Source organism: Alteromonas sp. McT4-15 (genome assembly GCF_020515205.1).
Taxonomy (GTDB): Bacteria; Pseudomonadota; Gammaproteobacteria; order Enterobacterales; family Alteromonadaceae; genus Alteromonas.
On the sequence record NZ_JAJALG010000005.1, the window covers coordinates 1 to 57,671 of the forward strand.

50 protein-coding genes and 1 tRNA gene (1 of these 51 running past the window's edge) are annotated in these 57,671 nt (G+C 44.2%); 27 read left to right on the plus strand and 24 right to left on the minus strand.

Annotation, left to right across the window (positions count from 1 at the left end):
• The 8 genes from LHL20_RS05645 to purF all read left to right on the plus strand — a co-directional run.
• On the plus strand, window positions 1-1,292 hold a 1,292-nt coding region (locus LHL20_RS05645), incomplete at its 5' end, for a FimV/HubP family polar landmark protein (RefSeq protein ID WP_319003211.1).
• Between the two features lie 60 nt (window positions 1,293-1,352).
• Window positions 1,353-2,144, plus strand: coding sequence for a tRNA pseudouridine(38-40) synthase TruA (truA, locus tag LHL20_RS05650; protein WP_202261872.1), 792 nt, complete (start codon window positions 1,353-1,355; stop codon window positions 2,142-2,144).
• A 188-nt stretch (window positions 2,145-2,332) separates the two neighbouring features.
• The gene (locus LHL20_RS05655) at window positions 2,333-3,145 is read left to right on the plus strand and encodes a substrate-binding periplasmic protein (protein ID WP_226432585.1); all 813 of its coding nucleotides are present in this window, start codon (window positions 2,333-2,335) and stop codon (window positions 3,143-3,145) included.
• A gap of 362 nt (window positions 3,146-3,507) precedes the next feature.
• Window positions 3,508-4,353, plus strand: coding sequence for an acetyl-CoA carboxylase, carboxyltransferase subunit beta (gene accD / locus LHL20_RS05660; protein ID WP_159626210.1), 846 nt, complete (start codon window positions 3,508-3,510; stop codon window positions 4,351-4,353).
• Window positions 4,353-5,648 carry a bifunctional tetrahydrofolate synthase/dihydrofolate synthase gene (gene folC / locus LHL20_RS05665; RefSeq protein ID WP_226432586.1) on the plus strand — a complete coding sequence of 432 codons (1,296 nt, stop codon included), beginning with the start codon at window positions 4,353-4,355 and terminating at the stop codon, window positions 5,646-5,648. The genes accD and folC overlap by 1 nt, the downstream gene beginning before the upstream one ends.
• A gap of 48 nt (window positions 5,649-5,696) precedes the next feature.
• On the plus strand, window positions 5,697-6,305 hold the full coding sequence (locus LHL20_RS05670; RefSeq protein ID WP_226432587.1) for an SPOR domain-containing protein: 609 nt from the start codon (window positions 5,697-5,699) through the stop codon (window positions 6,303-6,305).
• A 151-nt stretch (window positions 6,306-6,456) separates the two neighbouring features.
• Window positions 6,457-6,945: a CvpA family protein gene (locus tag LHL20_RS05675; RefSeq protein WP_226432588.1), complete on the plus strand. Its 489-nt coding sequence runs from the start codon at window positions 6,457-6,459 to the stop codon at window positions 6,943-6,945.
• A gap of 14 nt (window positions 6,946-6,959) precedes the next feature.
• On the plus strand, window positions 6,960-8,486 hold the full coding sequence (gene purF / locus LHL20_RS05680; RefSeq protein ID WP_159626202.1) for an amidophosphoribosyltransferase: 1,527 nt from the start codon (window positions 6,960-6,962) through the stop codon (window positions 8,484-8,486).
• Window positions 8,487-8,610: 124 nt separating this feature from the next.
• Here the strand turns inward: purF and LHL20_RS05685 are convergent, their stop codons facing one another.
• Window positions 8,611-9,210: a Yip1 family protein gene (locus LHL20_RS05685; RefSeq protein WP_159626200.1), complete on the minus strand. Its 600-nt coding sequence runs from the start codon at window positions 9,208-9,210 to the stop codon at window positions 8,611-8,613.
• 254 nt (window positions 9,211-9,464) lie between these two features.
• On the minus strand, window positions 9,465-10,247 hold the full coding sequence (gene miaE / locus LHL20_RS05690; protein ID WP_226432589.1) for a tRNA isopentenyl-2-thiomethyl-A-37 hydroxylase MiaE: 783 nt from the start codon (window positions 10,245-10,247) through the stop codon (window positions 9,465-9,467).
• A gap of 116 nt (window positions 10,248-10,363) precedes the next feature.
• Here miaE and LHL20_RS05695 point away from each other — a divergent pair, with 116 nt between their 5' ends.
• The 4 genes from LHL20_RS05695 (at window position 10,364) to LHL20_RS05710 (ending at window position 17,081) form a co-directional block, all read left to right on the plus strand.
• Entirely contained in the window at window positions 10,364-10,963 is a 600-nt protein-coding gene (locus tag LHL20_RS05695) for an acyl carrier protein phosphodiesterase (RefSeq protein ID WP_226432590.1), read from the plus strand.
• A gap of 162 nt (window positions 10,964-11,125) precedes the next feature.
• The gene (locus LHL20_RS05700; RefSeq protein WP_226432591.1) at window positions 11,126-12,688 is read left to right on the plus strand and encodes a S10 family peptidase; all 1,563 of its coding nucleotides are present in this window, start codon (window positions 11,126-11,128) and stop codon (window positions 12,686-12,688) included.
• Between the two features lie 226 nt (window positions 12,689-12,914).
• Window positions 12,915-15,815 carry a hypothetical protein gene (locus LHL20_RS05705; RefSeq protein ID WP_226432592.1) on the plus strand — a complete coding sequence of 967 codons (2,901 nt, stop codon included), beginning with the start codon at window positions 12,915-12,917 and terminating at the stop codon, window positions 15,813-15,815.
• A 252-nt stretch (window positions 15,816-16,067) separates the two neighbouring features.
• Window positions 16,068-17,081 (plus strand): zinc-binding alcohol dehydrogenase family protein, encoded by a 1,014-nt coding sequence (locus tag LHL20_RS05710; RefSeq protein WP_226432593.1) that lies wholly within the window; start codon window positions 16,068-16,070, stop codon window positions 17,079-17,081.
• A gap of 32 nt (window positions 17,082-17,113) precedes the next feature.
• Here the strand turns inward: LHL20_RS05710 and LHL20_RS05715 are convergent, their stop codons facing one another.
• The 4 genes from LHL20_RS05715 to LHL20_RS05730 all read right to left on the minus strand — a co-directional run bounded on the left by LHL20_RS05715 (window position 17,114) and on the right by LHL20_RS05730 (window position 19,983).
• Window positions 17,114-18,088 (minus strand): tetratricopeptide repeat protein, encoded by a 975-nt coding sequence (locus tag LHL20_RS05715; RefSeq protein WP_226432594.1) that lies wholly within the window; start codon window positions 18,086-18,088, stop codon window positions 17,114-17,116.
• A gap of 4 nt (window positions 18,089-18,092) precedes the next feature.
• Window positions 18,093-18,800, minus strand: a complete 708-nt coding sequence (locus LHL20_RS05720; protein WP_226432595.1) for a phage tail protein — start codon at window positions 18,798-18,800, stop codon at window positions 18,093-18,095.
• Between the two features lie 11 nt (window positions 18,801-18,811).
• The gene (locus LHL20_RS05725; RefSeq protein WP_226432596.1) at window positions 18,812-19,630 is read right to left on the minus strand and encodes a hypothetical protein; all 819 of its coding nucleotides are present in this window, start codon (window positions 19,628-19,630) and stop codon (window positions 18,812-18,814) included.
• 164 nt (window positions 19,631-19,794) lie between these two features.
• A complete protein-coding gene (locus tag LHL20_RS05730; RefSeq protein ID WP_202261860.1) occupies window positions 19,795-19,983 on the minus strand; it encodes an oxidoreductase-like domain-containing protein in 189 nt (62 codons plus the stop codon).
• 158 nt (window positions 19,984-20,141) lie between these two features.
• On the opposite strand from LHL20_RS05730, the gene LHL20_RS05735 reads away from it, so the two are divergent.
• Window positions 20,142-20,918 carry a hypothetical protein gene (locus LHL20_RS05735; protein ID WP_226432597.1) on the plus strand — a complete coding sequence of 259 codons (777 nt, stop codon included), beginning with the start codon at window positions 20,142-20,144 and terminating at the stop codon, window positions 20,916-20,918.
• Here LHL20_RS05735 and LHL20_RS05740 read toward each other — a convergent pair.
• The 5 genes from LHL20_RS05740 to LHL20_RS05760 form a co-directional block, all read right to left on the minus strand.
• The gene (locus LHL20_RS05740) at window positions 20,899-22,212 is read right to left on the minus strand and encodes a sensor histidine kinase (protein ID WP_226432598.1); all 1,314 of its coding nucleotides are present in this window, start codon (window positions 22,210-22,212) and stop codon (window positions 20,899-20,901) included. The two genes, LHL20_RS05735 and LHL20_RS05740, sit on opposite strands and share 20 nt — an antisense overlap.
• Before the next feature lie 16 nt (window positions 22,213-22,228).
• Complete coding sequence (locus LHL20_RS05745) at window positions 22,229-22,933, minus strand: response regulator transcription factor (protein WP_226432599.1); 705 nt, start codon at window positions 22,931-22,933, stop codon at window positions 22,229-22,231.
• An 11-nt stretch (window positions 22,934-22,944) separates the two neighbouring features.
• Complete coding sequence (locus LHL20_RS05750) at window positions 22,945-24,078, minus strand: type 1 glutamine amidotransferase domain-containing protein (RefSeq protein ID WP_226432600.1); 1,134 nt, start codon at window positions 24,076-24,078, stop codon at window positions 22,945-22,947.
• Between the two features lie 67 nt (window positions 24,079-24,145).
• Window positions 24,146-26,626, minus strand: coding sequence for an ABC transporter permease (locus LHL20_RS05755; RefSeq protein ID WP_226432601.1), 2,481 nt, complete (start codon window positions 26,624-26,626; stop codon window positions 24,146-24,148).
• Window positions 26,619-27,317, minus strand: coding sequence for an ABC transporter ATP-binding protein (locus tag LHL20_RS05760; RefSeq protein ID WP_226432602.1), 699 nt, complete (start codon window positions 27,315-27,317; stop codon window positions 26,619-26,621). The genes LHL20_RS05755 and LHL20_RS05760 overlap by 8 nt, the downstream gene beginning before the upstream one ends.
• A gap of 144 nt (window positions 27,318-27,461) precedes the next feature.
• Here LHL20_RS05760 and LHL20_RS05765 point away from each other — a divergent pair, with 144 nt between their 5' ends.
• Window positions 27,462-28,700: an aspartyl protease family protein gene (locus tag LHL20_RS05765; protein WP_226432603.1), complete on the plus strand. Its 1,239-nt coding sequence runs from the start codon at window positions 27,462-27,464 to the stop codon at window positions 28,698-28,700.
• A gap of 80 nt (window positions 28,701-28,780) precedes the next feature.
• Here the strand turns inward: LHL20_RS05765 and LHL20_RS05770 are convergent, their stop codons facing one another.
• From LHL20_RS05770 to LHL20_RS05800, 7 genes are all read right to left on the minus strand, one after another.
• Window positions 28,781-30,550 (minus strand): flotillin family protein, encoded by a 1,770-nt coding sequence (locus tag LHL20_RS05770; protein WP_202261852.1) that lies wholly within the window; start codon window positions 30,548-30,550, stop codon window positions 28,781-28,783.
• 19 nt (window positions 30,551-30,569) lie between these two features.
• Window positions 30,570-31,184 carry an OB-fold-containig protein gene (locus tag LHL20_RS05775; protein ID WP_202261851.1) on the minus strand — a complete coding sequence of 205 codons (615 nt, stop codon included), beginning with the start codon at window positions 31,182-31,184 and terminating at the stop codon, window positions 30,570-30,572.
• A gap of 235 nt (window positions 31,185-31,419) precedes the next feature.
• Complete coding sequence (locus tag LHL20_RS05780; protein ID WP_226432604.1) at window positions 31,420-32,157, minus strand: hypothetical protein; 738 nt, start codon at window positions 32,155-32,157, stop codon at window positions 31,420-31,422.
• 91 nt (window positions 32,158-32,248) lie between these two features.
• On the minus strand, window positions 32,249-34,168 hold the full coding sequence (locus LHL20_RS05785; protein WP_226432605.1) for an alkaline phosphatase: 1,920 nt from the start codon (window positions 34,166-34,168) through the stop codon (window positions 32,249-32,251).
• A gap of 13 nt (window positions 34,169-34,181) precedes the next feature.
• Window positions 34,182-35,765, minus strand: a complete 1,584-nt coding sequence (locus tag LHL20_RS05790) for an alkaline phosphatase (RefSeq protein WP_226432606.1) — start codon at window positions 35,763-35,765, stop codon at window positions 34,182-34,184.
• Window positions 35,766-36,084: 319 nt separating this feature from the next.
• Window positions 36,085-36,810 (minus strand): UDP-2,3-diacylglucosamine diphosphatase, encoded by a 726-nt coding sequence (gene lpxH, locus LHL20_RS05795; protein WP_226432607.1) that lies wholly within the window; start codon window positions 36,808-36,810, stop codon window positions 36,085-36,087.
• An 86-nt stretch (window positions 36,811-36,896) separates the two neighbouring features.
• On the minus strand, window positions 36,897-37,391 hold the full coding sequence (locus tag LHL20_RS05800; protein WP_202261847.1) for a peptidylprolyl isomerase: 495 nt from the start codon (window positions 37,389-37,391) through the stop codon (window positions 36,897-36,899).
• Between the two features lie 175 nt (window positions 37,392-37,566).
• On the opposite strand from LHL20_RS05800, the gene cysS reads away from it, so the two are divergent.
• Window positions 37,567-38,949 carry a cysteine--tRNA ligase gene (gene cysS / locus LHL20_RS05805; RefSeq protein ID WP_226432608.1) on the plus strand — a complete coding sequence of 461 codons (1,383 nt, stop codon included), beginning with the start codon at window positions 37,567-37,569 and terminating at the stop codon, window positions 38,947-38,949.
• A gap of 85 nt (window positions 38,950-39,034) precedes the next feature.
• Here cysS and ctlX read toward each other — a convergent pair whose 3' ends face one another.
• A complete protein-coding gene (gene ctlX, locus LHL20_RS05810; protein ID WP_226432609.1) occupies window positions 39,035-40,009 on the minus strand; it encodes a citrulline utilization hydrolase CtlX in 975 nt (324 codons plus the stop codon).
• 194 nt (window positions 40,010-40,203) lie between these two features.
• Between ctlX and LHL20_RS05815 the strand changes: the two genes are divergently transcribed.
• The gene (locus LHL20_RS05815; RefSeq protein ID WP_226432610.1) at window positions 40,204-40,638 is read left to right on the plus strand and encodes an Lrp/AsnC family transcriptional regulator; all 435 of its coding nucleotides are present in this window, start codon (window positions 40,204-40,206) and stop codon (window positions 40,636-40,638) included.
• A 5-nt stretch (window positions 40,639-40,643) separates the two neighbouring features.
• Here LHL20_RS05815 and LHL20_RS05820 read toward each other — a convergent pair whose 3' ends face one another.
• The 3 genes from LHL20_RS05820 to gloB all read right to left on the minus strand — a co-directional run bounded on the left by LHL20_RS05820 (window position 40,644) and on the right by gloB (window position 44,232).
• Window positions 40,644-41,678, minus strand: a complete 1,035-nt coding sequence (locus LHL20_RS05820; RefSeq protein ID WP_226432611.1) for an ion transporter — start codon at window positions 41,676-41,678, stop codon at window positions 40,644-40,646.
• A 33-nt stretch (window positions 41,679-41,711) separates the two neighbouring features.
• The gene (locus LHL20_RS05825) at window positions 41,712-43,376 is read right to left on the minus strand and encodes a lytic transglycosylase (protein ID WP_226432612.1); all 1,665 of its coding nucleotides are present in this window, start codon (window positions 43,374-43,376) and stop codon (window positions 41,712-41,714) included.
• Between the two features lie 64 nt (window positions 43,377-43,440).
• Window positions 43,441-44,232 carry a hydroxyacylglutathione hydrolase gene (gloB, locus tag LHL20_RS05830; RefSeq protein WP_226432613.1) on the minus strand — a complete coding sequence of 264 codons (792 nt, stop codon included), beginning with the start codon at window positions 44,230-44,232 and terminating at the stop codon, window positions 43,441-43,443.
• An 85-nt stretch (window positions 44,233-44,317) separates the two neighbouring features.
• Here gloB and LHL20_RS05835 point away from each other — a divergent pair, with 85 nt between their 5' ends.
• Window positions 44,318-45,097: a class I SAM-dependent methyltransferase gene (locus LHL20_RS05835; RefSeq protein WP_319003212.1), complete on the plus strand. Its 780-nt coding sequence runs from the start codon at window positions 44,318-44,320 to the stop codon at window positions 45,095-45,097.
• 124 nt (window positions 45,098-45,221) lie between these two features.
• Here LHL20_RS05835 and metG read toward each other — a convergent pair whose 3' ends face one another.
• Window positions 45,222-47,249, minus strand: coding sequence for a methionine--tRNA ligase (gene metG, locus LHL20_RS05840; RefSeq protein WP_226432615.1), 2,028 nt, complete (start codon window positions 47,247-47,249; stop codon window positions 45,222-45,224).
• A gap of 108 nt (window positions 47,250-47,357) precedes the next feature.
• On the opposite strand from metG, the gene apbC reads away from it, so the two are divergent.
• The 4 genes from apbC (at window position 47,358) to LHL20_RS05860 (ending at window position 50,919) form a co-directional block, all read left to right on the plus strand.
• Complete coding sequence (gene apbC / locus LHL20_RS05845; protein ID WP_226432616.1) at window positions 47,358-48,467, plus strand: iron-sulfur cluster carrier protein ApbC; 1,110 nt, start codon at window positions 47,358-47,360, stop codon at window positions 48,465-48,467.
• A gap of 132 nt (window positions 48,468-48,599) precedes the next feature.
• A complete protein-coding gene (gene dcd / locus LHL20_RS05850) occupies window positions 48,600-49,193 on the plus strand; it encodes a dCTP deaminase (protein ID WP_159626125.1) in 594 nt (197 codons plus the stop codon).
• Window positions 49,194-49,290: 97 nt separating this feature from the next.
• Window positions 49,291-50,727, plus strand: coding sequence for an SLC13 family permease (locus LHL20_RS05855; protein ID WP_226432617.1), 1,437 nt, complete (start codon window positions 49,291-49,293; stop codon window positions 50,725-50,727).
• Between the two features lie 115 nt (window positions 50,728-50,842).
• Window positions 50,843-50,919 (plus strand) — tRNA-Pro (locus LHL20_RS05860).
• Between the two features lie 33 nt (window positions 50,920-50,952).
• Here the strand turns inward: LHL20_RS05860 and LHL20_RS05865 are convergent.
• Complete coding sequence (locus tag LHL20_RS05865; protein ID WP_226432618.1) at window positions 50,953-51,858, minus strand: LysR substrate-binding domain-containing protein; 906 nt, start codon at window positions 51,856-51,858, stop codon at window positions 50,953-50,955.
• 132 nt (window positions 51,859-51,990) lie between these two features.
• On the opposite strand from LHL20_RS05865, the gene LHL20_RS05870 reads away from it, so the two are divergent.
• From LHL20_RS05870 to LHL20_RS05895, 6 genes are all read left to right on the plus strand, one after another.
• Window positions 51,991-52,845: a pirin family protein gene (locus LHL20_RS05870; protein WP_226432619.1), complete on the plus strand. Its 855-nt coding sequence runs from the start codon at window positions 51,991-51,993 to the stop codon at window positions 52,843-52,845.
• Window positions 52,846-52,895: 50 nt separating this feature from the next.
• On the plus strand, window positions 52,896-53,426 hold the full coding sequence (locus tag LHL20_RS05875) for an NADPH-dependent FMN reductase (RefSeq protein WP_226432620.1): 531 nt from the start codon (window positions 52,896-52,898) through the stop codon (window positions 53,424-53,426).
• Between the two features lie 202 nt (window positions 53,427-53,628).
• Entirely contained in the window at window positions 53,629-54,261 is a 633-nt protein-coding gene (locus LHL20_RS05880; protein ID WP_226432621.1) for a hypothetical protein, read from the plus strand.
• Between the two features lie 182 nt (window positions 54,262-54,443).
• Entirely contained in the window at window positions 54,444-55,052 is a 609-nt protein-coding gene (locus LHL20_RS05885; protein WP_226432622.1) for a hypothetical protein, read from the plus strand.
• Window positions 55,042-56,097, plus strand: a complete 1,056-nt coding sequence (locus tag LHL20_RS05890; protein WP_226432623.1) for a hypothetical protein — start codon at window positions 55,042-55,044, stop codon at window positions 56,095-56,097. Before LHL20_RS05885 ends, LHL20_RS05890 begins: the two co-directional genes overlap by 11 nt.
• Window positions 56,090-57,671 carry the 5' portion of a hypothetical protein gene (locus tag LHL20_RS05895; protein ID WP_226432624.1) on the plus strand. The gene runs 416 nt beyond the window's last position, so only the first 1,582 of its 1,998 coding nucleotides appear in the window; its start codon is at window positions 56,090-56,092; its stop codon lies off the right edge, out of view. The genes LHL20_RS05890 and LHL20_RS05895 overlap by 8 nt, the downstream gene beginning before the upstream one ends.

Sequence of the window (57,671 nt, forward strand, 5' to 3'; positions counted from 1 at the left end):
AAGCAGAAGCAGAAGCAGAAGCAGAAGCAGAAGCAGAAGCAGAAGCAGAAGCAGAAGCAGAAGCAGAAGCAGAAGCAGAAGCAGAAGCAGAAGCAGAAGACCCTTCTTCCGATCCGTTGGATGATGCCATTGAGGATTTCGATCAACAAATGATGGACGATATTCCATCGTTTGGTGAAGTAGATACAGACGCGCAGCCGTCTGAAGCACAAGCTCAGTCCGATGACGATTTTGATGACAGCATTCTCGACGAAGCCTTTGATGACGTAGACAACTTTGAATTAGAGCAGGAAGTCGACGGGGTTGACGCATCTGAAAGCCAAAGCGAAGAAAATCAAACTAAGGCCAACGAAGAATCAGATATCGACGAGTTGGACGATGTTCCTGGTTTAGATGACTGGTTATCGAGCAGTGATGATGAGGGGAACGACAGTCACGCAATCCTCAATGATTTGGACAGCGCTGAATTTGATGAACTTTTACAGAGTTTAGAGTCTGAAGAACCTGTAGATACAAGTGAGCTTGAACCTGTCTCTGAAAGCGAACAATCAAGTGAAGAAAACACAAACTCAGATGAAGCCGACGAAGCCGATGATGATGTATTTGAACTTGATGACGCTGAGGAATTGGAAGAAGAAACAACTGGTGCAGATGCCTCAGGTAACGACGAATCTTCCTTTGCACAAGACGACGACTTTGAACTGGAAGATGACGACCTAGAATCATTTTTTGAGTTAGGCGATGAAGATGAGCTAGAAGACACGTTTTCGTTGGAAGAAGACGATGCCCCTCTAGACAATGCTCCTCTAGAAGAAGCAACGCTAAATGATACTGAGCATGAAGATTCAGACGATGAACACAATGACTCTGTACCTTCCAGTGCTGCAAGCGACGTTGCCAAAGAGGAGTCGCTTCAACTGGATAACCCTGATTTGGATTTGGCGGCGCTTTTAAATGATGGTAGTAACGATGCTTCTAGCGATGACTTAACACCGCCTGAAGATTTTCTCGATGTCGAGGCGCTTATGGATGACGGCGACGACACCATTGACCCAGATAGCCAAGAACTCGACTTAGACGTCAGCTTGTCTGAGTTCACGGGAGTTACTGACGAAGATACGGTTATTGATATCGACAAGGATGCTGGCCAAAACGCCAATTTAGACCTCGCTCGTGCCTATATCGAAATGGATGATGTAGACGCTGCAAAAGAGCTGCTTGAAGAGGTTATGGTTGAAGGTAGCGATGAGCAGAAAGCTGAGGCGGAATCAATATTGAAATCTATTCGCTAATTGCATGTTGGGTGTGACATGACTACACTTAGCGCCTTTTAGCATAGAGGTATCACAGAAATGGGGCGAATTGCCTTAGGCATAGAATACGATGGCGCTGCGGTTTACGGTTGGCAACGTCAGCGTGAAGTACCTAGTGTCCAAGAACATCTAGAAAAAGCACTTTCAACAGTAGCTAATGAGCCTATAGAAGTTCAGTGTGCTGGTCGAACAGATGCGGGTGTTCACGCGACAGGACAAGTCGTTCACTTTAACTGCGATGCGCCAAGAAATGAACGAGCATGGACATTAGGCGTAAACGCTAATCTTCCTGACTCGGTAGCTGTAACCTGGGCAAAGGTCGTGCCTGAAGATTTTCATGCTCGTTTCTCTGCCACACATCGACGCTATCGTTACGTGATACACAATTCGAAAATGCGTCCTGCTATTTTGCATCATGGCGTCACCCACATTCATCGCCCGCTTGATGAAGCAAAAATGCATGAAGCGGCTCAAGCACTTCTAGGCGAGCAAGATTTTACTTCATTTAGGGCGGCACTTTGTCAAAGTAATACGCCGTTTCGAAACGTAACTGACGTGAGTGTATATCGCCAAGGGCGTTATGTTGTTATCGACATACGTGCCAATGCCTTCTTACATCATATGGTACGGAACATTACTGGCGCACTTGTAGAAATTGGTGCGGGGGAACAGGGTGTGGATTGGATTGCATACCTTTTAAGCCTTAAAGATCGCAGTCAATCTGCCGCGACTGCCAAACCAAATGGTTTGTACTTAGTGGATGTAACCTACCCGGATACTTATGGCTTGCCAAAACCGCCATTAGGTCCTTTATTCTTGCCTGACCTATAGCGAAGCATGCTGAGAAACACGGCCTGAACTTATTCCACTTTCGGGTTCCACTTTCGGGCCGTTTGCGACGTTTTAACGAAAATACTGCAATTTAACCACTCTTTTATTTGATAACACGAAGTTGTTTTCTATATTTAAGATACAGGGTTAATTAAATGCTATGAGGTTTTTGTTTAGGAAAGTCGATTATGGAGACAGTGAAAGCATGCCTTAAGCAGGGAGCGCTTTTGATAGCGGCCCTGTCGGTTTTTTGCGCTCTGATTACTCATTCTGTAGCCTCTCCAACTCAAGTGCGTTTTGCCATAAATACACCGGGTTCACCACCATACCTTTTTTATGACAAGCTTTCACAGAGCTATCGCGGCGTAGTTGTAGACTTCTTTTCGTTTGTAGAGGCACGCGGCCACTACGTTGTTTCGTATTTAGATTCAAACCGAGTGCGCAGCGAAAACTTCTTGCTGCAAGGCGAGGCGGATGTCTTTTTATCTGCTGTTGAGTGGCTTAATAATCCTGAATCATTTGTGCTTAGCGATACCTTCATGAAGCATGCTAGTTATATGTATTCAACGTCGGCGTTTTATGGGCCTTTTGTGCCCGCTGATAATCCAAATGCCAGTATTTGCACGCGCTATGGATTTATTTATCCGGTACTGCAAGAGCTCTTTTACAAAAATAGTGGCGGATTAGTCAGAGTAAACTCGAACAGTCAAACCACCATGGCCATGATGTTGGCCCGCGGAAGGTGTGATTTTACAATTATGAGCGAGCAGAACGCGTTGTCGATTATGTTTGAGGAGCAATTTTGCGACACAGCCTTTTACCAATCATCAAATGTCATTAGCGATGTCGACCTGGTGTTTGTTATACGCCCTGAGCTTGCAGCGCTTCGCGACATTATCAAACTAGAGCTGAAAAATTTTACTGATAGTGGTGCGCTTCAAGAGTCTATCAACCGGCATTCGGGTATCCATCGATTCCCCAAGCATAAATGTCCAGCGTAATGTAGCAATGCGGTATTTTGCAATCATTGCTGCGAGCCTCATGCGGTTTTACTCGTTGCTAATTCGGAATAACCAAACCACCTAAGTCGTTCATTGCCTAATACTCGCTTGGCGTGAACAAAAAGTGTACCGCAAAGATCAACACGCTTTGGTCTGTCCTAACTTCTTAGACCAGTTTTGTTTTTTCCATTTCGTTGTATTGTGGTCTAATAGCGCGCTATATTAGGTAGCTGTTCTACTGAATTACGACTTTTTTCTTGGTAATTCAGTATGAAACTTAAAAAATTAATGTGTGACTGGCCATCATGTGAACAAATATCAAAAACAATGGCGAGTAACCAAAAACAAAGGATTCAATTTCCATGAGCTGGATTCAAAAGATTCTTCCGCGTACGCAAACATCGACCAAGGGCAATGTGCCAGAAGGTATCTGGACAAAGTGTGGTTCTTGTCAGGCGGTCTTGTATAAGAGCGAGTTGGAAAAGCTTCAGGAGGTTTGCCCTAAGTGCGACCACCATATGCGTATTACTGCGCGTCGCCGCATCGACGCATTTTTGGATGATGGTGATCGCGTTGAATTAGGCGCTGAACACGAACCGCAAGATATTCTTAAATTTAAAGACTCTAAGCGTTATAAAGACCGTATTGTAGCTGCACAAAAGCTAACAAATGAAAAAGATGCGCTAGTTGTAATGCAGGGTAAACTTAAAGGTATGCCTGTCGTTGTGGCGTGCTTCGAATTTGCTTTCATGGGCGGTTCAATGGCGTCTGTAGTTGGCGCTCGCTTTGTGGCTGCAGTCAATGCGTGCCTTGAAAACAACACGCCGCTTATTTGTTTTTCAGCAAGTGGCGGTGCGCGTATGCAAGAAGCGCTTATGTCTTTGATGCAAATGGCAAAAACATCGGCTGCTTTGGCGAAGATGAGCAAGAAAGGACTACCTTATATCTCGGTGTTAACTGACCCTACAATGGGCGGTGTTTCAGCGAGCCTTGCAATGCTAGGTGACGTCAATGTGGCAGAGCCTAAAGCACTTATTGGCTTCGCTGGTCCTCGTGTTATTGAGCAAACTGTTCGTGAAAAACTACCAGAGGGCTTTCAGCGTAGCGAATTCTTAGTAGAAAAGGGCGCAATAGATATGATTGTTGACCGCAGAGAAATGCGTGATAGATTACATAGCCTGTTGGTTAAGTTACATAATAAGAATTAGTGAATAACAAAAATACTACTACCATCGGCTCAGAAAGTGCGCCTGCACTATCCCCTAAGAGTCTGAGCCAATGGCTATCTTACCTCGAATCTATTCATCCTAACGCCATCGATATGGGGTTAGACAGAGTGAAAGCGGTGGCAAATGCCATGTCACTCGACCTAAACGAATCTTTGGTCATTACCGTTGCCGGTACAAATGGTAAAGGCACTACGTGCCGTTTACTTGAGCAAGTATTTCTGCGTCAAGGCAAACAAGTTGCGGTTTACAGCTCTCCTCATCTAACAGATTACCGTGAGCGCGTTAGACACAATGGTGAACTCGCGTCAGAAAAGGCGTTTGTTGAAGCCTTTGAATTCGTGGAAGCGTCACGTGGTGATATTACTTTGACCTATTTCGAGTTCGGCACTTTAGCGGCAATGAAGATGATGCAGCAGTGGGGTGTTGACGTTGCTATTTTAGAAGTAGGTTTGGGTGGAAGGTTAGATGCCACTAACATCATTGATGCTGACCTTGCTGTGATTACCACTATCGACCTTGATCACCAAGATTGGTTGGGTAATACGCGCGAAAAAATTGCCCGTGAAAAAGCAGGTATTATGCGCAAACAGGGGAGCGCTATCATCGGCGAACTGTTCCCTCCTTCGTCACTTTACGATGTGGCAAATGAGCTTTCTGTTAATGCCCTATGGGCAACACAAGATTTCAGTGCTGTAGTGGCAGATGACAATCAATCGTGGTCTTGGAAAGGCAAGCGGAACGAATTTACGGATTTACCTTATCCACGTATACCATTGCAAAATGCCAGCACCGCATTGGCGGCGCTAGAGCATCTTGACGCGCTACCTGAATCTGAGGTGCTAAGCGAAATATTGTCGAACACAACGATGCCTGGGCGTCAGCAGACTATCAGTACTAATCCGTTAGTGGTGGTTGATGTTGCGCATAACCCGCAGGCAACAGAAGCGATGAAAGCATGGCTTTCGCGCTATGACGTTAATAAAATTCGCGTTGTTGTTGGCATGCTAAAAGATAAGTCTATTGCACAGACCTTGGCACCATTAAGTGCATTAAATGCAACTTGGTATACCGCTACTACATCTGGCCCTAGAGGGTGTAAAGCTGAAGTTCTTGAAAATGCACTTGTTAATGCCGGCACAAGTATAGAGAATATAGCGACTTACGACGACGTAAAAACAGCTTATCAGCGCGCGCTTGCAGATTATCAAGACGGTGAACTCGTTTTAGTGTTTGGTTCATTTGTTACCGTAGCAGACGTGCTTGACGCAGAGTAATCAGATACTCATAAATGAGTATTAACGCATTTCAAGCAGGAGAGAATAGTGACATCGGCATTAAAGAATAGACTGGTTGGGACCATTATTGTGGTCGCCCTTGCCGTTATTTTTTTACCAGACTTTCTTGATGGCAAGAAGCAAACGAACAGAGAGCCATTTGTTTCTGTGCCTGCCAATCCGCCTAAGAAGCCTATCGTTGAGCCTGAACCATTTCCGAGTGAGCGTGTCGCTAAAGCGGCGGTCCCCCCTGTGGAAATTGAAGACGAGCCTGCGCTCGATGATGTGTTAACTTCGAAAACGCCGAAAGAGACCTCGGTAGAAGATACTTCAACAGCAGCTGTCGCTCAGCGAGAGGAAAAAGATGACCTTGCTAGTCAAACCGTTGTAGAGGCAAAAAGCGAAGCGGCTGATGATGCAGGGTGGGTGATTCAGCTTGGTAGTTTTAGGCACGAGAAAAACGTAAAAGTGCTGTTGGCGAAACTAGAAAAAGCTGGTTATCGAGCGTTTAGCCGTAAAATTCAAACCAGTTCAGGCCCACTTAATAAAGTATTTGTTGGCCCAGACTTGGAAAAACAAAAACTGGATGCCGCACTTCCACACCTAAAAGAGCTTACTGGCCTTAAAGGTAAAGTAACGACATTTAAAGTGGAATAAAGGAGCGTTTTCGCTCCTTTTTTACAAGTACGAAGGCAACACAAATTTATTACGCACTAGTAATATTTTTAGCTTCTGTTAGAATGCGCGCCATCTCGCCAAAGGCTCGTTGCTTTTATTTTTTAAGCAGCACTAACGCAACAAAGAGACGATGAACTGGGTAGACTTTTCCATACTGGGTATCATTGCGGTATCTACCTTAATAAGCCTAATAAGAGGGTTTGTTAAAGAAGCCATTTCTTTAGTGGTATGGTTCGCTGCACTCTTCATTTCAAGCAACTTCTACGCTGATCTCGCAATCTACTTTACAGCCATTGACGATCCCTATTTAAAAAATGGCGCAGCTATTGCGGCATTGTTTGTCACTACGCTTATACTTGGTGGCATGATCAACTTTGCAATAAGCCAGTTGGTTCAAGCCACTGGCCTGTCAGGCACAGACCGAGCGCTCGGTGTAGTTTTCGGTGCATTGCGCGGCGTATTAATAGTCAGTGCATTGCTCTTTTTTATGGACACCTTTACTGGCGCGGCTTCCGCTGCGTGGTGGCAAGCGTCGGTACTCATACCTGAATTTGGTGTCATTATTGAGTGGTTTTTCAGCTATGTGAAAGACTCCTCCAGTTTCTTAAATCCCGCTTGAAATAGGTAACGCACATGTGTGGTATTGTCGGAATAGTTGGTAAAACGCCCGTAGCTCAGTCTTTGTACGACGGTCTAACGGTTATTCAACACCGTGGACAGGATGCTGCAGGCATAATGACTATCGACCAAAATATGTTTAATTTGCGTAAAGCAAATGGTTTGGTTCGAGATGTTTTCCATACGCGTCATATGAAAAGGCTCTCTGGTAATATGGGCATTGGTCACGTTCGCTATCCAACAGCGGGTACGTCGAGCTCGGCAGAGGCGCAGCCTTTTTACGTTAACTCACCGTTTGGTATTGCTTTCGCGCACAACGGAAACTTAACTAATGCACATGAGCTGCAAGAAGAAGTATTTCGCATTGCTCGTCGTCATATTAATACCACCTCAGATTCTGAGCTACTGCTAAATATTCTTGCTCATGAGCTTCAGCAAGTAGCGGGCCTTAGCGTAAGCGCTGAGCACATCTTTGAAGTCGTTACCAAAGTTCACAAGAAAATTCGCGGCGCATATGCTGTTGTAGCAGCCATTATCGGTCAGGGCATTGTAGCGTTTCGTGACCCCCACGGCATTCGCCCACTTGCGCTAGGTAAGCGTATGACAGAGCTTGGTGAAGAGTGGATGGTAGCATCAGAAAGCGTGGCACTCGACGCGGTAGGCTTCCAATTTGTACGAGACGTAGCGCCAGGTGAAGCCGTATTTATCACCGAAGAGGGTCAATTGCATACGCGTCAGTGTGCTGAGAACCCGGTGACGTCACCATGTATATTTGAGTTCGTCTATTTCGCTCGTCCTGATAGCTTTATTGATGGCATTTCAGTATATGCTTCACGAGTAAATATGGGCCGTAAACTCGGTGAGAAAATTAAACGCGAGTGGTCTGATTTAGATATTGATGTTGTGATTCCTATTCCAGAAACGTCGATGGATGTAGCACTTCAAATTGCCAATACGCTTGATTTACCATACCGTCAGGGCTTTGTTAAGAACCGCTATATTGGTCGTACTTTTATCATGCCTGGTCAAACCATGCGTAAAAAGTCTGTTCGTCGTAAGTTAAACGCGATATCGTCAGAATTTAAGGGCAAGAGCGTGCTACTCGTTGATGACTCTATCGTTCGTGGTACAACATCAGGTCAGATTATAGAAATGGCACGTGAATCTGGCGCGAAGAAAGTGTACTTTGCTTCAGCCGCACCAGAGATTCGTTTCCCGAATGTATACGGTATTGATATGCCATCGGCTAACGAACTCATTGCGTATGGCCGAGAAATAGACCAGATTGCAGAACTTATTCAAGCCGACGGTCTTATCTTCCAAGATATTTCAGACTTAGTTGAGGCGGTTCGAGAAGAAAATGAATCTATTCAACGATTTGAAACATCGGTATTTGACGGTAATTACATTACTGCGGATATCGATCAAGAGTACCTAGAGCGCATCGATATGTCTCGCGGTGAGAAGTCGCGCACTGCACCTGTTGTTCAAGCTGAATTGAGTAATCTTGATGTTCATAACATTGGCGCTGCAGACGATTAATACGTAGTAAGTCAGATTAAAACAAAAAGCCGCTTCGAGAGCGGCTTTTTTTGTTCAATTGCAATGTACTTAGTTGTATTGACCTTAGCTGCAAAAATGCACAGCAAACGTGCACAGTCTAATGTTAGTGAACAAAAACGGGACCACCGTATAAGCCCCATACTAAAACAGAGCCAGTCATAAGGATAACTAGTAGAACCAAGCCACAAGTCACTACTGAACTAGAATAAATAAAACCTTTATCTTCTGGCATATGCAGCATAATAGGCACACCAGAATAAAGCAGGTAAACCGAGTAGCTAATACCAACAAGCAATGCGGTCATTACAACCCAAAGTTCAGGGTAAAGTCCTGCAAATCCAACCATAAACAAAGGTGTTGCAGTATACGCGGCCAGTTCAAGCGATTGCGTGTAGGTGGGAGATGCTTCAAATGCTTTCGCAAGCTCGTGTATCAGTACAGCAAGTGCAATCACACCAGCAACAAGCCCAAAATACATACCTACACCCATCATGACGGCGCTTGTTTCGCTCAGTCTTATTACATCGCCTGCGCCAATGCTCCAGCCGGTATGAGCGCTAGAGTAATAGGCAACCAATGACGGGATCAGTGCAATGAAAGCGATATGAGTTAGCGCGTAGAAATAGGTTTCATGTTTGATATCTATAGTTTGCCACTCTTCTTTAGGGTGCGTATAGATACCAATCAAATGGTTTAAAATCATAAAATCCTGCCTTATATAACCATGGTTATTTGTTGTTATGGATATATTGTTCTAGGCAGTGAAAACACGAAGAAACGCTTAGTTTGCAAAAAACGACACAGTTATTTGCGCAACTATAACGATAAAAGCAAAGATGCATAGCATCACAGAACTGCCGTTAACAATATCTTTACAATTTGAGTGTGCAGTAATAACTATGATGCGTCAATAAATTTGATTAAATAATGATCTGTTAACGTAAGTGCCTCTTTCACTCATGCGGCAACAGGTGAGCCAGAATGGAAACGAAAGGTATCATCATGACTTTGAATAAGCGTTTTTTCCACCGCACCAAAGTGTGCGACCCGTTCAGAAATATCTACAGGCGATATTTCAGCAGCAAGGGTTAAATAGTCTTCAAAATGGCGAGCCTCAGAGCGCAACAAAGACACATAGAATTTGCCGAGAGCTTCTGAAACGTGAGGCGCAAGCTTTGCAAAACGTTCACATGATCGAGCCTCAATGTAGGCACCACAAATCAGTTTGTCTACTAGCTTTTCCGGCTCATAGGTTCGTACGTGTTTAAGCAGCCCATTAGCATAGCGGCTAGAGGTCACCGACTTATAGTCAAAACCAAGTTCATACATAATTTCGAGTACTTGGTAAAAGTGGTGAAGTTCTTCTTTTATTAACATCACCATTTTATCTAGCATATCTTTTTTGAACGGGTCTAGCCCTTCAACATTGAACACATTCTTAGAAAGGTGTTTAGTATTTAGTGATTGCCAATCACCTTCATGGCGATAGGTGAAATCTTCGTAAGGTTTTAACCAACCCAGCAGTACTTTACTGGTTTGCTCATCTGCTACATAACGGCGTAACAAATACATGGCACTTTGTGCTGCTTTTAGCTCACAAATAAGGTGATCGGTTAGCAAAATTCGCAGATTTTCTTCTTTTCTTGCTTCATCTATCCAAGCTTGTGGGGTTTCAGAGTGCAGAAAGGCATTGATAGGTTGAAGAAGAGAACTGACTTCAGAAGAAGAAATGACTGACATTGTGTTACTTATCCCAAAATTTTTTGTAAGCTTGCGGTGTGCGTTATAAACGCGGCGGCAATACTACCTGATAGGTGTTGTGGCATACAACTTAAAAAACTAACAGGCAAACCAATATGAATTACCTCGCACATTTGTTCTTTGCTCAAGCCACCGAAGATTCACATTTTGGCAATTTGCTGGGTGATTTTAGGCGAGGCACAACAACGTCGCAGTTTTCAGATGCGGTTCAAAGAGGGCTTGCCAATCACTATGAGGTTGACAAATTTACCGATGCACACCGAAGTGTAAGAGAAGCCAAACGGCTTTTTGCCTCTAGTCGACGTCGGTTTGCACCTGTCGCACTTGATATCTACTTTGACCATTTACTCATAAAGCACTGGTCGCGATTTACGCAAGAAACTTTTGACGCGTTTACCACGCGAAGCTTCACGCTTTTAGAGCGACGTTTGCCCTACATGCCACGTTCGATGCAACACAGTATTGGCCATATGATTACCCATAATTGGTTTGACGATTACGCTAAAGAAGAGGGTATAGCAAAAGCCATTTCAGTAGTGGCAAAGCGGATACGATTTAAGAATAACTTTCATCAAGCGGTGGATGATATTGAGAATAACCAATGTGCCATTGAAGCGCACTTTCTAACGTTCTTTCCAGAACTCCAGCAACACATAAACCAATACGGTCCTGAGAATGTGTTTTTACAACATTAAATGATGTACACACAGCGAAAATGGTAAAAGTGGGCATGAATGTCGACGGTTATCGAGGAAATTCGTTAGTTTATCGCGCAATTTTCAGAGAGTCGCAGAGTGGCGGTATAGTGTACAACGTAAACACCATGTTAATTGCACATAACTAGAAAGACTTTAAAAATGATTAAACCACGCTTAATTTCAAGGAAAGGCGCAGCATCATTGGCATTACTAGCTTCGTTATCACTAACGTTGATAGGTGTTCCCGCTCTTGCTGATACCAACTCAAGTGCCCACAATCGCAGTATACCAATAGACAGTAATGTGATTACACAGCACGAAACGAAAATTCTGGGCAAGCGCGTAAAATATAGCGCAACAACAGGTACACAGCCCGTGTGGAACAGCGAAGACGAAGCTGTGGCTACGTTGTTTTACACTTACTATCAACGCACTGACATTAAAGATAATACCAGCCGCCCCTTAATTATTTCATTTAACGGTGGGCCTGGATCTGCCTCAGTGTGGATGCATGTTGCTTATACTGGCCCTCGCATTCTTAATATTGATAGTGAAGGTTTTCCTGTTCAACCTTACGGTGTGCAAACCAACCCGTATTCCATCTTAGATGTTGCGGACATTGTTTTTGTTAACCCGGTCAATACGGGTTATAGCCGAGTTTTAGAAGATGCAGATGGCAAAATGCCGTCAAAAGACGAGCAGCAGAAAATGTTTTTTGGTGTTAACGCTGATATCAAATACCTAGCTGATTGGGTAAACACCTTTGTTACCCGCAACAATCGCTGGCGTTCACCTAAATATTTAATCGGTGAGAGTTACGGTACAACCCGAGTCTCTGGCCTTGCTCTTGAATTGCAAAGTCGTCAGTGGATGTACCTTAATGGCGTGGTACTGGTATCGCCAACCGATATTGGTATTGAACGCGATGGTCCAGTGAAAGCAGCAAACCGCCTTCCATACTTTGCAGCCACTGCGTGGTATCACAAAAAGCTCGACAGTGAATTGCAGAATAAAGACCTTACTGAACTGCTACCCGAGGTAGAAGACTTTACCATTAACACCCTCATTCCAGCGTTAGCGAAAGGGGGCTTTATTGGGCTTAAGGAAAAGCGTGAAGTGCTTGCTAAAATGGCGCGCTACTCAGGCTTGTCAGAAGAGGCTATTGCTTACAACAATCTTGATGTTAGTACCTCTTTCTTTTGGAAAGAACTATTAAGAGACGAAGGTAAAACCCTTGGCCGACTTGATAGCCGCTATTTGGGTATGGATGAAAAACAAAGTGGCGACCGAACCGATTATTATGCAGAGCTTACATCGTGGCTTCACTCATTTACGCCAGCAATTAATTATTACTTACGTGAAGAGCTTAACTACAAAACTGATACCAAGTACAACATGTTTGGCAATGTCCATCCTTGGGATAGAACCAACAACAAAACCGGTGAGAATTTACGTCTAGCGATGGCACAAAACCCGTATTTGAATGTTATGGTTCAAGCAGGGTACTACGACGGTGCAACTAATTATTTTGATGCTAAGTATACTATGTGGCAGCTGGATCAAAGTGGCAATATGAAAGATAGACTGAGCTTCAAAGGGTATAGAAGTGGTCACATGATGTACCTACGTCGCGACGATTTAAAACAGTCGAACCAAGACTTACGCGAGTTTATAAAATCAAGCACGCCTGAAAATGGTGAGCCTGCAATGTATCGCCGTTGATCACAAGACAATATAGTTAAAAACATCACACTTAATAATGGCGGTTTTACCGCCATTATCCTTTAAATTATCCGCCTTCTTTTACTTATCAAACTACTTTTCATACAGAAAGATCGCTGAATGTCTTAATTACGACTACGCTTTCAAAGAGCAGTGGTACGCCTGTTTTTTGCGATAGCTCATCTTACTCGCAATGACATCCTCAGCAGGATCTTAAGGAAAGGGAATGGCCACAAAATTACGTGAAAACCCACTTCAAGCCGCTAACACGCATACCCAATCAAAAACCTGTTACGCCGTATGGAGCGCTGGCAACGGTGAATCCATTGCTGCTGCAGAGTCAGGAACTTTCTTTCACATTAACGATAGTGCGGTTAAACCAATAAAAGTGAATTCAACCTCAGACTTTTATGATGTTCATGGGTTTGCGCCCGATGACGTGTGGGCAGTAGGCACGTTCGGAGCAATCTGGCACTTTGATGGTAATGAATGGGCCGAAGTAGAGAATAATCCCACAAAGAATACCTATGACCCTACATGGTTTGAAGCAGTGTGGGGAAATAGTTCAAATGATCTGTATGTATGTGGCGATAACTCTGAAATATTGCATTTCGATGGTAATAAATGGACCTACCTTATGAAATGGGATCGTATTAGCCATAACCCTTTTCCCGATAGATGGTACTCGCTAGCAGGATTAGAGGACGGCACTATCTATGCGGTAGGCAGTCCCTATGAAGCAAACGGCGTCTTCAAGGGCGGCGTGGTGCGTATTCAGCCCGGTCAAGCGCCTGAGTTACTCGATGCACCAACTAAAACACCTTTTATTAATGCAATAGCCAAAATTCCGAATACCAACGCTTTATTACTTTGCGGTGGCGACGGTACGCTTTGTCGAATCGAGGGCGATAAAATTACCAAAGAAGCGACAGGTGTTGTGAAGAAAAAGGACAAGTTCTATGCCATCCACGCCATTGACGAAAATAATATCATTGTTGTTGGCTGGAGTACGCTTCTTCAATGTAAAGACGGGCAATGGTCGCGGCTTTATGTCGCGGGAAGGCCCTTTCTTGAAGGTATTGCCTATAGCGGAAACAATCAGCTAACTGCAGTGGGGTGGATGGGGAAAATACTCAATTATGACATTTCGCAAAAGAGGTGGTCGTGTTTGCACAATGGCAGAGTAGATGAAACCCTCACCATTGCAAGGTCGAACAATGGCGGCTTGATTGCCTCATGTGATGGAGGAAATTTGATAGTCGCCTCGCCAAGTGGAGCTTTTAGCCAACATTTGCCTTGCAGAAGTGATGTTAAACTGTCATTTGGCCTGTGTAATGGAAATATTGTGCTTGCAGGAGGAAGCGGATATATCGCCGAAGTCATCGTGCAAGAAGATGGCGACTTACACTATCACTTTGAAAATCTCAGCAGTGCAAACTGGAGCGCAGAATGTGGCGTTTCAAAACACAATGAAGTGTATTTAGGGTGTAGTGATTTGGCCGTTAGAAAATGGTCAAACGGTAACTTGTCTGAAATTGAGGGTGTTGACGCTTTACTCAAAGCGACTGACAGGGGTGAAAGGTTAAACTTTGAAGCCATTTTTATTGTTAGCCATACACGGTTCTTAGTGAGACTAAGTAGTGGTTACCCCAAAGTGCTTAAATCCTATTTTGTCGATCTTGAAGAAAATACGGCTGAACGTTTGGATATATCCGTTGATGAATTAGTCGCGGTGTCAGAAGACGAAATATTCGTTATTGATAATGAGTCTGTCTATCGGGTGACAGATCTCTTTAAGCGATATACGTGGACTAAGATTGCGGATATTAAAGACCATTGGGTTTCCTCTGATGAGACAGCCAGCAGTGCATTATTTTCTGATGGCAAAATTATAGTAGGGGGCAGTCGAGGTAGTGTACTGCTTTGCGATAAAGATAAGACTGTGTCCACGCATCATATGGGTTCGTATAGCAAAGTAACGTGCTTTTCTACGCTTGATGACGGTGTACTTTATGTAGGTCACCGGTGGGGACGGATCAAGAAAATTAAGCTTACCTGTAGCGAAGTATCAGGTTATTCCATTTCTGCACCCACGTGGTGGAGTGCTTTGGCCATAGAGTCAGGCACATTAATGTGTGGTCAGGATGGTGCAATAGGGTTACTTGAAAAAAGCAGTGTAACCGCCGACATAAAACCTAATAGTCACCAAAAAGACTATTTGTGCAGCGTAGAAATTGACGCCGAATTAGTATGTTTAGCAGGGGTAGAAAGCATAGTACTGTGGCGTAAGGCAGAAGAAACCCCAGTTAAGTTTGCAATTGCTAACTATGTTTTTACAACGGCTAATTTTCATGACTCGCGCCTCTACCTTGGCACTAGCGGGGGAGAGGTACTCGTTATTGAATCTACCCAGCTACAGTCAAGGCAATTGACAAAGCGAGCCATTTCTAAGCTATTTGAAAAACCGCTACCTTCTCCGGTCGTTGATTTATCCATACTGGAAAGTGGTGTACGCGTTGTGTGCGAAAATGGAAAGGTTTATTTTTCAAATAGTGGCACGTCGCTACTGTTTGATTTTCACGGTGTTCTTAAGCGAGGGGCTATTTCCCAAAACTGGGAAGCAGCGTATTTTGCTGGGTATTTAATTCGGATTTTCTCTACACCCCCATACGATAGAATGGTGGTTGTGAAATTTAATTCTATTTACGATGTTGCGGAATTGGAATTTCCCACCGGATATAATGGCAAGTTATTAACTCGCGAAGTTAGCGCCTATGCTCCTGACGATAAGAACGGTTTTTGGTTTGGTGGGCAATCAGGGGAACTCGTGATTACAGTCAATGGGAACTGGTATCAGGTATCAACAGGTATAGGAAACCACTTGCAAAGTGTAACGTCCAAGCATGATCGCTTAGTAGTGTGTGGCCGGTTCGGGGCTGTACGCTTTGGCGATATGACAATATTTAGAGCCCGAATAGAAGAACTAAACCAACATGTCGAACTGCTTCCTGAAGTAGCTGCTACTGTTGCTATAAAGCCAGCGTCCAACTTGGGCGTAGTAGAAAGACGGGTTTACGACATGCTTGAGCAAGACGAAGTTGAAATGCACTGCCTTCCCATCGAATAGTCAACCATTGACATTTGTTTTTTGTTGATAATGCCTTGTGTCACCAATGACGAAAGTAGCATCTCACAGCGTGTTTTTAGCATATCTGCAAGCTGCGTTAATGTTTTGAAACTCCGCTACCTTTAAAACAATATTAAAATCGTCTAGTAACATGATTCTCAAATTTACGTTGAAAATGTTTCTTTGATTGTGCTGTTTATCTAAAAATAATCAAGCGTATGATAGCGATAACGTTGAAGAGGAGAGCTATAAATGAAAGCTGTTGGATATACCCAGTCATTGGCGATTAATGAGAACGATGCACTAATCGATGTAGATATTGAAAAGCAGTCTGCATCTGGACGCGATTTATTGGTGAAAATAAACGCCATTGCGGTTAATCCAGTAGATTATAAAATTCGTCAGCGCGTTAATCCCGAAGCGGGCACTCCCAAGATACTGGGGTGGGACGCTGTTGGAGAAGTTGTTGAAATAGGCGCTGATGTCTCTGAGTTCGCTGTCGGTGATAGAGTGTATTATGCAGGAGATCTCACACGCCAAGGAACGAATGCTGAATACCAGTTGGTGGACGAGCGCATTGTAGGACATGCGCCTAAAACTCTGTCAGATAGTGAAGCTGCTGCCCTACCTTTAACAACTATTACGGCGTATGAATTATTGTTTGACCATTTGGCACTAGCCCAACAGCAAGAAAAAAGTGACGAAGTGGTTCTTGTTGTAGGGGCTGCAGGTGGCGTTGGTTCAATAATGCTTCAGCTACTAAAAACGCTAACAGGGGCAACAGTTATCGCAACGGCTTCTCGCCAAAGTTCAAAAGACTGGGTGGTCTCATTAGGTGCTGATTACGTTGTTGATCACAGCAAACCGCTGGCACAGCAAATTGAAGCACTCAACATTGGGCAAGTTACCCACGTAGCTAGCTTAAACAATACGGGGGCCTATGTTGAAGCCTTTGTTGAAGTCATGAAGCCTAAAGGTAAACTTGCCCTAATTGATGATCCTGAGTCTTTAGATGTGAGCAAACTCAAGCAGAAGAGTTTATCATTACACTGGGAGTTCATGTTTACACGCTCGATGTTTGAAACAGACGATATGGTTGAACAAAGTCACTTGCTAAATCACGTTGCTAATCTAATTGATGAAGGCAAAGTCAAAACCACAGTGGGAAAACACCTGGGCAAGATAAATGCGGCTAATTTGAAAAAAGCCCACCAAATATTGGAAGAGGGCAGTGCTATTGGCAAGCTAGTGCTTGAGGGCTTTTAAGTTAATAGCGCGGACAGAATACAACTACTGTGCTAGTGCTTTTTGGCCTTAGCATTATGATGGTTTTGAACGTGTGTGGAAACTAAAACATCAAGCTCCTCTTTCCATTGAGGAGGAGTTTCTTTGATAATATATGAACGGATAGCAGCTTCATCGTTTTTGCTATCTGGTAAGTCAAGCGCTGCTGATGCGTTAATCCAGAGATATGACTTTGCAAGAAAGCGTTCATTTTCTTGTTGGCTTGTGGTGTACAATTTCCAGTATAGTGCTGCTAAGGGGAGATAGGCTTCGCCCAGTCCCTGTGCGGCCGCTATTTCATACCAATAAGCAGCTTGCTTAACGTCTTGTTGTACACCATCACCCTCATCAAACATCTTGGCTATATAAAGTGCAGCAGTGGGTTGTTTGTCAGGAGACGCAAGCTGGAACAGTTTGATTGCAAGAATAGGGTTTCTATCTACAATTTCGTCGCTGTAATAAAGCTCCCCAAGAAAAAGAGCGGCTTCTATACTGCCTTTTTCAGCTGATATTCTGCAAAGATCCAATCCTTGTTCAATGTCTTTCCTGCTGGCTTTTTTATTTTCAATAAGCAGTTTACCCGCTGAACAAGCAGACTCGTAAATACCGCTTTGAAAGGCCATTTGATACCAATAAAACGCGACGTCCCCATCACTTGGCGCAGTAATGCCTTCATTTAAACAGTCCGCATATTTCTGCATTGCCAATGGCATATTATTTTTGGCTGCCCGCTCATACCACAAACACGCTTTTGCTTGGTTGCGTTTGCGAGACCAACCTAAATCGTGGTGTAGCGCCAAATTAAATTGCGCTAAGCCATTACCTTTGTTTGCAGGTTCTCGCATTAACTCGTAAGCATGTACGTACTCACCTTTGCTCTGCAATTCGATAGCCTCAAGCAAAGGTGCAGCCCAATCTTCTGTTTTCGCATTTACTGACGTACTGGGCAAAATTGCCCAGTAAGCCATTAATAAAAATACAATACGCATACCGTTAGCTTCGAGAAGGGAAGACTCCCTGTGTAGCCACTAGCCAATTCATACCTAAATAGGGGCTGCGTATATTAAATGGAACCGACCCGCCCGCTGGCAACACCGTGGTAGTCGCACTGCTGCTTACTGATACTTGCACATCTAACACGATAGCATCGGCACTCATATCGACGTTAGGTGTTCCTGAATTATATATATTTTCTCTTCTCGGGCTGTTCGCGAGTACACTCCCTGTTGGTACGTTGGTATCTGCATTTGCCGCCAGCGCTCGCAATGTGGCGGAACTGGCTGACGAGTCAACATTGTTCACAATTGTTGTAGACGCTGCGTGATTATGAGAAGGCATTTCTAAAACGCTGAGAGTATGAGTAGGAGACCCACCACGCTGTCCTAGTCTAATAGTATCCAGTCCAGGACCTGTTCCTTGTCCTATGGGAGATCGGCCGCGTAGGTCAGGGAGCGCAAATGTTGTTCTTCCATCGCCACCATAGGTGGTGCCGAACAACGAAAACAGAGCGGTGTTTTGACTTATTGGGAGTAATTGCCCTTGGGCAGAAGCATAACCTCTAATTGTAAAATTACCACCGAATAGGCAAAGCGTTCCCAAGTATACATCGGTTGAGCATGCGCTAGCGGTAGTGGGAAGTAACATTGAGCTTAACGCTAAACTTGAGATAGCAACTAATTGACATTTATTTGGCTGTTTCATTTCTTATTCCTTTATCTATTTTGTCTTACAGCGAAGTACATCATTACTAAAATCAAGACGGTTAATGTTGGGGGGGCCGGCACTTTGTTTACCGGGGGAGTAAGATTCTCGCTACCGACAACTCGAATAAAGGCAGATGTATCAGCAGAAAATGAGCCGCTTCCATCAATATCTATCCCTTCGAGTTTGATCTCTGTGGTGAATGAGTTACTGCTGTTTGCTGCAAGAATAAAGTTGAATAAGAAAGTACCAGAGTCGCTTAGCGTCGCGCCTTGCGATGGGAGTCCGGTTCCATTTTTTTCGTCACCAAAAAACGTGTCAGATGTCAAATCAGAAAAGAACAACTCATTATTGAGTTCATCCTCAAGTATTATCTCAGCATCAGCATAAGCGTCAGCACCGCTTGCAGAGGTCGTATTAGTAAAAACAAGCTCAAAGAATATTTGAAAGCTATCTGTTAACGACGTATTTGTCATAGAAAACAGAAAATCAAAAAAGAAACCTTCAGCGCTGCCGCCTGCGCTTCCTGATATAGAAGCGTCTGCGCCTACACCATCATTAGTGTTGAGCATAAGCCCACCTAACGGATTCGCGCCGGTAACCGTCAAGCCACTTACTGTAGTAGTGCTGGAACTGCCACCCAAAACGCTCTCTAGTGTTGCAGTTTGTGATGCATTACCTGATGCGGAGACTGAGTCAACGCCAAAAGAGACGTTTCCAGTTACTTCCAAATCGCTAGGGATCAGCGCTGCAGAAGCGTGGAATGATACAAAAGTTATTAATAGGATTGCGAATGAAACTGTGCAGACGTACTTCGTTTGGTCCTTCATGATGTACTCTTGTTGTTTATTTTGGTTGGTTAATTTTTAAGCATCTACTGCGCCATGTTGAATAAACGCCTAGAAAACAAGAGTATAAAAATTTGTAATATTAATGTTTAAAGAATGTGTAAATTTTGTTGACGTTTTTTGGCAATCGTTGTGCTCTAAACTTACTACTTGCCAGTTTTGTTTTCTCGTTTCTCTTCTATTGCTTTTTTGGCTTCTCGCCACTTTGCCAGTTTTTCATAATATACATCCCAAATGCACGGACAACATGAACCGCCTCCACAGCAGTCGTCTCGCAATGGTTTCTCTGGCTCTGGAGGGAGTGCTTGGCCTTCTTGGGTTGTGGTATTAGTCATGTCATCAATGTCAGTCTATTACTTCAAGCAAATACTAACCAGTGAGGGGGCACTATTCAAATAGTTCACGTGTATGGCGTTTATAGTGCTATTTCACGGGTGTTTCACATACGCGCAGCTATTGTGCCTTCTATCGTTAATCAATACGGTCTACACCCATGAGAATACCTTTTTTTCATTCGCCATTTTATGCCCGTGTAATAGGATTGGCGCTACTTGCTTCCTGTAACGCACTGGCTGTCGACGAGGTGACCAAAAGCGAGTTTTCACCTTTGCCTGATAATTACAAAAAGGCTATAGCAGAGGCTATTACCAACTTTGAAAATACACCGATTAACCAATGGGCATATCGCGTGACGCGCTACGAAAATGAGGAAGGCAAAGTAACGAGCAGCGTAGAAGCGTACTCGCCAAATGAGATGGGCTCTGCTCAATGGACGTTACTACAAAAAAATGAACAATTGCCAAGCCAGAAAGCGTTAAAGGCATTTGAAAAACAAAAACAAAAAACAAATATTGCATTGAAACTCAGTGAGCTCATTAAATTAGATAGTCTTTTAATATCGTCTGCTGGTGAAAGTGAGGTATTGGCAAATTTTGATGTGAATTTTGAAAAGCTTGGTGAAGATGCGTCGAAGTATCTAAATGGGCAGCTCATTTATAACGTCACCAATGAGTTTATCAAGAAGATAACTATTACCAATACGGAAAGCTTCTCACCAGTTTTTGCTGCGACCATTAACACACTGAAGGTTGATATGACATTTTTTAAAAATGGCGAAGCGATACTGCCTGAAAGCATCACTATGACCATGCAAGGGCGTTTTGCTGTGTTTAGCGAAATTAACGAGGTGTCTTCTGATACGTATTCTCACTTTCGCTATGTCGGCAGTACGTCAGATTCACACAAAGGTATTAATGAAAGCGCAAAGTGATTTCTGTGCCAGCAGTGTCAGAAGGGCTACTAACGGTCAGCGCAAGGCCTTGATGTTCACAAAGTCGTTTTACAATCGATAAACCAAAGCCAAGCCCTGTACTTTGTTCGCCCTTCACGCCCCGTCGGGTAACCAAATGAGCGATATCTTGTTGAATTCCCGGGCCAGTATCTTTGATATAAAGAGTACCGTTTTTTACCGTAAACAGAACACTACCTTTAAGCGTGTATTTGAACGCGTTACTCACAATGTTATCAAGAATAACCTTTAGCACATTGGGCTCTGCAGTTACGTCAGCGTTACAACTGTCATTAATTTCTACTTCGACAGGTTTATGTTCAAGTAGAAAGCGGTTATCTAATATCGATTGCTCTAAAAGTGGCATTAGTTGCACAGAAGTGCTGCTAGATGGTGTGTGCTCCTCACGCGCTAACATCAGAAGAGTTTCGACAGTTCTTTCCATTTGCTCAGCGGCATTGGCAATGCGCTCGAGCACCTGCTCATCGTGATGAGTTTTATTGCTGCTTTGCTTCAATTGAGCCACTTCTACAGCGTTTTTAATAACCGCGAGGGGCGTTCTTAACTCGTGACTCACATCTCGAGTAAAACTTTGTTCGCGCTCCATCGCCATTGCAATGCGTTTTAGCGTTCTATCAAAAGCGCGAGCCAATATGCCAACCTCGTTGTTGGGGTAGTGGTTTACATCGGTATAGGAAGAACGCTGTTCAGCAAACTGTGTTGATAGTGTGGTGATATCTACGCCATCTACTGCGCTTGCCAGTTCATTGAGTGGACGGGTGGTGCGACGCCCGATTAGCCAAGCGATCAAACAGGCAATCACGGTTACTGTCGCAGCGCTTATCACTAGAAACTGAATGACGCCACCACGTATTGGGCGTACAAGTAATTGTTTGCTTACTTCGGCAACAAGATATGTACCGGGGTGATCATTAAAGCGATACAAATGATAGTGACGTCCATTTTGACCAAAGAATTCTTTCCTTTGAGGCTCTTCAATTGCAAGGGCTCTAATGTCGTCAGGGAGGTCGCTTTCAGAAAACACCAGTTGCATGTCAGGTGTTCTTGGCGAAGGCCACTGACCCGTGGTGCTAAATTGCGCTTTTAAATAGTCAGCTTCTTGTGCCACGCCTCGTTCAATGAAGCTGTCCTCTATCGTATACATCAAAGACAGCGTAATAAGACCGTAAATAGATGAAATGATGAGCGTGAACAAGCAAAAGCGCCAAATAATACGACGGCTTAAGCTGTGAAATTTATGTTTAGCGAGTTTCATAAGTACTGATCACCCATTACACTGCGTTGTTGTCATCAACGGACAAAGCAAAGCCTGCACCAAATACGGTTTTGATTAAGGGCGAGGAAAAGGGTTTATCGACCACATTGCGCAACTGGTAGATGTGAGAACGCAACGCATCAGATTCGGTAGGTTCATCACCCCACAGTTGCTGTGTTAACTGGGAACGACTTACCACTTGTGGATGGGCTTCGGCTAAAATTTGTAAGATCCTAAATCCCATTGAACTTAATGATAGAGACTGCCCATCGCGACTCGCAGTTTTGCTTTTACGGTCAATGGTTAGCGGCCCAAGTTCAATTTTATCGGTAGTTTGAAGTAAGTGGCGTTTTGATAATGCAATACAACGTACTTCAAGCTCTTGTAACGAGAATGGCTTAGTAAGGTAGTCGTCTGTCCCAACGTGAAACCCTGACACTTTGTCATCAATACTGTCACGAGCGGTAAGCATTAGAATTGGAACATGGCGTTCAGACTTTTTACGAATTGCTTGGCAAACATTCAGTCCGTCCATGCTAGGCAGGTTTAAATCAAGGATGACAACGTCATAGTAGGCATTGAGTGCTAAATCGAGCCCTTGGTCGCCACGTACCGCAAAATCAAGTACATGCCCTTTGTACTCCATGTATTGTGCAATGTTTTTTGCAATACTGACTTCGTCTTCTATTAACAGTATGTGCAAGCCTTTAGACATTGTCATCTGATATTTCCTTATTGCGAAATTGTCGCTAACAATTGCTGCGCAGGCTCAAAATCTGGATGTTGCTTAAGCGTTTGCGCCAACGTTTGCCTACTTGCCATAGTATCACCCAGTTGATATTGAGTTTTAGCAATTTGCACATCTAACGCAGGATTATTAATTGCCTCATGTGCGAGTAACATTAGGGCCAGGGCTTTGCGTTGCTTGTGCTCGGTAGGGGCAAGCTGAAGATAGTAATAGCCGTACATTCCCACAAGGGCCATATGGTGCGTTTCCGGTGACGAGGTAATGTGTTGTAGCGCAGCGTCGTCACCATCAAGGTAAGCGGCGATTTGTGCAAGGGTGCGGTCATCCTTATACACGGTAGTTGGCTTCACTTTAATATTAAGCGCCTCAAGCATGGCATTCGCCACGCCTATGGTAGATGAAGGGTTTTGTCCAGTCACCAGGTTGCCATCTACGGCAACATGTTCAAGCATAATATCCGAGGACTGAAATTTTGCGCCATTGGCAATGAGTTTATCTTCAAGCATGAAATCGAATTGCGGTGCCCACTTTTTACCAAATAGTTGTTCTTCATCATTAGTAAAGCCGTTTACGGTTTTGCCTGCAATAAGGTATTCACCGTTAGACAGCTTTACGTTTACCAGCGCAGCTGGCCCGTGACAAACTGCCGCTACCACACCTTGTTTTTCGTAGATGCTTGCAATGAGGTTTTGCAGTGGCTCATTGTAGGGAAGGTCGAACATAGCACCTTTGCCACCCACGACAAAAATACCTGAGTATTGCGCTGCGCTATGGTCACTGAGGTCACGAAGGGCTAGCGTGTTATTGAGCTTGCGCATAATTGCGTCATCAGCCAATACTTCACGATTATACGCTTTGTTCGGGTCGTATTGGTCGGCCTCAACAGCGCCACCATTTGGGCTGGCTATATCCACCATTACGCCGTTAGCTCTGAATACCAAAAAAGCCTTGGCAAATTCATCAAACTCAAATCCAGGCTTCTCTTTGCCCTGAGCTTGTCCATAGCCGCTGACAACCATCAATATACGAGTCTGCGCATCACGACTCGATGCTAAAGCCGACGATACTACGCTACTCAAAAACACAATCGAAAAAATTCGAGTTAATATACGTTGCATAAAGTGTCTCCTTTAAAATTACATGGTCACTTTATGCAACTCAACGTGAAACGAATGTGAAATGGTACTAATCGGTAAGTAACTCTCGAATTGTGCTTGAAAGACTACGCTTACTAGCAAGGTAGCCTATAAGTACAACGGTTAAAACGATTATACAAAGCGCTGTAGCTAGCCAGCCAAAATCGGGTTGATAAGTCATGGAAAACTGCGACTGATAAATGAGGACTCCCGCCAACCACGTACCGAACATAGCGCCGAAAGCTGCAATGGAGCCAGTTATTACCCACTCTATAAGATTAAGCGTAAGGCATAACCTTCGCGGTAAGCCAAAGCTCATGATCACACTATTTTTCTTGCGTTCTCTTTGTTCATAGGTAAGCACTGAAGACACAATAACGATACAGGCCAAACATACAATAATAAGCGCAAAACCGCTTATGATTTGTGTCACAAGGGCAAGGGTGTCATCAAAACGCTGGGTCATTTCTCGAATCGAAATCATACGTAGTGAAGGGTGTTGTTTGTACAATATGCCGAGCGAAGCTAAGTTAGCTTCGCTCACTTCAAGGCTCGCCATAACGTAGTAAGGAGCCACAATGTGTGACATAGCTGACGCAGGCATTTGCACCCAAAACGTCATAGAGCCGGCCCCTGGGATGTAGGCATGACTTGCGGCGATGGTAAATTCAACTGCCCGTCCTGCAATAGCAAATGTGAGTACGTCACCGATGTTAAGTCCCAGATCTGTTAATACCTCCTGCTCAACAGAGACTTGTTGCCATTGCTGTGCGTCATCGCTCCACCACTGGCCGCTGATAACCTTATTGTTTGCAGGTAGGTTGTCTGTCCAATGTAGCCGTATTGCTTGTTTGAAGGTGGCTAAGCTCTCGCTTGGTCTGGTTGCAAAATCGTCTAGGCGCTGTTGGTTAATGCGAGTTAGTGTGGCGTATACAAAAGGCTTTCGTTGACGTAGTTGCGCGTCATGCTCGTTTGCCCATTGCATTACAGAATCCATCTGTTTTTCGTTCGCTTGCGAAATCACTAAGTTGCCATCGAACTGGCGGTTATATGAGTGCATCGTATTGCCAAGGTCACGCAGCAACATCAACGTAAACAACAGCAAAAATGCGCACAATCCCACACCCATAATTTGTGTAGATTTGCTAACCAATCGTTTTCTCATCATGAATGTCGTGAAGGGAATAAGACCTGAATATCGTTTTGTAATTGTTTCGCCTAGTGCGAGGCTTAACCAGCTAACAATTGCGATAAGGAAAATACAGCTCGCCATAGAACCCAATACCATAGTGGTTAACAGACCGTTGTCAGAGTATGAAAACGTAACAAAGGTAATGGCAACGAGAGTACACAGAACACTTAAAAAACTGCGCTTTTTAGTGGGAAGATTAAAAACAAGTTGTCTAACAGAGGCGTGTTTTAACGATAGCCAAACGGGTAGCTGAAACAACGCTACAAGTAACGCACAGCCGATAAAGGAAAAAACGGTTGTTGCAATATTAGGTTTCCAATGTAAAGACGCCAACGAATCAGAGAGCCAACTTACCAGCGCCCAATGACTCAACGTAGCGACAATTAACACTACTGGAAACAATAGAAGTAGGTGAAGTACCCACTTAACCAAAGATATATAAAAGCCTTGTGTTCGCGAAGCGCCTACGCTCATGCACACGGCGGCGAAGAATTGCTCTTTTTTTATTTGAAGGCGAGATATTTGAAAGATAGCGATAGACGCCATAAACAGCAATAGCACCGAGGCTAAGCCTATGAAATTCTCGGTGCGTTGCCAAAAAAGGGCTAATGGATGCTCGCCATTACGATGGCGTAACTGAGTACTTAGCAAGGTGCTATTTTGATATGCAACAATACGTTTAAGCTGCGCATCGTTGGCATTCATTTGATAGCGATACTCAATATTGTCATCACTGAACCCAAGTTTATTAAAGTCGTCTTTGTGAAGTAGCGCACGCATATCCACATTGTGACCCTCTAAAAGTCTGTCGGGTTCATGCTGCACTATATGTGAAACGACTAAGGATAACCGGCTGATGGATAAGCGTTCTCCAACGTCAACGCCTAGGCTTGAAGCTAGACGAGAGTCAATCCATAGGGTTCCAGGCGTTGGAGGTGAAAGCGGAGGGTAGGGGGCCTGATCCAAAGCGTCAGATACTTGTAATTGCCCCTTAAGTGGATAGCTATTACCTACTGCTTTAAGCGTTACTGACTGCCAGCGCTCTTTATAGGTTAACGTTGTCTTTATGCTTTGGGTGAAAATGAACGCATTGCTCTGTGCTTTCAACTGTTCAATGTGTGAATCTGGCAGTGCACCAAACGTTGAGATGACTGCATCTGCACCAAGTAAGTTAGCCATGTTGAGTGACAAATGGTTTTGCACTGATTCACTGGCTAAGGTTAGGGTGATAATAAACACCATCATTATTGCTTGGGTCATCTGTAGCAAACGGTAATGCGATGATGCGATATCGTCTAAAAATAGGCTCCATGCTAGAGGAAAAGTGAGTTTACGCACAATGCTCTCCTTGTATTAAAGGGTTTTTCCATGAGCATTTGCCTTCATTAAACTGCAGTTGATGCATAGCCTTATCGGCTAACTGCTCACTGTGCGTTACCAATATCAAGCTTGCGCCATTGTCTTTACAACACGCAAAGAGTAGGTCTGCGATTTCCTTTGCACTTTGTGAGTCTAAGTTTCCTGTAGGCTCGTCAGCAAAAATAAATTTAGGCGAGAACGCTAACGCTCGCGCTATTGCAACACGTTGTTGCTCGCCACCACTCAGTTGAGAAGGCTTGTGAGTCGATCTGTGTGCTAGTCCTACTTTTTCCAGCCATTGTTTAGCAATGTCGGTTGCCGCTTTATTGCCTCTAAGTTTAAGCGGAAGGGCCACGTTAGTAAGCGCATCAAGTTCAGGAAGTAGGTGAAATTGTTGAAAAATAAAGCCAATTTCTGAACGCAGTTCATTTATGGAGTGGGTCTTGGTTTCACTGCAGCCTACCACGCTTCCCGTAGTAGGTGTCTCAAGTCCTGAAGCCAGCATTAACAAACTTGACTTTCCTGAACCTGATGGGCCGGTGATGGCATACGACTCGCCCTGTCGGATGCAAAGATTTACATTTTCAAACAGAACAATGTTTCGCGATTCGGCGCGAAACGCTTGTGAAACGTCTCGCAGTTCAATCCATGAGTTGTTGTGCTTTGACATAATATCTACCCCAATCAATTTTGACGTTAGGGTAAATGGGTAATCGTGAAATGGATGTGAAAGCACACATACCGGCATTTCACATTTGCTTCACAGCTAAATTGCTAGCGTTAGGGCACGGTAACGAAATAAATGGTTATTATCATGTTCAATAAAACTAAACGCTCTATAGTGTGTATCGCACTGCTATGTTCCAGTCTCTCTGGCTGCCATGTTTTTAACTCACTTCGAATGATGCAGATTAACGACGATGTTGAACCTGTTTACACTGCACAGTCAAAAATTACGTTAGATGCAGAATATGCGGGGGAAAAACCCTACGTCTATGCAACAGTTAATGGAGAGAAGCTATTATTCTTGTTAGATACGGGCGCACGCTTTCTTATCTTAATGGACACCCCAAAAGTTCAGCAACTCAATTTGCCTCGCGGATTTGACCTAGCGCTTACTGGATGGGGCGAAGAAGGCAATAGTCAAGCCTATCAAACGGATATTGAGCGCATCGATTTAGGTGGGGTGTATTTCGATAATATGAAAGCGGCTATGATCCCCGTATCCCAGACACATTATTATCTGCGAGAGGATGAAGCCATTTACGATGGCGTGATAGGTCACGATATGATGCGTCACTTCACGTGGGAATTTGATGCAAACGCAAATACTATTGTGTTGTCACAAGACGCTTACCAGGCCAGTGAAAAGGCGACTCGATTAGACATGAACAGCTTTTTAAATAAGATTTCTGTAGATGGCGAGCTCGCATTTAATGACACTGTGAGGGTAAACGAGCCCTTCATCATAGATACTGGCAGCCGTCACTATGTAAAACTTAGTACCGCCTATGTTGAGTCTAATGACATCAGCATTACTTCAACACGCGTGCGAGCCGCTGATTTTGGCTTAAGTGGTAAGGTAGAACACGATAGAGTAACGTTACCGCAACTAGCGCTTGGCGATATCACGATAGATAACGTTAAGGTGAACCTTATTCCAAGCGATGATGAAGACGACTGGTGGGTATTAGGTAATGCGCTAATGAACCAATTTAAAACAGTTATTGATTACAACAACAACGCGTTTTACTTAGAGCCACAAAAGCCATTTGTTACCGACTACAATTTACTGGGGTTAGAGTTACGAAAAATACGCAGTGGCGATTTTGTAGTGCGCTACGTGTTCCCAAATTTACCTGCTAGTGAAACTGATTTACTGGTGGGGGACATCGTAACCCATATTGATGAGAAAGCGGCTGCTTCAATTTCGCTTAGTGACTACAACGACCTTGCGTCGATGTCTGGTGCGCATCAGGTGTGTATTGCGCGCGATAGCGCTTGCTTTACTATTCAAGCTACATCTATTGCTGGTTACTCGACTGAGCATTAGTTCAATGTATACCCGCGCCTTAACCAAATAAGAAAGCCCCTACAAAAGGGGCTTTCTTGGTTTCGTACTATGCGTTTTAGTTACTCGGCAGGAGCCTCATCTTTTGATGAATTGCCGTTTAAGTGCATAGGTTCTGTGCTTACTGGCTTAGGAGCAACATTGGTGGTGCGAGTAATAATGTCACTCTTGCCGGTAACCAAGTCTTCCAATGTACCGTTTTCTGCATCAACCAAACCTACTTCGCGAAGCATGGAGTCAACTAAAGGCGCATTTGCGCGGTAGTTGAGGGCCGCTTGCGTAACTTGGTCAGCAAGTCCCGTTCCAGCACTTGCAACGCTGTGCTCACCGTTAGCTGAGCCGCCAGTGCCATAGCCTTGCAGAATCTTGATACCTTCAATGTTTTCGATAGGTTTAACAGCTTGGGCCACAAGTTCAGGCAATACTTTAAGCATTGCCAATGCTTTTTGTAGCTCAATTTGCTCATTCTTAAGCGTATTTTCGGCTTCGTATAGCGCCTGTTTACCTTGTGCTTCAACGGCTAATACTTTTTCATCAGCTTCTGCTTGTAGCATTTTTGCATCAGCAGATGCTTTCGCTTCGGTCAAAATAGCCGCTGCAGAGTTTTCCGCCGCTTCTTTTTTCGCCTGTGCTTCAACCGTAATACCTACCGCTTCACGCTCAGCTTCTTTGCGGGCATCAATAACTTCAATTTGTTTTCTACGCTCTGCTTCTGCCACCGAGCGTGCTGTTTTAACCGCTTCTTCCTTTTCTACTTTTTGCTTTTCGGCATCAGCTGCTTTGGCGCGTGCAGCAGACTCTTCTTCTGACTTAACGGCAACGGCAATTTGTTTCACCTGTTCAGATACTTCAACTTCTTGCTGTTGGCGTATACGTGCTTGTTCTAGGGCCTGACGCTTCGCAATTTCTTGAGTTTCAATTTCACGAGACTTCTCAATTTCAGCCGCTTCGATAGCGCGGTTTTTCGCAATTTCAGCTTCGCGCTCTTCACGCTCTTTCATTTCGCGCTGTTTCGCAATTTCTGCTTTCTGCTCTTGGCGCTTAAATGCCAACACTTGTTCTTGCGTTAGGCGAGCTTCTTCTTCATCACGTTTCACTTCAAGCGACTGCTTTTCTGCAGCAAGATTACGTTGTTCAATAAGAATACGGTTTTCTTGTTGAATATCGTTGGTTTCTTTGCGCTTTTCTTCAATGATTTTAGCAAGACGCGCACGACCCTCTGCGTCGAATGCGTTGTTTTCATTGAAAAATTGTAGGTCTGTTTGGTCAAATCCAGTCAAGCTTACTGATTCAAGCTCCAAGCCGTTCTTTTCCAAATCGTTAGCGACACTTTGTTGTACTTTTTGCACAAAATCAGCACGCTGTTCGTGCATTTCTGTCATGCTCATTTCTGCTGCTACTGCACGTAGAACATCAACGAACTTCGACTCCATCAGTTTTTTAACTTCTTCTGCACGTGTAGTCCGTGTACCTAACGTTTGGGCGGCCATCGAAATACCATTGGTATTAGGCGCTACGCGTAGGTAAAAGTCCGCTTTTACATCAACGCGCATTCTGTCTTTGGTAATAAGCGCATCTTTTTGAATTTTCTCAACTTCAATACGCAAGGTATTCATGTTAACCGGAATAATTTCATGCACTACTGGCAGTACAAGTGCACCGCCATCTTTAATGACTTTCTCGCCGCCTAAACCCGTTCTTACAAAGGCAGTTTCTTTTGTTGCGCGTTTGTACAATTTGGCAAAAATAAGCCCAATAACAATAAGGCCTATTACAATGGCACCGGCAATAAAGAGTATTGACGGCAAGCTAGATGTTTGAAGAGTATCCATACTTTTATCTCTTTTTAGGTTATTGGTAGCGCGTTGCTAACCAGCTTCGTTCATTTTTTTGAACAAGAATGACACGCTCGCCTTGCGCAAAAAGCTCTTTTTCTTCAAAAGGCTCAACAAGCACAAAATGAGGCTGTGAATAGTTATCTGTAAATTTTGCTTCTGCGGGGTTTCCTCGTGAAGCACGGCCAATAGTGATCTCGGCAACCGCGCCAACAAATTCGTCACTGCTAATTGCGCTCGATTCGATAGAAGGGAGGATGTGAGCAATAACTAACACGGTTTTTGATGTCACTAACAAGCTCAACACCAAAGATACTGGAACAGAAATAAACCCCGGTAACGCGGAGGATATGAGTAGTGACGTTACGCCATTTAAAATGAAGCCTACAAGGCTGAACAAGGTTAACAGTACAATTAACCACACCAGAAAAGGAACGCGATTTATGTTCAGCCAACTTGCGAATTCAGAGCCCAGTACACTGTCGCTATCCATTTCGCCTAAATCGTCGCCCATACCTAATAAGCTTATGCCAAAGAGCATACTGACAAGCTCGAGAAACAGGACGATAAGCACTGCACACAGCGCAATACTGAACCAAAAGTTAGCGGGGGAAAGAAGGATATCTGTCATTTACACCGTCCATGATGAGCAACATTGAAGCTCTTTTATACCACAGACAGATAATATAGCCAGTGATAAACTTTAGAACTTTAGCATAGTATCTGCGCACATATTACCAACTGATTAGCCTTTAAAAAATAAAAAGCAGCAAGATTCAATGCTGCTTAATATTTTGGTTTGTACCGGCAGGTTTTTGCATGCAAACACTACATTTACCAAGTGTGATTTAACCGCTCACAATAAATCAATGAGTATGTGCTTCGCCGATAGCATGGCCATCCGTGTCGTAGTAGCCACTAGCTCCCGCTTCAATAAAGCCTTGGTTTACCATATTTGTTAAAAATGGATCGGTGTGATCATCGCCAATGTCGGCATAGTCAGTTGACTGATATGCGTCTCTTTTGGCAAAAAACGCAGCGACATCGATGTTGTAATCCACTGTTTCTAATGACCACGTTCGCGTGCTGCGCTGTGAGGCTACAGAAAAGTGCTTAATCAATTTTTGATGAGGTAACCATGATAGCAAATACACCGTTTGTCCTTGTTCAAGGGTGTAGTGTTGTACTGTGTCACAGCCTTTTTCGTCTGTTTTGGTTAGCGTCATTTTTTCTAAAAGGGTATCGCTAATAAGCTGGTAGCGATATGAAAAGTCATTTTCTCGCACACCGTGAATGGTTTCACCGCTTTGATATTCGATGGCACGCTCGTGTGCATCAAAGAAGCGGGTTGGTTTTATTAATTTGTTGCGCACCAGTGTCCAAGACTCTGTAATTTTTGTCGCGGGGTACTCGTGTGCTACCTTGTTGTCATTACGCCACAGCTTCATGCTTGTTGTGCGAATGGGTTTATTCACTTGCTCAACGTTAATGTTGTAAGTCGCCATGAGATTTTTCATGTCGTTTTCACAAGACAATGATGTTGCGTTAGCAAATGATAGTGTTTGAATGGTTAAAAGCGCCAATGAAACGATAAGTGCTTTCATAGATTACTCCAAGGGAAAGGGGCAATCGTTATTGCCCCTTGGTCTTACTGTTGTGCGGCCTACTTACCGCTAAAACACGTAATGAATGTGTTTATTCCATTGCTTCTTCAGCTTTTGATACAAAGTCGCCGGCAAAATCCATAACATGGAAAATAACACTTTGCTCGTTCGTACCATTCACTAGGAATGCGCCAGGGCCTTTCGCATAAATACCAACGTCTTCACCCGAGTGGGTTTCAGAACCTAGTGGTATAAGTGCTTCTTGGTGATAACCAGGTGTAGTGGTATCGACATCGGTGATGTCTTTACGACCAGTATCAGGGCCATCAAGATACGAGGCATCAGAGTTGGTAACATCACCTAGGTTTCTAAAGCCCAAGCCATTGGTATAACCCAACGTTGTATAAGGAGTGCCGTCTGCCGCCGTCGCTGCGTCATTTGCACCTACGTTAACGACTTTACCTAGAATTGGGTTACCGCGCTTAGGGTAGCCTGCGATAGTAAATACGTGACCGTGGTCAGCAGTAACAATAATCAGCGTATCTTCATCATTAGTGAGTGCGTCTGCCGCAGCAATTGCTTCAGCAAAAGCAATGGTATCGTGCAGCGCACCGTAGGCGTTACCGGCATGGTGTGCGTGATCAATACGTCCAGACTCAACCATCAAGAAGAAGCCTTCATCGTTGTTATCAAGGATGTTTATAGCAGCACTTGTCATCTCTGCAATTGAAGGTTCACCTGCAATGTCGTTCTTACGGTCTGCAGCGTATTGCATGTGAGATTCGTTAAACAAAGCGAATACCCGTTCTGTGGTTTCTGTATCAATACCATCAAAACCACTTTGGTCGTAAACATAAACACCATTGGTGTACATTGCTTGCCACTCTGCCGTAAGGTCACGTCCATCAGTACGATCACCTTCAACAGTGCTTGCTGCATCAGGGCTATTAAATGCGGCATCTTTGGGTAAGAAGTGACGACGTCCACCACCCATAACAACTTCGATTCCATCTACATCAAGGCCTTCAAAGTTTGCTTCTAGATTCGCTTCAAAATTAACAAGCTGGTCTGCGATATCGGTGCAACCCGCAGTAACCGCAGCTTCCGGCATATCTGAAATGTCTTCCCAGTTACGATCTGCCGATTTCGCATAGGTTGCCGCAGGCGTTGCATGAGTGATACGTGCAGTTGAAATGATCCCAGTTGATTTGCCCGCGATTTCAGCCAATTCAAGTGCAGTAACTAGCTCGTTCCCTGTAACCGTGCTGCAATCGCCACGTTCAATATCTTCATCTACACCGATAACACCTACATCGGTTTTGATACCACTCATCATCGCGGTCATCGTGCCGGCAGAGTCAGGTGTTTGCGCATCAACATTGTAGGTTTTTGATAGTCCAGAGAATGGGAAGCGGTCAAAACTAAGTTGGTTTTCTTCACCCGCCAGACCCTTCATCTGACCATCTAAAATGCGTGCGGCAGTAACTGTTGAAACACCCATGCCGTCACCCACGAAAAGAATAACGTTTTTCGCTGTACCGCGAAGGTTTTCAACCATTGCGTTTAGTTCTTGTTGTGAACTTACCGTTGCTACCTCAACGTTTGACGAAGCCGATGCGCTACCTGAGGTTGCATTCATCCAAACTTGCTTATTGTTTTCAACTTCTGTTTGCGCCGCCACGAACCAATCGTTGTTCAAGCTGGTCAGTAGTTCACTGCTACTCACGCTGCTTACGCCCGGTACACATACATAGCTTGTTGCAGTGATTTCCGCTTCTGCCAATGTACCATCGCTATCTGAATCAACACCAGAATCAATGCGAAGGCCGCTGTTAGGGCAGTTGGCATCGCCAACAGCAAGTTCAGTTTGTACAGTTAGACTGGTTAAGCCGTTTGTACCGTCAACACCGTTTTGGCCATCTACGCCATCTTTACCGTCATCGCCTTCAAGAAAGCAACCAGAAAGACCCGCTACCGCAACTGCTATTACACTTAATTTAAATACATTCATTGTTCTTCTCCACTTACTCGTTCACAAGGCCAAGCGCTTGATTAATTAAGTGGAAAACAACATTTTGCTCTACCACGCCTTGCGCAAGTTGGCTGCCAGGTCCTGTAGCATGTAACGCTATATCTTCACCCGAGTGGGTTTCTGAACTTAGCGGAATAAGTGCTTCTTGGTGATATCCTGGTGCGGTTGTATCAACATTTGTTAAATCTACGCGTCCCGCTGAGTTGTCTAAACCATAGGTAACGTCTGAATTCGTTTCGTCGCCAAGATCACGAAAGCCCAAACCATTGGTGTAACCTAGTGTTGTATAAGGTGTGCCATCAGATGCAGTAGCAGGTTCTTCTGAGCCCACATTGACCACTTTGCCTAAAATGGGGTTACCACGTTTTGGATAGCCAGCGATAGTGAATACGTGACCGTGGTCGGCGGTAACAAGAATTAAGGTTTCTGATGGATCTGTGTTTTCTACCGCAGCCATTACTGCTTGTTCAAACGCTAGGGTATCGGTAAGTGCACCGGCAGCATTACCAGCGTGGTGCGCATGGTCAATACGGCCAGATTCAACCATAAGGAAAAAACCGTTTTCGTTGTTATCAAGAATGTTGATAGCGGCTTCGGTCATTTCGGCTACTGACGGTTCACCAGCAATGTCATTAGCGCGGTCAGCTTCGTATTGCATGTGAGATTCGTTAAACAAACCAAAAACACGCTCTGTGGTTTCAGTGTCAATTGCATCGAAACCGGCTTGGTCGTAGATATACACGCCGTTTTCGTACATGTCTTGCCATTCAGCTGTGAGGTCGCGAGAGTCGGTACGATCGCCTTCTACATCGCTTTGTGCATCTGGACTGTTAAATGCTTCGTCTTTAGGAAGGAAGTGACGACGGCCTCCACCCATTACGACTTCTATGCCATCTACATCTACGCCCGTGTAACGCTGTTCAAGGTAGCTTTCAAAGTTCACTAGCTGGTCAGCAATATCTTTACAGCCGCCAGTTACCGCTTCTTCAGGCATGTCTGAAACATCTTCCCAGTTACGATCGGCTGATTTTGCGTAAGTTGCAGCAGGTGTTGCGTGAGTTATACGTGCTGTAGAAACAACTCCCGTTGACAAGCCTTTAATCTCAGCAAGCTCTAGAGCTGTAATAACTTCGTTACCCGCAACGGTTGCGCAATTCCCGCGCTCAATGTCTTCATCAACACCAATTACGCCTACGTCAGTCTTAAGACCCGACATCATCGCAGTCATTGTGCCCGCTGAGTCTGGTGTTTGCGCATCTACGTTATAGGTTTTTACCAGAGCAGTGTGAGGGAAAGTTTCGAAGCTCAAGTAACCTTCTTCACCAGGGTTACCCGCAAGCTGACCTTTGTGAATTCGCGCTGAAGTAAGGGTTGAGATACCCATACCATCACCGACAAAAAGAATAACGTTTTTTGCTTTAAATTTATTATTGGTTGCTAATTTCTGCGTAATTTTTGTTTGCGCGTCTGTGAACCAAGCGCTATTGGTTTGATGCTCGGGTAACACTGAGGCTTGCAGCCCAGCTGATACCGCAAAAGCAACTGCGGTGCATGCCACTTTCCAGTTACGATTCATGATTGTTTCCTACACGTTTTTATTAAAATCGGATATGGGTATGTCTAGACGTAGGTTTCTAGCTAAGTGCATTCGTTATCCGTGAAGCCTCAACTACAAAACGACAGAGAGCGTAGGAAGATGTGGTGACACTTCTTTGACAGATATATTGCAAAACTGTCACAAATGTCACATAAGTGTAAAACTATAACGTGTTTTTATTGATTGCCTGTTCAATAAAGCTGGTAAATTAAGGACTTAGCATTTTGCTGAGTGATAGAACGAACACGTTCAATTGTCATAAAAAAGTGGTCTAACCTGTTGTATGTGTCAGATTTTCTTACTTAAAATTGTGATGTTGTAACATAACTTCTGAGGGGGTGACCTTCAATACACTGCCTTGATCATACCAATCGCCTAATACAATACGAGACGCAGGCTTTCCATTGGCCGTGAGTGAATGAATATTTGGACGATGAGTATGTCCGTGGATCATGCGTTGAACCCCCCATTTTTCCATTACTTTAATTACTTCTTCTGGCGTAACATCCATAATCTCAGGCTTGAGGTTCTTTTGGTTGGCTTTACTTTCGGCGCGCCCATTATCGGCAACACGTTGTCGATACCACAAAGGTAGGGCTAGCATTAATCTAGGCCACCACCAACCACGGGACTTCTTGCGAAACTTTTGATAGGCCACATCTTTTGTGCACAATTCGTCACCGTGAGTAAGTAGTGTAGGCGTGCCATAAAGGTCGATAACTTCTTGCTCATTAAGTAACGTCATGCCTGCTTTATTCAGCCATGTTTCGCGTATCGCAAAATCGCGGTTACCGTGAATAAAGTAGATAGGGCAGTGGGCACTTACCTTCTTAAATGCAGCTGCAATTTCGGTGTTAAACGGTGTAACGTTGTCGTCTCCAATCCATACTTCAAATAAATCTCCCAGTACATAAAGTGCGTCACCATCAATGGCATCTTCACGTAAAAAACGCATTAAGCATTCGGTAATATCCGGGCGGTCAGCACTTAAATGTAAATCGGCGATAAAGTAGGTAAACGACATAGAAATTCTTTAACTGATCAGATTTTACTAAAGACGAAAAAGCCGTATCCATTGATACGGCTTGTATACTACGTATGGACAGTGAATTATTCAGATACTGTTGCAGATTCGATTACAACAGGTTCTACCGGTACGTCTTGATGATAACCGTGGTTGCCAGTCTTCACTGCTTTAATTTTTTCTACAACGTCCATGCCTTCTACTACTTTACCAAATGCACAGTAGCCCCATCCGTTAACACTCTTGCTTGAATGGTTTAGGAAGTCGTTGTTATTTACGTTAATAAAGAACTGTGCCGTCGCTGAATGTGGATCTTGCGTACGTGCCATTGCAATAGTACCTACTTCATTAGCAACACCGTTGTCGGCTTCGTTTTCAATAGGTGCTTTTGTGTCTTTTTGATCCATGTCAGGGGTGAAACCGCCACCTTGGATCATGAAGTTATTGATAACGCGGTGGAAAATAGTGTTATCGAAAAAACCGTCTTCTACATAAGAGATAAAGTTAGCCACTGTTTTAGGCGCTTTATCTTCGAATAGCTCAAGTTTGATGTCACCAAAGTTTGTTTTTAGTGTAACCATTTTGGTTTGTCCTGTGTGTAAATGTAAAAGTGTGCGTAATAGTATCGTAAAAAGTACTGTAAAGAGTAGCGCAAAAGCGAACATAGGGGTAAAAGGCTTGCCATTTGCAATACCATTTATATACCGACAGTGCTAAACTTTGCGCCCCAAAACGACATATACAGGAAATATAGACATGCTACATCTTTACAATACCCGAACCCGTGAAAAAGCGAAGTTTGTTCCGCTTGAAGAAGGGAAAGTGGGTTTGTATGTGTGTGGTATCACCGTATATGACGTGTGTCACATGGGTCATGCGAGAACGTATTTAAGCTTCGATACGCTAGTGCGTTACATGCGCCACTTAGGGCTTGACGTTAAATACGTACGAAACATTACTGATATTGACGACAAAATTATTGCGCGTGCCAATGAAAATGGTGAGAGCTTTGAAGCATTAACTAAGCGCACCATTGCAATGATGCACGAAGACTTTGCAGCTATTAACTTGCTGGAGCCCGATGTTGAGCCAACAGTGAGTGGCCATATGGACGAAATTATCGCGGTTATTGAGCGTTTGGTTGATAAAGGCTATGCGTACCAAGCAAAAAGCGGCGACGTGCTTTTCGATGTAAGTAAGTTTGATGATTACGGAAAGTTGAGCAAGCAAGACCTTGAACAGCTAAATGCTGGCGCGCGCGTTGAAGTTGCTGCAGGCAAAGATGATCCATTAGATTTCGTATTGTGGAAATCGACGAAACCAGGTGAACCCGCGTGGGCATCACCATGGGGAGAAGGCCGTCCTGGCTGGCATATCGAATGTTCGGCGATGAATCACAAGCATTTGGGCGCGCACTTCGATATTCACGGTGGAGGGTCTGACCTTATCTTCCCACACCATGAAAATGAAGTTGCACAGTCATGCTGCGCGTATGACACGCCGTACGTGAATGTATGGATGCACACAGGCATGGTGCAAGTTAACGACGAGAAAATGTCAAAGTCGTTAGGTAACTTTTTTACATTACGAGATGTGTTAAAAGAGCATGACTCAGAAACGTTGCGTTTCTTTTTGATGTCTGCACACTATCGCAGTCAGTTAAGTTACTCGCAAGACAACATTACGCAGGCGAAAGCTGCCCTAGAACGCTTGTATACGGCATTGCGTGGCGTAGACATTGATGACACGACTGATTTGTCTTATGGCGGTTATTTAGCGCGCTTCGAAGCGGCAATGAATGATGATCTGAACGTACCAGAAGCCTTTTCAGTGTTGTTTGAAGTGGCCCGTGAGCTTAATCGTCAGAAAGATAACCAGAGTGAAGCTGGCAAGTTAGCTGCTGTATTAAAAGGCTTGGGTGCAATTTTGGGCATGCTACAAAGCAACCCTGATGCGTTCTTGAAAGGCGGTGAAGGTAACGACGACGAAGTGGCAGAAATTGAAGCGCTTATCAAGCAGCGCAACGATGCACGTGCGGCAAAAGATTGGGCTGCTGCTGACGCTGCGCGTGATGCGCTAACAGCGAAAGGCGTTGTATTAGAAGACGGCCCAAGCGGAACAACGTGGCGAAAAGCGTAGCAATATTTGTTGTATTTTGAGTCGAGAAAGCCCACTTATTGTGGGCTTTCTTATTTTATACTTTAAAGTTATTGGTTTACGATGTTCACACATTGTAATTAGTGCGGTACGGGCGTTTATGTTGAAGGTGAATGCCAGCCACCATGCAACGAACAGAGCCTCCTCCCATTTCAAGAGTAGGAACAGCGATGGGGAGTAGAGTAAGATCACCAGGTAGTAATGCTAATTGCGCTTCATTCAATGAATCGAAAGCAGTTTTTGACAGAAGTAATAAGCGTTTTCCACCGCTATTCAAAAGTTCTAAGCAATTTCCTGCAAAACTATTCACTTGTTCTTCGCTGATATCGATAACTATTTTACCTGTCTTCTTAAGCGCTGAAAGCACCATATCTTTGTCGCTTTCTTCTATCATGCTGGTAGCAACAATGGCAAAGTCACTGCCCACACACATTATTACGTTGGTGTGGTAAACAGCCGTACCAGAAGTATCAAACGCTTTAAAACATATAGGCGTTAAGCCAATGGCTTCACAAGCCAATGTTACAGCTGTTTTATTGGCGCGCTGGGAAAGGCAAGCATAGGATAGCGCGTTTACGTGATCGATAACCATCGCCCCTGTGCCCTCAACAATGTGTCCGTCTTTTTCAAGAAAAGACAAATCTACAGCTTGCTGCACGTTGTAGTGCTGTTGCAGATAACTGACAATATCGTCACGACGCTCTACTCTGCGGTTTTCACAGTGCATTGGATACGTAATTAATAAGCCATTGGGGTGAGTGCTAAGCCAGTTATTCGGAAATACCGAATCAGGCGTATTTTTTTCTTCGCTTTCAAAAACCTCTACGTTTATATCATTTCTACGTAAGGTGCTTACCATGTCGTCAAATTCTCGCTTCGCATCTTCTGAAATTTTAGACGTGTTCGCATTCACTATATCAAGAGGCGCCTGAAAGCTATTGTCTTTAGCCGTTTGCTCGTTGGGGCGGAAGGCGTTAGGGCGCACCATTAGTACAGTGTTCGGTATAATTGACTTGGTAGATACGGCGTAATTGGTTTGCATAAATTTCTAATGGCCTTAATAACTTGTCTACTACATAGCTTGGCTATTTTATGCTTTGCATTACAATTTCAACCATGGTCAACATGTTACAATCTGATATTTAAGTTGAGCATATTGTGCAAATTGAACTACATTGTGCGTAGTTCATGGTTCTGTATTGTTAAGCATGTGTTTTCCATAGTGTGAGGTTAGTCGTGTTTGTTGATTTGGACGCAAAAGATAGAGAGCTACTCGATATATTAAAACGGGATGCTCGTACGCCTGTGACGGTGCTTGCAGAAGTATTATCTCTTTCGCGAAATACAGTACAAAAACGTATAGACAGGTTAGTTAATACGGGCGTTATCGAGGCATTCACAGTGCGTGTTAACGAGCAGTTGCAGCCTGACAAAATAAAAGCACTAATGTCGGTCGAACTAGAAGGCCTAAGCACCACTAAGCTCATTAGCAAGTTAAGAAAGTTAGATGGTGTAGAGCGTTTTCACACCACAAATGGCAATTGGGATGTGTTAATTGTAATTACCGCCGAAAGCCTGGCACACCTAGATAGTATTCTAAAACAAGTGCGTGACACTGGCGGCGTGTTAAACAGTGAAACCAGTATTATTCTGTCTACCACACAGAGATAGGCTACCTAATTAATATCAGGCTTATCTGTTGGAATTGCTGATTCTTTCTGCATAAGATGCGATTTCCAGCGCTGTTGGGCGACATGAGCTTTGACCAATTCCAAGCATTCATTCACCACGCTCAGCACTTCTTTATCTAGTGCATCCGCAGAAGGGGTGTAGTCACGCATACCCACTGAAATAAAGTGATCAATGCGTTCTGAGTCTAAATCGCTGAGTAAATTGACTAACGATGATGTCACTATGTCCGTTACCGATTCTTCTAAGGTGTTTTCAATAGTTCGCCCAATCACAGGAAGATAATTCAGCGTCGACACCTGTGCATTCGCACGTACCGCTTTGCCAACACTTTTTCTAACATGCTCTCTAATAGCTTCGCCATGCTCATCACTGCTTATCGAGTTGCCTAAGTGATTAACGACGCCCGCAAGCCACTGTGTGATAACAGGGCGTCGTGGGGCGAGTACCTGTTCATTAATATCGTCTAGCAGAGGAGAGCCTGCTGAAATATCTTTTTGTGCATCGCTTAATACTTTCACTACAATCCGATCACTCAGTTCTTCTACAAAAACATCGGCGTAGAAGGCGAAAAAGCGAAAAATCGCGGTTTGGTTAAGGTCGATAATCTTAAACTTATGCAGGCGATGCAGTATCGAAAATATACGTAGGAAACGAAATAGTCGGGTGGCACCTGTAGGTATTAGGCCGATAATGTCGTACCAGTGTAAGAACGGAAAAAAATACCAGCGCAGGTGCTCTTTTCGTACGATGGCCACTATCCATCTGAAGCAAAACTCAGTGAAGAAAATGCCTATGAATACTAGGTCTACTAGCAGGAAATTGTGGTGAATGGGATCGTATGCGCTAATGAGGGCAGGGAAGTAAACTCCCAGCTGGCTATAAACAAAATCAGTGGCATACAGAGAATCAAAGATGAGCCATGCTAAGTTGACAAAAAGCACACCTAGCATGACTAAATCTAAAATTAACCAAGGGGTTTCATGGCTGTTGCGCAAATTTTCTCGGTTAATTTTTAGCATGTCCGTATCCAGTTTTAACGTTATGGTTGGCGTTTAGCCTGAAGAGTTTAAACGTGTTACATCAACGTAGAGCTTAAGCTTTTGACCCGGTTGTAAGTAACGCTTTGCATTCAAGCCATTCCACTTACTAATATCGGCGACCTTAATATTGAACTTGCTCGCAATGCGTGACAGTGAATCTCCGTTTCGAACGGTATAAGTTAACTGCTTTGTAATACCACCGTCAGATTTTCCTTCAAGCCATACTACCAGTGTTTTGCCCGGGTGCAGCATGTCACCTGGCGCCATGCCGTTCCATTTGGCCAGTTGCTTCGTACCGACTTTATACTTACGCGCAATATCCCAAAGCGTATCACCTGATTGAACCGTATGACGAACCTTTTGTTTTGACGATGAGCTATTTTGCAAGCTTGCCAAGCGTTGCTCTTGAGATAAAGAGTAGCTATCAAGTTCTTGCAGAGCCACAGGCACCATAATGGCTTGCCCAACACGGATCATCGAGCCATCGAGTTCATTGACTTGCTTAATCACCTTAACCGTGGTGCGGTATTGCTTTGCGATTTTTATAAGGCTATCGCCGGATTTCACAGTGTGACGAACCCAATTGAGACGTTCTTTTTGGTCTATTTTGGCAAGTGCCTGAGAGAACGCGTCAGCCTTATCAAGGGGCAGCACAAGACGGTGAGGGCCTTCTGGTGAGGTAGCCCAGCGGTTAAAACCAGGGTTCAAACCGTGAAGTTCTTTTAGCGAAAGGCCCGCTAGGTCAGCCGCAAATGCTAAGTCGACTTGTGAACCAATATCCACAACTTTAATAACGGCAACATTTTCAACTTCGGGCCATGCAAAAGCATATTCTTCTTTGTGCTTTAAAATATCGGCAAGCGCGAGCAACTTAGGAACGTAAGCGCGAGTTTCTCTTGGAAGGCTTAAGTTCCAAAAGTCAGTAGGCTTACCGGCACGCTTATTACTTTTAATCGCGCGCATAACTCGGCCTTCACCACTGTTATAGGCCGCTAAGGCATGTAACCAGTCGCCGTCAAACATCTTGTTAAGATAAGTGAGATAGTCAAGGGCACCTTGCGTAGATGCAATTACATCGCGTCTACCGTCATACCACCAGGTTTGATCCATACCAAAGCGCTTGCCTGTTGCGGGGACAAACTGCCACATACCTGCGGCTCGACCATGTGAATAGGCAAATGGATCGAATGCGCTTTCTACAATGGGTAGCAGTACCAACTCCATTGGCATGTCGCGCTTTTCAATTTCTTCAACAATGTAGTACAAAAATGGCTTGGCGCGTTTTACTACACGAGACATGTATTCAGGGTGCTTCAAATACCACTTTTTCTGTGCTGTGACGCGAGCATCATCGGGAATAGTAAGTGCGAACTTCGCACTGGCACGCTCCCATACGTCTGTGATCACCGCTTCAGTGGTTATCTCGGGAGTTTCAGTGGCATCAGCCACGTCTTCTAATACGTCGTCGTTTGGATGGACGACATCAATAACGCCATCGCGTGCAACTTCACAATCGGCAATTGCATCTTCGGTAGCGTGGAGGACCGAACAGGCTTCTAGCGCCGCTTTTTCGTTGCTTTCTAATTGTGCGTTTTCTGCGTCATTGTTAGTTAGCTGACAACCCGTTAAACCTAACGCCAACAACAAAGGCGAAAGCGGAAAAAACTTCAACTGCATAAATGAAGAAACCTCTTGGAGCACTGCAAACCTGCCATATTACGGCAACTAGCTTGCTTTTGCATCAAAACTCATCTTTCCAGCGACGAACTGCAGCAAATACGGCAACATCATCAGCTAGGCTATTTTCGCAATAGGCTTCGGCAGCTGTTTTTACAGAAAGTTCATGAGAGCGCAAAAAAGGATTAATGGCCTTTTGTTCTTTAAGCGTTGAAGGAAGTGTGGGTTTGTTCTCGTCTCGGGTAGTTTTTACCCACTGGGCATAATTCACAAGTGCGCTATTATCTGGCTCTACCGCAAGCGCAAAATTCACGTTAGCTTGTGTGTATTCATGCGTGCAATACACCTTTGTGTTATCAGGAAGGCGTTTTAATTTATTAAGCGAATGCAGCATTTGTTCTGGCGAGCCTTCAAATAACCTGCCGCAGCCCGCTGAAAATAGCGTGTCGCCACAAAATACAAGGCCGTGACCAAAAAAGGCAATATGATCTAATGTATGCCCAGGGACTTCCATTACCTGTAGCGCCATTTTTAGCACCGGTAAAGTGACGGTATCGCCCTGTGAAACCGACTTGGTTAAGCCGCGAATATGCCCGCCTCTTGGACCAATAACGGGGAGTTCTGGGTGTGCCGACACCAATTTGGCAATTCCGCCAGTGTGGTCGCGATGGTGGTGAGTAATAAGCACAGCAGACAGTGTTAACCCATTGGCTTTTACATACTCTAGCACTGGCTGTGCATCGCCTGGGTCAACCACCACAGCATTTGATTTATTGTGTATACACCAAATGTAATTGTCGGTAAAAGCGGGAATGGGGTGAATTGTTAAACCTGACGGTAAGGTGTCTTGGGTCATGATGTACCTGCTTGTGTAGGTAGAATTATGCGTTACTATAGGAGCTTGTGAACAGCAGAGCAACAAAAGAGCGCGCTAAGTGATTATCAAATCGGCGTTTAAAGCCAAGCCTTTGCGCTACCCAAATAGCTGGGAAGATTTTCCAGCAGGGGAGCATATACAACACGCCGTTAGCGCGGTGTGTAATGATTATGCTGAGCGCATTTTCGGGTATCACTTTGCCAAACTAGGTACGTTAAGCTCTGCCATTACGTTAGATAGAAGCCCCATCCGTCATCATATTAATCACGTCCCTACCTTGCCTGCGGATAAGGCAGGCATATCATTACATTCTAACCTTGTTGTGGGGCAGTCTCATTGCCTGCCATTTTCTGAGAACAGTATTGATGGCTTTTTGTTAGCAAATGAGTTGGATTTTGCGCAAGATCCGCACGAAATATTGCGTGAAGTTGATAGAGTTATTACCCATAGTGGCTATGTCATTATCAGCGGATTTAACCCACTTAGTTTGGCTGGAATCGCAAAGTTCTTACCGGTAAAAAGAAGCAATGTGTTACACGATGCGCGTTTTTTTACCAGCTATCGAATAAAAGATTGGTTGCAGTTGTTGGGCTTTGAAATTGTAGAGCAGCGGCAAGTACTGTTTTCGACGTTATTTTTTCAGCAAAAATGGAAAGGTGCAGCAAAACTACAGCAATACCTGTCTTCTTACCTTCCTTGGTGCAGTGCGGTTTACGTGATATTAGCGAAAAAACGTGTGTTTCCGATGACCGCTATCAAGCCTAAGCGAAAACTCAAGCCACAGTTCTCGGCCGTTGGCGCTAGCGCTCGAGCATCCACACTAAGTCGGTATAGTAGTAAGTAGGCTAGCAACAATGAAAGTGGATAAATGCTGACTGAAATGCGAATTACTCATTGAAGTATACAAAAAAGCCATGATAGGTTTCCCTGTCATGGCTTTTGCATTTTTTGCACTAATGATATGCGTGTTACTTAACGCGCATACCAGGCTTAGCACCTTCATGCGGCTCTAAAATATAAAGTTCATCACCACCAGGACCGGCGGCTAGTACCATACCTTCACTCATGCCGAAACGCATTTTACGTGGCGCAAGGTTTGCTACCATTACGGTGTGTTTACCGATAAGTGCTTCAGGCGAGTAGGCCGACTTGATACCAGAAAAAACTTGCTTGGTTTCGCCGCCTAAATCTAGCTCTAGGCGTAAAAGCTTGTCAGCTTTCTCTACATGTTCAGCCTTAGCAATACGCGCAATACGTAAATCTACCTTGGCGAACTCGTCAAACGAGATAGTGTCGCTGATAGGATCTTTTGCAAGCGGGCTATCTGGGTCGATAGCTGGTGCAGCTGGCGCTAGGCTTTCTTTTGAATCTTCAACCATGGCGTCGATTTTCTCCATTTCTACACGCTGCATCATTGGCTTAAATTTGTTGATGGCGTGGCCTTTTAATAGGGTTTGCAGTGAATTCCAGTCGAACGTGTCATTTAAGAATTCTTCAGCTTTTACTGCTAGCACAGGAAGTACTGGCTTTAAGTAAATAACCAATAGACGGAACATGTTGATACCTAGCGAGCACACATCGTGCGTGAACTGCTGTTTAGTTTCGTCTTTAATAGTTACCCAAGGTGCATTGTTGTCGATAAACTGGTTGGCTTTATCGGCAAGGGCCATAATTTCGCGCACAGCTTGGTGATACTTACGTTTCTCGAAAAGTGCAGCAATGCTGTCTGACGCATTCTGGAACTCAGCAATAAGCTCTGGCTCAATCACGTTGTCTGATAGCTTGCCGTCGAAACGCTTGGTAATAAAGCTTGCACAGCGGCTAGCGATGTTTACTACTTTACCCACTAGGTCTGAATTCACCTTTTGAGCAAAATCAGTAAAGTTAAGGTCGATATCTGTAACACCATCACCTAACTTAGACGCGAAGTAGTAGCGTAGGTATTCTGGGTTCAGGTGGTCAAGGTATGTACGGCCCTTGATAAACGTACCGCGAGACTTAGACATTTTCGCGCCATTTACCGTTACAAAACCGTGAATGTTTACGCCAGTCGGCTTACGGTATCCCGCACCTTCTAGCATTGCAGGCCAGAATAGGCAGTGGAAGTACGTTATGTCTTTACCGATAAAGTGGTACAGCTCAGCCTCTGAGTCTGCTTTCCAGAAGTCGTCAAATTCAAGGTTGTTCTGGTCGCAGAAGTTTTTGAAACTTGCCATGTAGCCAACAGGTGCATCTACCCACACGTAGAAAAACTTGTTAGGTGCACCTGGAATTTCAAAACCAAAATATGGCGCGTCACGGCTGATGTCCCACTGTTGAAGACCTTCAGTGAACCACTCTTGTAGTTTGTTTGCCATTTCTTCTTGAAGAGCGCCAGAACGGATCCATTCTTTTAGCATGCCTTCAAACTTTGGCAGGTCGAAGAAGAAGTGCTCAGACTCTTTAAGTACCGGGGTTGCACCAGATACAACGCTGCGCGGGTTCTTTACTTCAGTCGGGCTATACGTAGCGCCACACACATCACAGCTATCGCCGTTTTGGTCTTCTGCGCCACAACTTGGGCATGTGCCTTTTACGAAACGATCCGGCAGGAACATTTCTTTTTCAGGGTCGAAAAGCTGATTGATAGTGCGCTTACTGATGTAACCTGCGTTATCTAAACGCGTGTATATTTCTTCACACAGCGCTTTGTTTTCAGGCGAATGGGTTACATAGTAGTTGTCGTAATCAACGTGAAAATCAACAAGGTCTTGGTGATGTTCAGCGCGGGTTCTTGCCACCATTTCTTCTGGTGTAATGCCAAGCTCTTGAGCTTTAAGCATAACCGGCGTGCCGTGTGCATCATCGGCGCAAACACTGTAACATTCGTTTCCGCGAAGGCGCTGAAAACGAGTCCAGATGTCGGTTTGAATATGTTCTAGCAAATGCCCTAAATGAATAGAGCCATTTGCGTATGGCAACGCACTGGTTACCAGAATTCGGCGTTTTTCTGACATAATGACGTTATTGATTCTTTGCGTTTCAAAATGGGTGCAAATACTAGCGGAAAACCGCGTTTTTTGCATTACGTAATTCACACAATTGTACTACTAGTAAGGCTTTTTATGTTCTTTTCTCGCAAAGCAGAGCCGGTAACGCACAAAGTTGCTGCTATTTTGGCCACGTATTTTTCGCTCGATGTGGAAGATACCTTGCCTTGGTGTGCTTTTAGCCAGCCTGAAAACGAAGATGCGGGTGTGACGGTTACCTTACCATTTTGTATCGCCACGCAATTACCAGTGCTTAAAGAAGAAGTCATTAAACAACTAAAAGGTAAGCTTGATGATGCCACACTTACCTTTAAACAACATATTGCCAGCGGTGAAACTGAGGTTGCGCCCGTTACCAATATTAAAAATATTATTGCCGTTGCCTCAGGCAAAGGTGGGGTAGGTAAGTCTACTACTAGTATTAATCTTGCATTTGCACTTATGCAGGAAGGCGCCAAAGTGGGTATTTTAGATGCCGACATTTACGGGCCCTCTGTTCCTATCATGTTGGGTAACCCTGACGCCCACCCTGTGAGTGAAGATAACAAGCACATGCAGCCACTAAAAGCGCATGGCTTGGTGGCGAACTCCATTGGTTATCTAGTGCCTCAAGAAGATGCAGCAGTATGGCGTGGACCTATGGCGAGTAGGGCGCTTAAACAGCTATTAGACGAAACCTTATGGCCAGTGCTCGACTACCTTATTGTAGATATGCCGCCAGGGACGGGTGATATTCAGTTAACTATGGCACAGCAGGTGCCATTAACTGCGTCAATTGTGGTGACTACGCCGCAAGATTTAGCGCTAGCCGACGCGCAAAAAGGTATAAGCATGTTTGAAAAGGTCAATGTGCCTGTGCTTGGCCTAATCGAGAACATGAGCTATTACCAGTGCAGAGCCTGCGGTACTAAAGATTATGTGTTTGCCAAAGACGGTGGTAAAGCGCTTGCCGAACGTCATGGCTTACCGCTTTTAGGTCAACTGCCTCTTGATATTCATATACGCGAACATGGCGATGCAGGTACGCCGTTATTGGTGGAAACACCCGATAGTCCGCTGAGCGAAAGCTATCGAGAGGCTGCCCGCGCCCTTTCTATGCAATTAGCGTTGTCGGTTGCACCGCGAAAAGGAGGCGTTAGCCATATCAAAGGAGACCCCATTGGAATTGTTGGAAAGTCTGATTGATGCATTGCGCTGATAAATAGTTAACCACTTGTCCATAAATAAGGTGAAAAGCGCATAAAACCTTGCGTTACACAGTTGATTGGGACTACCGACATACGCATAATAGCGGCCTACAGAATAGAGGAATACACCATGCGTTTGTGCGATCGCGATATTTATCAATATTTACAAGACGGCAAAATCAATATCGACCCAGCTCCAAGTTATGACCAAATAAGCGGTGTTACGGTAGATATTCGTCTTGGTAACAAGTTTCGCGTGTTTGAAGATCACCAAGCGCCGTTTATCGACCTAAGTGGACCAAAGGCACAAGTGCAAGAGGCCCTTGACCATGTAATGAGCGATGAAATTGAACTGGAAGAGGGGAAAGCATTTTTCTTACACCCTGGCGAGCTTGCTCTGGCAATTACGCACGAATCAGTAACGCTGCCAGATAACATTGTTGGCTGGTTAGATGGACGTTCGTCTCTTGCGCGCCTTGGCCTTATGGTACACGTTACCGCGCACCGAATCGATCCAGGTTGGTCTGGCAACATCGTATTGGAATTTTACAACAGCGGTAAACTACCTTTAGCACTTCGCCCAAAAATGAAAATTGGGGCACTGAGCTTTGAGGTGTTATCGGCACCGGCTGAAAAACCCTACAACGCTCGCGTTGATGCTAAATACAAAGGCCAAGCTGGCGCAGTAGCCAGCCGTATTTCATCGGATGACGAGAACAAATAAATTTCCAATTGCCTAGTGCGTTTTCCCTTCATTACTGGTAGAAAATATAAGTTAAAACAATAACAACTTATAAACGCTATCAGTAAAGGGAAGCGCAATGCAATCACACCCTCAAACGCCTTCGGCTATGCCAAGCAAGCCACCAACACGCAAAAACAGTATTATTTTATTCGCGTTTATTGTGTCGGTATTAAGTGGTCTAGGGCTTTGGGCTGTAGGACAACCCAGCGACATATTTTTTACCGCAGCCATAACGCTATTTGTTGCCATTTTGTGGGTAACCGAAGCACTCCCTATACCCGCTACCTCACTTTTACCTTTTGCATTATTTCCGTTGTTCGGTGTGCTGTCGCACAGTGAAGCTGCGTCGTCGTTAGGTAGCCATGTCATTATTTTACTTATGGCCGCCTTTATGTTGTCGAAAGCGTTAGAAAGGGCCAATTTGCATAAACGATTCGCCATATACATGCTGCGGTTAACAGGGAGTGGAAGCCCCCTTAAGCTTGTGCTTGGCTTTATGTTAACTACCGCTGTTCTAAGTATGTGGATTAGCAATACCGCCACAATACTCATGATGTTACCCATGGCAATTGCCATTATTAATGCCGTAGATAACCCTCGATTTGGTGTTGCACTTATTCTTGGCATTGCGTATTCAGCAAGTTTAGGAGGCGTTGGCACACCTATAGGCACACCACCTAACATTATCTTTATGAGTGTTTATGAAGAAACGCAAGGTGTTGAATACAGCTTTATAGAATGGATGAAAACGGGCGTACCTATAGTCATGATTGGCGTGCCGATAATGGCACTTTGGCTCGCCCGTGGTATTAAAGAAGTCGGTAATATTAATTTACCTGTACCTGGGGTGTGGAGCGTGGCTGAAAAGCGCGTATTGATGATTTTTGGCACCGTGGCAATGGCATGGATATTCCGCCCATTTTGGACCGCGTGGATTGGCGTGACCACCATCAGTGACAGTACTATTGCTGTGGCCGGCGTTGCAGCAATGTTTTTGACTAATAGCGGTAATGATTACGGCCAAGTTGATGCCAAGGGCAATAACGACAAACTCCTTGATTGGAAGACAGCCAATGATATTCCATGGGGCATGCTTTTGTTATTTGCTGGCGGTATATGCATTGCGAAAGCTTTCACTGCGTCGGGCCTAAGTGTATTAATGGGTACATGGCTAACAGGCCTTTCGACACTTCCTGTGATATTACTTGTGTTGGGTATTTGCTTGTTTGTTACTTTCTTAACGGAAATTACGTCGAACACCGCAACATCAACACTACTAATGCCTATTTTGGCTGCGGCAGGCTTGGCAGTAGGCGTAGATCCTAAACTGCTAATGATACCTGCTGCAATCAGTGCCAGCTGTGCTTTCATGTTACCGGTCGCGACAGCGCCGAATGCTATAGCCTATTCAACAGAAAAGTTTGATATAAAAACCATGACGAGAGAGGGCATTGTACTGAATGTATTGGTAGCGCTGGTGGTTACAAGTGTGTGTTATTTTACGTTAACGTAGTAAAAGAGCCGGTAAAACTTTAAGAACTGGTTAGCAATTAAGCGCTTAAGTAAGCTAATTGCTAATTCTCGTTGCAAAGTGAATAAATTTAAGTAGACTTACTTGCTCTTTCGGTCGGTGTGTAGCGCAGCCTGGTAGCGCACTGTCATGGGGTGTCAGGGGTCGGAGGTTCAAATCCTCTCACACCGACCAACTTCTCTCTCACCCTTGAGTTTCCATCAGCTTCTAATCTCCAATTCTTTCGTTTAAATGTGCAAGTAAATAGTCTGCAAATACCTTTACCGGTTTAGGTTGGCCTTTGCGCGAGGGCATCATCAAACTCAATTGGGCTTTTCCTGTCGTCCAATCAGGCAACACCCTTACCAGTGAGCCTTCTGCAATTTCCTGACGGCATACGTAGGCTGGTAGGCTCACTAAACCGAGCCCTTCTATTGCCGCTTGTTTTAGCGAGCCCATATCGTCACTGCAATATTGGGGAGAGAAGGGAACCGTAGTTTTTACACCCTCTTTATTTTGCAAAGTCCAATGGCCTGTTGCAGGCTGCCAACCCACTTTCAAACTGCGTCGCTTAAACAGATCGTACGGCGACTTAGGAACTCCTGCCTTCGACAAATACGCTGGGCTTGCAAACAAGTGCCAAGAAACCTTGGCCAAATGTCTTTGAATGATGCTTGAGTCGGGTAAGGCGTCGATATGCCCCCTTATTGCTAAGTCGATGCCCGATGACACTAGGTCGATGGCTTCGTTAGTGACTTGTTGTATTACCTCAACGTTGGGATTTTCATCTAAGAATTCGAGCATTAAATCTCTTATTGCAAACTGTGCAACACCTACAGAACAACTTAACGTAACCCGCCCACTTAACGATGCACTTCTTGTTTGAATAGCAGCTTCAGCCGCTTCCATTTCATCGATAAGTGCGCGCGCGTGCCGATAAAAAATTTGACCTGCTTCTGTGACGTTAAACTGACGTGACGTTCTTTGAATTAACTTTGTAGAAAGCCTTTCTTCTAACTTTGCAACATGACGGCTTAGGCGCGATTTCGGCATGTTGAGTGCCGCTGCTGCGGGTGAAAATCCACGTTTTTCGACCACGTGAACAAAGTAAAAGTAATCATTTAAATCAATCATACAACATTTTTCTAAAGGCTTTATTGTTCTAATTATAGAACGCTGATTTCAAATTATGCCACTACAAGAGTTAATCGTTCTACTGCTAGTATCTAAATCGTGATAGCACAACACCAATCTGGAGATAGCGCAATGACCACACAGATGTCCACAGTAGTAACAGGCAATACGTTTAAAATTGGAAATGCTTTTAGTGCATTAGCTTTTAGAGAAAAGGACTTCTTTGGCGCAATGGACCCGCTTGTAATGGTTGATCATTACACGATGACACAGCCGACTTTTGGTGCTCACCCTCACGCAGGGCTATCAGCAGTATCTATTCTTTTTGAAGATAGTGTGGGGGAGTTCCATAACCAAGACTCACTAGGTAACGATTTCGCGCTTATGCCAGGCGACCTGTATTGGTTGAATGCCGGTTCAGGTGTTGTACACGATGAAGAGCCACGCAATGGCGCGCGTATTCACGGGTTACAAGTGTTCGTTAATTTACCTGCGTCACTTAAAAGAAATACCCCCTCAGCACTTCATGTTAAGTCAAGCACCATGCCCGTGTATGAAAATCAAGGTACACGAGTTCGTATTGTTCTAGGCGAAAGTAACGGCCTAACGGGGCAAAGCGCACCTACATTACCAATGACAATACTGGATGGTAAGTTAGCGCAACAAAGTACTTTCTCTCATCAGTTAAACGAACGTGAAAGTGCGTGGGTGTATGCCATTAAAGGTGAGCTTACGTTGAGTATCAATGACGAAAAAATCACGCTTTCTGGAGGTCAAGCGATAGCAGTATCTCAGTTGAATAACAAAGCACTCAGCCAACTTTTGCTAACGAATACGTCCGCCAAGCCAGCACATTTTGCACTTTTCGCAGGTGAGCCTGTAAAAGAGCCTTTTGTTCAAAAAGGGCCCTTTGTGATGAGTTCTCAAGCCGAGATCGAAAAAGTAGAAGCTGAATTTGCATCGGGCAAATTTGGAAGCCTTGAATAGTTTGCTATCCCCATTAATCGTTCAATCTAACCATTCGTAAGGAATAATCTATGAAAATTCTCGCCATTCCCGCAAGCAACAGTAAGAAGTCAATTAACAAAGCGCTCATTAACTACGCTGCTTCATTGCTTCCTCATCATGACATTGAAGTGATAGATATTAATGATTATGAAATGCCCATTTACAGTATCGATCTAGAAGAGGCTTACGGGGTACCAGATGCAGCGTCGCAGTTTTATCAAAAAATAGAGCAAGCCGACGCCCTAATCATCTCTTATGCTGAACACAATGGTAACTACACCGTAGCTTACAAAAATCTTTTTGATTGGACTTCGCGGGTAAACATGAAAGTGTATCAGGGCAAGCCTGTTGTGATGTTGTCTACTTCACCCGGTCCCGGCGGCGCAGCAAGCGTGTTGAAATTGGCGGTAGAGTCGGCCCACTTTTTCGATGGGCACGTAAAAGCGTCACTTTCAATACCGAGTTTTTATGACAATTATGACCAAGAAAAAGGCGAGGTAAGTTCCCCAGAGTTGATCGCCAAGCTAAAAGCCGCCTTGGCAGAACTAGAAACCAATTAACGGATATTCACAACAAAGAGAAGTTCGAAGTATGACTATTGGCATACGCGAGCTTCTCTTAATTGAACAGCCTGCACAATATTTTGTACGTAGGGTCAAGCAACCACCGCGCTTATGACTCAGATGCAGGCGGTAGCTAACCAACCTCTTTTGGGCTATCTTTTAGCCATCGACCTTTTGCAGTCTTGACACGAAAACGATTATGAAATGGATTTTAAGTCTACTATTTTTTGTTGTGTATGCGACGTCAGTATTCGCTAGCACGTCCGTTGATACTAGCGGAGCCCCCATGATTGAGCGTCACGTCTCGAGTAGGAGCGAAAGCAACCTAATTAGCGCAACTTCAATTAACAACGCTGAGCATAGAAACGCTTTTGAAGGCATGGATGGTGAGCGCGTAGAAAGAATAGAAGTGCTTGGTGCTAAACCTTTACGTTTTTTGTATAAAATACGTGAAGAAAAGCGATTCGCCTTTATGGAGGAGTTTAACAACGCAATCAAAGATACTGACTTGCATTTTAAGTGTAAAAACCAAACTGCCACGGGCTCTCATGTAAGAAAAAACGTGTGTAGAAATCAATTTGATTGGCGAATAATACAAGAAATCGTAGAGGATGAAGTTCGCCGAGGAAATATGGTGGGTGCTTATGCCATTGCTCTTATGGGAAATAAAGAGCAAAGAGATAGAAGAGAAGATTTATTGGAAACGATAAACCAGCTTATCGTAGAAAACGAAAGTTTCGCTGAACTGTATGGCGAGTTTAACGAAGCTAATACTGCTTACAAAAAGGCCCACGCTAAAAAGTTTGGTGTGTTCAGTCAGTACAAAGAGTAGTCGCCAAGTATTTCAATATTCGCTTTTTGCAACGAAGGTTGACAAAAATGCTGCAGGTTATATTTTAAGCTATAGGTCAAAATATAATCGGTTGGGATATGTTCTTAAAAAGGATTTTGGTTTTATTCTTGTTAGTTGTTTTCGTGCATTCGGCATACGCTCAAGTTTCCATAGAAATACCTGTGGATGCCTTTTCTGAGAACTATGCAGAGAATGTAGAGGTAAGCGGCTCAATTTTAGCTTCCTCTTCAGTAAAGGGAAGCTTGAAATTCGTCGCCCCTGAAATGCTCTTTGTCTTTGTGCCGCGTCCTACCTCCACTCTACAAATTGTACTGTCGAGCATTGATGGAAAATACAGTGCAGATGCTTCAATAGAATTAAGTGAAGACCAGGTTGGCTGGGTTCAGTTGAAAGTGCCTACCAAATATCAATCTGAGTTTATTAAATACCTTCCTAACCGATTAGTTGCGTTTGTGTTTGTCGACAGCCAAGATATGTTTGGTAACTATGTTCAAGAAGTCTACCCGACATCTTGGGGTGAACCCGTAGAAAACCAGATTAAATTGTTCGTAAACACTTCGGGTGGAAACCCTAATATTACTTACAAAATAGCTTCAGGTGATGTCGTGTCACGAGATTGTGCAGCGCTAGACGACAAATACACTCGCGTTTACAACCACAGGTGTGAATTTGGCAGCGATGACATTGCAAGTAATTTAATAGTAACTATTAGTCCAGAGTACGACAGTTTAGGGAAGAATTACGTTATTTGGACTCCAGATGAACAGTGAGCAAGAAAGCGTTTCGCTAACTGATAAAATACTAAAACACCTTACCGCTAAGCGTTTAGTTGGTCCTGCAATATTTTTAGGTTGTATAGCGTCACTCATATTCGTTCTCCTTTTGATAGCGCTAGCTCATGCGACACTCGCAAAACTGGATGCGAATACCGAGTATGCCATTAAAGCAACGACTCAAGTTGTCAGGTACCTACCTAATACGTCTTCGATACCCGCCGTAAATTTAGCAGAGTTTCATGTGGTGAGAGAGGTCAATAGTTGCCCACAATTGAAGCGAGCTAAATGGCAAAAACACGGTGAATTGAAGTTCTATGACAATGCTATTGTGACCACTCGGCTGATGGATAAGTCCCTAATTCAAATAAACATACAGCCAATAGTAAAAGAAAAGAGAGTTGCTGAATTTATATTTTCGGCAGGGCGCTGCGTGCTAAAAGAAAAAACAGTATTCAACATAAGACTGAGTGCCGACCATCCAGACTTCATGATGATTTTAGTGGGCGACGTAACAATTGGTAAACAGTTGAGTTACGACACTCGTACAATGCCACTACTACTTCAATCTGGGCAGATACGAATTAAAGATAAGAGCTTTTGGTTTGAAGATACTATTTCTTTGCCCGATGTTGAGCTAAGCATGGGAGATACGGTAATTATTCCGGCTGATGACTCAAATGCAACCAATGGACTGCTGACAGTAACGCTTGGTGATACTGCTTTTGACGGCGTTTTCTACAAAAAAGGGGGGCAGTTAAGAATCGTCAAACCTTTTGCTGATAACGACGGAGACCCGATTGAAATCAGCTTTTTTGAACGCCTATATAGCGACAATGCTTTAGCGATAGCAATAAGTGCAAGTTTCATAATTATTCAGCTACTGATGTATGTAGTTAACACATTAATCAGGTTGACACTAATTCCTAAACCGCCAGCTATTGGGGTTAGCGATTCATTAAGTCAAAAGAAAGAGCAAACTGAAAAACACTCAGCAATGCAGCCCGACGCGACGACTAAAAAGGATACTAACAATGCTTAATTTAAAAGGAATAACAGTAACGTTGCTTTGTGTTCTAGTGTGTAAATTTAGTAATGCGTCTGACGCCTACGTTAGAACTGTCCATCAGGAAGGACAGGGGATTCTTAGACCCATTGGTGAGTCGTGCTTTTTGTATACACCTGCACATGTGGTTACGAAGTCGCAAGGGGTGTTAGTAGAAACTCGCTTGAGAAAAAACTTAAGAGGGGAACTTATCAACACGTACCCGCAAGATCTCGCATTGGTGAAACTTGATGATAGCTCTGCATGTCAGGAAAGTAGTTGGAAAGATGGCGGTGAAAGAGTAGAGGCTATAATCAGTGTGATTTCTAGTGGTCGCATGAACTATAAGCATCAACAGGGCCGCACTGAAGTGTATGATGTCGAAATAACAGACAAGGCAGTAGACAGCACTTTTTCACTAAAATTGAAAGATGGAAAGAAATTCCGCAAAGGGATGAGCGGCTCAATCGTAACTGTTGGAGACTACCCAATAGGAATGCTGCTATCTGTTGAAGGTGACACAGGCACAGTACTAAGAATGGATACCATGGCCGACTTATCTAGGCGGGTAATTTTGCGATATGCCACAGATAAAGAACGCATTGAACTGGGCGATCTTAGCAATAGGGAAAGCCAAGTCTCGAATACTGAAGCGAACACTAAACCTTTATTGAAGACTAATGGCCCAGCGCCAAGTATTCAAAACACGAGTAATGAGTTCAAAGGCTCATTGTCCGAAGGAATGAGTGTAGACCACGTGTTTCTGGCGCGTGGTAACACTGCGTATCGAATAACTAGCGAGCCTCAGCGCGATAAAGTGCAGTATACATTAGGGATCTTTGACGATGCTGGAAATGAACTTTTTAGTACGCGCCGAACATGGTCAGATAAGAAATTGGACTGGGGAGTAGGAGTTACCCAACCTGGTGAGTATATCTTGAGGGTTTCCGGAGCAAGAGGAGCCGGGAAATATCAATTCACGATGAATACGTTAGCAACACCTGAAGAGCTTATCTCAAACAGTAATATAATCGGAACAAACGATACGTTTTCGGGCGGTCTGTCAAACGGAACTGTAGCAGAATACAAATTTTTAGCACGTGGTAACACCGCATATCGTATAACTAGCGAGCCCCAGCGAGAAAAAGTGCAATACTCACTGGGGATCTTTGATGATGCAGGAAATGAGCTTTTTAGTACGCGCCGAACGTGGTCAGATAAGCAATTAGACTGGGGAGTAGGTGTTACTCAACCTGGTGAATACACTCTGAAGATTTATGGAACAAGTGGTGCAGGCAGATATCAATTCACGATGAATACATTAGCAACGCCTGAGGAGTTAAACTCAAATAGCAATATAATTGGAACAAACGAAACATTTTCAGGTGGTCTATCTGACGGGACAGTAGCAGAGTACAAATTTTTAGCACGCGGTAACACCGCGTATCGTATAATGAGTGAACCCCAGCGAGATAAAGTGCAATATTCACTGGGAATATTTGACGACGCAGGAAATGAGCTTTTTAGTACGCGACGAACGTGGTCAGATAAGGAACTGGACTGGGGGGTAG

Bases quoted from the DNA above. Each gene is read 5' to 3' on its own strand.
- LHL20_RS05750 (WP_226432600.1), bottom strand. From the start codon at position 24,078: ATGCAACGTATATTAACTCGAATTTTTTCGATTGTGTTTTTGAGTAGC.
- LHL20_RS05735 (WP_226432597.1), top strand. From the start codon at position 20,142: ATGAGAATACCTTTTTTTCATTCGCCATTTTATGCCCGTGTAATAGGA.
- LHL20_RS05870 (WP_226432619.1), top strand. From the start codon at position 51,991: ATGACCACACAGATGTCCACAGTAGTAACAGGCAATACGTTTAAAATT.
- LHL20_RS05780 (WP_226432604.1), bottom strand. From the start codon at position 32,157: ATGAAAGCACTTATCGTTTCATTGGCGCTTTTAACCATTCAAACACTA.
- truA (WP_202261872.1), top strand. From the start codon at position 1,353: ATGGGGCGAATTGCCTTAGGCATAGAATACGATGGCGCTGCGGTTTAC.
- LHL20_RS05685 (WP_159626200.1), bottom strand. From the start codon at position 9,210: ATGATTTTAAACCATTTGATTGGTATCTATACGCACCCTAAAGAAGAG.
- apbC (WP_226432616.1), top strand. From the start codon at position 47,358: ATGTTCTTTTCTCGCAAAGCAGAGCCGGTAACGCACAAAGTTGCTGCT.
- ctlX (WP_226432609.1), bottom strand. From the start codon at position 40,009: ATGCAAACCAATTACGCCGTATCTACCAAGTCAATTATACCGAACACT.
- LHL20_RS05775 (WP_202261851.1), bottom strand. From the start codon at position 31,184: ATGACAGATATCCTTCTTTCCCCCGCTAACTTTTGGTTCAGTATTGCG.
- LHL20_RS05875 (WP_226432620.1), top strand. From the start codon at position 52,896: ATGAAAATTCTCGCCATTCCCGCAAGCAACAGTAAGAAGTCAATTAAC.
- LHL20_RS05760 (WP_226432602.1), bottom strand. From the start codon at position 27,317: ATGTCAAAGCACAACAACTCATGGATTGAACTGCGAGACGTTTCACAA.
- gloB (WP_226432613.1), bottom strand. From the start codon at position 44,232: ATGACCCAAGACACCTTACCGTCAGGTTTAACAATTCACCCCATTCCC.
- LHL20_RS05710 (WP_226432593.1), top strand. From the start codon at position 16,068: ATGAAAGCTGTTGGATATACCCAGTCATTGGCGATTAATGAGAACGAT.
- LHL20_RS05675 (WP_226432588.1), top strand. From the start codon at position 6,457: ATGAACTGGGTAGACTTTTCCATACTGGGTATCATTGCGGTATCTACC.
- accD (WP_159626210.1), top strand. From the start codon at position 3,508: ATGAGCTGGATTCAAAAGATTCTTCCGCGTACGCAAACATCGACCAAG.
- LHL20_RS05740 (WP_226432598.1), bottom strand. From the start codon at position 22,212: ATGAAACTCGCTAAACATAAATTTCACAGCTTAAGCCGTCGTATTATT.
- LHL20_RS05820 (WP_226432611.1), bottom strand. From the start codon at position 41,678: ATGCTAAAAATTAACCGAGAAAATTTGCGCAACAGCCATGAAACCCCT.
- LHL20_RS05790 (WP_226432606.1), bottom strand. From the start codon at position 35,765: ATGAATCGTAACTGGAAAGTGGCATGCACCGCAGTTGCTTTTGCGGTA.
- LHL20_RS05695 (WP_226432590.1), top strand. From the start codon at position 10,364: ATGAATTACCTCGCACATTTGTTCTTTGCTCAAGCCACCGAAGATTCA.
- LHL20_RS05725 (WP_226432596.1), bottom strand. From the start codon at position 19,630: ATGAAGGACCAAACGAAGTACGTCTGCACAGTTTCATTCGCAATCCTA.
- LHL20_RS05700 (WP_226432591.1), top strand. From the start codon at position 11,126: ATGATTAAACCACGCTTAATTTCAAGGAAAGGCGCAGCATCATTGGCA.
- LHL20_RS05855 (WP_226432617.1), top strand. From the start codon at position 49,291: ATGCAATCACACCCTCAAACGCCTTCGGCTATGCCAAGCAAGCCACCA.
- LHL20_RS05745 (WP_226432599.1), bottom strand. From the start codon at position 22,933: ATGACAATGTCTAAAGGCTTGCACATACTGTTAATAGAAGACGAAGTC.
- LHL20_RS05705 (WP_226432592.1), top strand. From the start codon at position 12,915: ATGGCCACAAAATTACGTGAAAACCCACTTCAAGCCGCTAACACGCAT.
- LHL20_RS05655 (WP_226432585.1), top strand. From the start codon at position 2,333: ATGGAGACAGTGAAAGCATGCCTTAAGCAGGGAGCGCTTTTGATAGCG.
- LHL20_RS05730 (WP_202261860.1), bottom strand. From the start codon at position 19,983: ATGACTAATACCACAACCCAAGAAGGCCAAGCACTCCCTCCAGAGCCA.
- LHL20_RS05800 (WP_202261847.1), bottom strand. From the start codon at position 37,391: ATGGTTACACTAAAAACAAACTTTGGTGACATCAAACTTGAGCTATTC.
- dcd (WP_159626125.1), top strand. From the start codon at position 48,600: ATGCGTTTGTGCGATCGCGATATTTATCAATATTTACAAGACGGCAAA.
- LHL20_RS05880 (WP_226432621.1), top strand. From the start codon at position 53,629: ATGAAATGGATTTTAAGTCTACTATTTTTTGTTGTGTATGCGACGTCA.
- lpxH (WP_226432607.1), bottom strand. From the start codon at position 36,810: ATGTCGTTTACCTACTTTATCGCCGATTTACATTTAAGTGCTGACCGC.
- miaE (WP_226432589.1), bottom strand. From the start codon at position 10,247: ATGTCAGTCATTTCTTCTTCTGAAGTCAGTTCTCTTCTTCAACCTATC.
- metG (WP_226432615.1), bottom strand. From the start codon at position 47,249: ATGTCAGAAAAACGCCGAATTCTGGTAACCAGTGCGTTGCCATACGCA.
- LHL20_RS05720 (WP_226432595.1), bottom strand. From the start codon at position 18,800: ATGAAACAGCCAAATAAATGTCAATTAGTTGCTATCTCAAGTTTAGCG.
- LHL20_RS05715 (WP_226432594.1), bottom strand. From the start codon at position 18,088: ATGCGTATTGTATTTTTATTAATGGCTTACTGGGCAATTTTGCCCAGT.
- cysS (WP_226432608.1), top strand. From the start codon at position 37,567: ATGCTACATCTTTACAATACCCGAACCCGTGAAAAAGCGAAGTTTGTT.
- LHL20_RS05890 (WP_226432623.1), top strand. From the start codon at position 55,042: ATGAACAGTGAGCAAGAAAGCGTTTCGCTAACTGATAAAATACTAAAA.
- purF (WP_159626202.1), top strand. From the start codon at position 6,960: ATGTGTGGTATTGTCGGAATAGTTGGTAAAACGCCCGTAGCTCAGTCT.
- LHL20_RS05825 (WP_226432612.1), bottom strand. From the start codon at position 43,376: ATGCAGTTGAAGTTTTTTCCGCTTTCGCCTTTGTTGTTGGCGTTAGGT.
- LHL20_RS05865 (WP_226432618.1), bottom strand. From the start codon at position 51,858: ATGATTGATTTAAATGATTACTTTTACTTTGTTCACGTGGTCGAAAAA.
- LHL20_RS05765 (WP_226432603.1), top strand. From the start codon at position 27,462: ATGTTCAATAAAACTAAACGCTCTATAGTGTGTATCGCACTGCTATGT.
- LHL20_RS05785 (WP_226432605.1), bottom strand. From the start codon at position 34,168: ATGAATGTATTTAAATTAAGTGTAATAGCAGTTGCGGTAGCGGGTCTT.
- LHL20_RS05770 (WP_202261852.1), bottom strand. From the start codon at position 30,550: ATGGATACTCTTCAAACATCTAGCTTGCCGTCAATACTCTTTATTGCC.